Genomic DNA, 56,664 nt, shown 5'->3' with positions numbered 1-56,664 from the left:
TCGGCGGCGAGGTGCTGGGCATGGTGCGGATGACGCGCTGTGACGAGCCGGGCACGGTGGAGACTGGCATGTGGCTCGGCCGCTCGGCACGGGGACAGGGAATCGGCGCGGCCGCCCTGCGGGAACTCCTGAACGCCGCCGCCCGGGCGGGCATGCGGGCCGTGGTGGCCGAGACCACCCGGGACAACGTGGGTGCCGTCGCCGTGCTGACGAAGTGCGGGGCCAAGCTGCACGAGGAGGGCGACAAGGTGCGCGCCGAGATCTGCCTGGACTCGACGCCGCCCGCGCTCTGAGGCTTGCGTCGTGCCCCGGGCCGGCCGGCGGCGACCGCGGGGGTCGCCGCCGACCGTCTGGATCAGGCCGGGACCCGGATGATGTCGTAGTCGGTGGTCGGCGTCGACTCCACGTCGAACCGACCGTTCACCACGTACAACGCCGAGCCGAGCAGGTCGCCGGTGGCCGGCGAACGTAGCTGCGGGCCGGTGACCTCCCGCTGCACCACCCCGGCGGTGAAGCCGGCGTTCATCCGGACCACCGCGATGACGTTGCTCAGGTTCCGGATCACGTAGAGGGTGCGACCACGCAGGACCAGCCCGTCGGCCCGCTCCACCGAGTAGCCACCGAGGTCGACGAGACGGCTGCGGCCGGTACGCGGGTCGATGCGAACCAACGTGCCGCTGAGCATCTGCGCGACCAGCAGATCCCCGTCCGGCAGCTCCACGATCCCATTGTGGTAGACGTCCGGCGTGGCGGCCGGACCGCTGAGCTGCAGTACCCGGAACGCGTTGGGGGCCGGCAGGCGACCACCCGGGCCCAGCGGCACCACATACAGCACCTGCAGTGCGGAGTCGGTGAAGTAGACCGCCCGCTTGGTGATCACCAGGTCGTTGATGTAGCTGACGCCGGGCTGGTCGTTGAACTGGTAGTGGGCCAGCTTGGCGCCGGTACCCGCGTCGTAGACGCTGGCGCCGCCACCGGAGTAGTCAGCGGTCCAGAGTCGGCCCTGCTGGTCGAGCTTGAGGCCCGCCTTGTCAGTGCCGGGTGCGCCCGGGACCAGCACCGAGCCTCGCCCGGTCCGTAAGTCACCGCGCCAAATCGCACCGTCCAAAATGGACCCTACATACACGGTGGTGCCCCGGCCGATGGTCAACCCTTCCGGGGTGAAGCCGTCGGGCAGGGCGATCCGGGCCGGGAACGGCTTCGTCGGATGAGCCGTCGCCGGTGAGCCGACCGTGGCGAGGGTCGCCGCCGCGACCAGAGGAACGATGAAAAGTGATAGCAGCTTGCGCAAAGAACACCACCTGACGTCCATGTGGATAACTCCACAGGGGAATGTGACGCCATATGAACACCCTGGGCCCGCCGAAAGGTTGGCTACTGGATCAATCCCGTTTCGCCGCGTACGCGGCCAGCCAGGAGACCTGGGCCGGGTCCAGTGACGGACGTACCCGTGCCCGCGCCGTCGACACGTGCTCAGCGGTGACCGTGGCGGCGGCCAGCGACTCACGCATCGCGGCCAACGCCGCCTCCCGGATCAGCGCCGCACAGTCCGCCGCGGAGAAACCGGTCAGCTCGTCGCCGAGGGCGGCCAGGTCGACGTCCGGTGCCAGCGGCACCTGCCGGGACGCGGCCCGCAGGATCTCCGAGCGGGCCGGCCCGTCCGGCGGCGGCACGTAGACCAGCCGCTCCAACCGGCCCGGCCGCAGCAGCGCCGGGTCGACCAGGTCGGGCCGGTTCGTCGCGCCGACCACCACCACGTTGCGCAGCGTCTCCACCCCGTCCAGCTCGGTGAGCAGAGCGGCGACGACCCGGTCCGTGGTGCCCCCGTCGGTGGCCTGACCGCGTACCGGCGCCAACGCGTCGACCTCGTCCAGGAAGATCAGGGTGGGGGCCGCCTCCCGGGCCCTGCGGAACAGCTCGCGGACCGCCCGCTCGCTCTCGCCGACCCACTTGGAGAGCAGTTCCGCGCCCTTCACCGACAGCACATTGGCTCGCCCCGACCCGGCCAGCGCGGTGACCAGGTACGTCTTGCCGCATCCCGGTGGCCCGTAGAGCAGCACACCGCGCGGCGGCTGCACCCCGAGCCGGGCGAAGGTGTCCGGGTAGGTCAGCGGCCACAGCACCGACTCGGTAAGCGTCTGCTTGACCTCGTCCAGGCCACCCACGTCCTCCAGCGTCACCGAGGCCAGATCCAGGGTGGAAGCCGCCATCGTGGTGGGCCGGACCACCTCCAGGGCGGCGGTGAAGTCGGCCATCGACACCGTCGGCGTCTCGGCGGACTTCTGCCGCAGCGCCGCGCGTACTCCGGCCTCCCGGACCAGCGCGGCCAGGTCCGCCGCGACGAACCCGGGGGTACGCGCCGCCACCTCGTCCAGCCGGACGTCGTCGGCCAGCGGCACCTGCCGGGTCAGCACGGTGAGCTGTTCGCGGCGCATCGCCTGGTCGGGTAGCGGGATGCTGATCCGCAGCGACAGCAGGTCCGGCGCGCGCAGCGCGGGGTCGACCGCCTCCGGTCGGCCGGTGGTGCAGACCACGGCGACGCCGGCTCGGATGCTCTCCGCGAGCACCTGGCGGAACACCGTGGTCAGCGGGCCGGGCTCGTCCGCCGGTGCGAGCGCCTCGACGTCGCTGACCAGCAGCACCGCCGGCCCGCTGGCTCGGGCGGCCGTCGCCGCGACACGCAACCGCTCGGCGGCGGCCTGGTTGGCCAACGCGGCCACCTCGGGCCCCCACAACGGGTGTACGCGGGCACCGACCCGGGCCGCGACGGCCCGGACCAGCGCGGACTTTCCCGAGCCGGCCGGGCCGACGAGCAGCACCCCCAACGAGATGGTGGTGCCCAGCCGGCCCAACACCTCCCGGTGGTGGAAGCCGAGGTCGAGCAGTTCGGTCAGCTCCTCGGCCTGGGCCCGAAGCCCGGGCAGCTCGTCCACGTCGGGCGCGTCGTCCGGCGGGTCCACCGTCGGAGCCGCGTCCCCCGCCGGAGGCGGCTGCGCCGGCGCGGCGTCGACCGGGGCGGGCCCGCTGTGCGTGGCCTGACCGTGCTCCCAGGCGACCACCGTGTCCATGGTGACCAGCGCGCCAGCGGCCGGCTCCACGGTGAGCACGGTGAGCAGAGTGCTGGTCCAGGCGAAACCAACAGTGTTGGCGAGGCTGCGCCGAGCCACCTCGACCAGGCTGCGCACCGAGGCGTCCGGCAGCACGTCCTGCGGCAGCAACGACACATCGTCGCCGGCGGTGAGCACCTTGCCCAGCAGGGCCAACCGGAGCATCTCCGGGCTGACCGCCGCGACCACCCCCACCGGGCCGGCCAGGACGACCCGTCCCGCCGGGATCAGCGGCACCGGGCTCACCCGAACCTGACCGCCGTCGCGCACGCCCAGGTTGCCCAGCGTCAGGTCGTCGGCGTACAGCAGGGCACTGCTCGCGCCCGGCGCGGCCGCCGCCACGATCCCGGCCGTCACCCGGCGGCCGGCAAGCCGGACCGGGTCGCCGGGGCGCAGCCCCAGCGCGGTCAGCGCCTCCGGATGCAGCCGCACGATGCCCCGTCGGGCGTCCAGCGCGGCGGGCCGCAGGCTCGCCGTCAGGGTCAGGTCGGGTTGCGCCACCGCCCGACCGTAGCCGCCGGCAGCCAACTGCGCCGGTCAGCGCCGCGGATCCAACTCGTCCAACAGTGACGGGTCCCGCCGGATCAGCTCGGCCAGCCGGGCCGCCGGGTCCGGCGTCAACCCGTCCGGACCGGGCGCCCACGCGGGCACCGTCCGACCGGACAGCGGCCAGGCCGGCGGAGGTTCCACCGGGGCTGTCGCAGGTGCCGGGCCGGCCGGAGGTGCCGGGGCCACCGGGGCAGCCGGAGGTGCCGGGGGCGCGAGCCCGATCGTGACGTCCGGGCCGTTCCAGGAGACCCGCAGCGGGTACGTCCGCCCCGCGTGCTCCACGTGCACGGTCACCGCGAGCCCCGGGTGCGCGCCGACGACCTGGCGGACCGCCTCGGCCACCTCCTCGACCGGCCCCCACCCGGCCACGTCGCCCGGGCCGGGTACCCCCGCGTGGCGGGCGCCGTACCGGCCCGGCCCGGCGTTGCGGGCGTCGTTACCGCCGAGCCCGGGGGGACCCGGCGGTGCCGCGGTGTCGTCACGGTCGTCGGCCCGCCGGCGCAGCGCCTCCTCACGCCGGGCCAGCCGGGCCAGCGTCTCGTCCAGGTCGCCCCTCACCGGATCACCCCTTCCCGCCACGGCCGGAGCCTGTCGGCTCAGGCGCTCCTGTCCCGGGTAGCACGTTCCAGCGCGCGGTCCAGGACGACCAACAGGGCGTCCCGCACCGAGAGCCGGTCCCGGGCGTCGAACTGCACCAGGGGAACGTGGTCACCAATGGCCAGAGCCCAGCGGATCTCGCCGAGCTCCAACGCCAGCCGCCCGTCGAAGGCGTTGACCCCGACCACGAACGGCAGCCCCGCCCGCTCGAAGAAGTCGACCGCCGGGAAGCAGTCGTCCAACCGGGCGCTGTCCACCACCACCAGCGCGCCGAGCGCTCCGCGGGCGAGGTCGTCCCACATGAAGCCGAACCGAGCCTGCCCGGGTGTGCCGAACAGGTAGAGCTTCAGACTGCGATCGATGGTCACGCAGCCGAAGTCCATCGCCACCGTCGTGGTGGTCTTGGTGGACCGGGCACCCGGGTCGTCCACGCCGATCCCGGCGCTGGTCATCTCGGCCTCGGTGGTCAGGGGAGCGATCTCGGAAATCGCACCCACGGTGGTGGTCTTCCCCACCCCGAACCCACCGGCCACCAGGATCTTGACCGGGATCGGCGGCGTCGCCGGCTTACCGACCGGCGGGGACGTGGCCCCCGCGCCGGACGGAGGCTGGTACGCCGGCGGCGGGGTGGCGCGCCCGACAATCGGCCCGGTGGCCGGCGGCATGCCGTAACGGGCGGCTGCGCTGTTTCCGGCGACCCCGCCGAGCGGGGCGACCGGCCATTCAGGAGATCGCACGGAGTCCATCAATCACTCGCAGGATGAGGTCGGGGTTGAAGGCTTCGTCGGTGTCGGTGACGTGCACGTCCAGGTGTCCGGCCGCCCGCAGGTCACCGACCAGGACCCGCGTCACGCCGAAGTGCAACCGGGCACGGGCCGAGATCTCGGCCACCGAGATCGGCTCGGCGCAGAGCGCGATGATCGCCTGGACCTCCGGTGCCAGCAGGGCATTTGGCGAGCCGGCCCACCAGCCGCTGTCCGTGCGGACGGTCACCTGCGTCTCCAGCCCGATCGCCGGGTCGGCACCCGCCACCCGCCCGGACGTGAGCACGAATGGGCGGGGCCCGGTCGGCCGACCGCCGCCCGTCTCCGACTGCGGCACCGCCGGTGTCGCCACCGTGCCGTCCTCGGTCGGGGGTGCCGCGTGCAGGTACGGGCGGATCCGAACCTGGGGTTCCGGGTCCGGATCCTCACCGGCGACGTCGGGGGTCACTGCTGCGCGGCGTTCTTCAGCTCGACGATCAGCCGCGGGGTCAGGGCACCACCGGCCCGCCCGGCGAAGAGCGTCATCTCGTACGCGACGGTGCCCAGGTTGGCCGATCGGTCGGCGACGACCCCGAGCACGGATCCGCTGCTGATCGCGCTGATCAGGAGGTAGCCGTCGGCCATGTCGACGATCACCCGGTTCAGGCCGCCGAGCGCGTACCAACTGGCCGCCCCGCCAGCGAGACTGGTCATCCCGGAGACCACCGCGGCCAACCGCTCCGCATTGGACCGGTCCTTGATCGCCGACATGGCCATCAGCAGGCCGTCCGAGGAGACCGCGATCGCTTCCAGGACCCCGGCGGTGCTGGAGGTGAAGGAGTCCAGCAGCCAGTTGAACGTACGGGCCTCCGGGCTGAGGTCCCCGCCGGCGGCGGGCTGGCTCTGGTGGTCGACGTTGTCGTGCAGGAAGGGGCTGGTCACCGTGATGATCCTTCTTCGTTCCGGCGGTCTGGGCTGACTTCGCGGAGAGCACGGGCGACGCCCGCCTCGAACTCGCTGATGAGATTGCGGACCTCGGCCGGGTCACCGAGGTGGGTACTGAGTGGCTGGCAGGCCGGAACGGCAGCGAGGTTCGCTCCCGGCACCCGTCGGATCAGCCGGGGCCGGTCCGGGGTGGCAGCGGCCAGGCCGGCGCTACCCGCCACCAGGGGGCCGCCGCCCCCCGGTGTGCTCGGCAGGTCGGCGGTGTTCAGCTCGGCCCGGCGTACACCGGCCTGGAACGCCTCGACCAGCGCGCGGGCGGCGGCGGGGTCCGCGCCGGTCGCGTCCACCGGCCGGATCGGCGGGGCGGCAGCGTGCAGACTGGCCCCGGGCACCCGCTGCCGGACCCGCGGCCCGGCCGGAGAGCCCGACGGTTCCGGAGCCTGCGGTGTGGGGACGGCCTGCTCCGGCTGGCCGGAGCCGAACGCGTTCCAGGAGGGGCTGGCCTCCAGACTGCGGGTGGCCCGACTGAGCAGGTCCGAGTCGAAGCGGGCCGGCGTGGCGACGGCCGCCGGAAGGGACCGCACGCCGTGGTCGGGGTCGAGTGTCTCCGCCGTACGCCGGTCTCGTTCCGGCACCACGGCCCGCGCCACGGTCGCCCCGGCCCGCTCGGGGCGGCGCAGCACCAGCGACGCCGGTGGGATCTCCAGGTGTGCGGTCACCCCACCGCCGGCGGTGGCGGCCAGGCCCACCTCCCAGCCGTGGCGACGGGCCAACCGGCCCACCACGAAGAGACCGAGCACCTCGGTCGGTGCGAGGTCGAGCCGTTCCCGGCGGGTGAACCGGGCGTTCTCCTCGGCCAGTCGTTGCTCGCCGATGCCGATGCCGTGGTCCACGACGGTGATCCGCGCGCCGAGACCGGACGCCTCGGCGGCCACCAGCACCCGGGTGTGTGGCGGGGAGAAGGCGGTGGCGTTCTCCATCAGCTCGGCCAGCGTCAGGATGAGGTCGCCGACGACCGCCGGCGCCGCCGAGATGCCCGCCGGCACCCGCACCTCCACCCGGGTGTAATCCTCGATCTCGCCGAGCGCCAACCGGACCACGTCGGCCAGTGGTACCGGTGCCGTGTGCGCGTCGGCACCGGCCGAACCGGAGAGCACCACCAGGCTGCCGGCGTTGCGCCGCAACCGGCTGGAGATGTGGTCGAGCCGGTACAGGTGCTCCAGCCGGCCCGGGTCGACCTCCTGCTGCTCCAGCCGGTCGATCAGTGCGATCTGCCGGCCCACCAGGTTCTGGGTGCGCCGCCCGACGTGGCCGAACATCTGCGCCACGTTGCGTCGGCCGGCGACCTGCCGCTCGACCAGCCGCGCAGCGGTGCTCTGCACCCGGTCGAAGGCCCGCGCCAGGTCGCCGATCTCGTCGTTGGCCCGGATGTCCACCGGCTCCAGCCGGACCGGCTGAGGGCTCTCCCCCTCGTCGTCGGTGACCCGGACCAGCTCCGCCTCGGCGACCCGGGCGACCCGGTCGGCCGAGCGGGTGAGGCGGGTCAGCGGTCGGGCCACCGTCCGCGCGACCGCCGCGCTGAGCAGCACCACCAGCGTCAGGATCAGCGCCGCCGCGGCACCGACCAGGTACGCGGCGGTCAGCGCGCGCCGCTGCTCGGCGGTCACCTCGGTGAGTACGTCGGCGACCAGCTTCTTCTCCACGAACTGGCCGAGTCGGATCATCGTGCGGACGGCCGGGAAGAGCGCTTCCATCGGCACGTCGCGGACTGCGCTGGCCGGGTCCCGAGCACTGGTGACCAGGAAGTCCGCGCTGGTACGTGCCGCCACGGCCGCGTCGTTGAGCTGGGCCACCTTGAGCTGCTCGGGGGTGATCAGGCTGCGGAAGCGCAGATTGTCCACCTGGAGCGCGGCGATGCACGCCACGTACCCGGCGATGGTGTCCGGGCTGCCGATCGACTTGACCAACACGCTCAGGGTGGCGCACGCGCCCAGGCCCTCGTCGGCGCGGAGCAGCCCGTCGAGGGCGAGCACCTGCCGACCGGGCAAGGTGTCGGTGTCCACACCGAACACGAGCCGCAGCGACTCGATCAACCCCATGTTGACCGGGCCGAACGCGTCCATCACCTGACCGGGGTTCGCGACCCGGGCCAGCACGGCCGTCCGCAGGTCGATGAGGCTGGACACTCCGTCCAGGGCGCGGTCGACCCGGTCGGTCAGCGCGTCGCTGTCGCCGGCCCGCAGGTCGGCCACCCGGTCGTCCACGTCGGCGGCCTTGCGGATCAGCTCGCTGCGTTCGACCCGGCCGAGCAGGAACCCGACCGAGAGGATGCGTTCCTGTTGGAGGTCCTGGACGAGGCTGCCGACCTGGCTGGCGAGTCGTACCCGGTCGGCGGTGTCGCCGGCCCGCTGTGCCGCGGCCACCCGGTCGAGCATGACCGGCACCGCCAGGCCGACCATGCTGAGCAGCGGGATCACCACGAGCAGCGCGAGCTTCCCGCGGATGCGGAGCCTACCGAGCAGCATCGAAAGCCCCCCACTGCGCGGTCTCCGGATCACGGGCTGTGCCGGCCGGTTGCAGGCCGCGGGAGTCGCCGGCCACCGGTTGCAGGCCGCGGGCGTCGCCGGCCACCGGTTGCCGCCCGAGCGGGTCGCCGGTCGCTGGTTTCCACAGGTCGACGGCTGCGGAGGTGTCGGGGCTGTCGGCGTGGGTCGCGGCCAGGGCGGCGCGGCGTCGGGCCCGCCGACCGGCGCTGAACTGCAGCGCGGCGAGCCAGCCCAGCAACAGCGCGGCGACCACGCCCGCTCCGGCGGTCAGCCAGCGGTCCCGGTCGAGCCCGTCGATGCGCTCGACCAGCAGGGCGTCCAGCTCGCCGAGAATGACCGGCTGAAGTTGGCGGGCGGCGCGCTGCGTGTTGAGCCCGGCCGCGCTCAGCTGATCCGGGTCCACCGTGCCCGTGCCGCTGGCGGGGGTGGAGTACGCGGCCAGCGCCTCCACCGAGCGTTGGTAGGTGTCCAGCGGGGTCAGCACGTTGGCACCGAGGTCGGTGCTCTCCGAGCCGTCCACGGCGGAGCGCAGGTTGTCGACGAGGTCGGTCGCGGGTCCCAGGGCGGCGACCCGCAGGCCGGTCAGCTCCATCAGGCCACGGGGTTGCTCGGCGGTCGGACGGCGGGCGACCAGGGTGCCCAGATCGGCGAGCCGGCCGGCGGCCACCACCGCCTCGGGCAGCTCCTGGCCCGCGCTGTCCTGGAGGAAGAAGGAGTCGGCGGCGGGATCGCGGAACAGCCCGGAGCTCTCCCGGACCTTCCGGTGCAGGGCCAGCAGCAGGTCGGACACCTCGCTGTACGCCGTGTAGGCGGACTCCGGATCGGCGGAGCTGCGACCACGCAGCGCCTCCAACCTGGCGCGTACCCCGGCCCAGCGTTCCTGGCTGAGCAGTTCGACGCCGATGCGAGCGTCCACCGCTGCGGCCTCCTCGACCGCCTGGGTCAGTGCCTCCCCGGGGACGGGGCGACCGTTGATCGCAGCGGTCTGGGCCTCCACGAGGGCGTCGGTGACCGAGCCCAGTGCGCTGAGGTACTGCACGCCCAGCCGTTCCCGGACGGCCAGGTCCCGGTCCTCGGTGGTCTGCCGCCAGGTGGTCGTGAGGAGCAGACCCACCGATGCCAGTAACGCCCCGATGAGCAGGAGCGGCAGCAGTCGGCCCAGCGTGGACGGCCGTCGACGGGCCCGCGGCGCGGGGACTGTCATGTGTGTGTCTCCTCCGGCGTGGGGCGCGGATCGGCGCGGTGTCGGGTTAGCCGACAAGTCCCGTGCACCGGACCGGAAAACTAACCGACCCCCTCGCGGGTCAGGCCCAGGTCGACGAGTCAGGTTCGCGTCAGTTCGAGCGATGTCACCATTTGTCCGCGTTTCCGGCACGCTCTGGTTGATCGGCGAGTGTGACATGGAGGGATCGAGGTGGATATCCGCGTGAAGATCGGAATTCACGGGATCCGAACTCAACTCACTGGGCCGCGTCGGACAAGACTCGCTCGCACCAACCCGACCACCGATCGGGGCAACCGGACGGACGTACGGCGGATCTCAGCCAACGCTCAGGCTGCGGGCCGTACCGTGTGCCGAATGACATCGCCGTCGCCGGCCGCGTGGTTCCGGCGTGCCCTGCCCACCCGCCGCCGAGCGATCGCCGCAGGGGTGGTCGTCGTGCTGTTGGCCGCCGCCGTGACCTGGGCGGTGTGGCCGCAGGGATCCGGCGTACGGAGCGAGAGCGCCATGCTCACCGTCCGCTCCGGACCGTCCGACGACCAGCCGGTGGACCTGGACACGACCTTCTACCTGCCCGACGACGCGTCGTCCGGTCGGAAGGTGCCGGCGGTGTTGTTGGCACACGGGTTCGGCGGCACGAAGGAGTCGGTGCGCTCCGACGCGGAGGAGTTCGCCGGGCGCGGCTACGCGGTGCTCACCTGGACCGCGCGCGGCTTCGGCCGCAGTGGCGGCGAGATCCACCTGGACAGCCCGGACTACGAGGTGCGCGACGCGGCTCGGCTGCTGGACTGGCTGGCCGCCCGACCGGAGATCCGCACCGACGCCGCCGGTGACCCGAAGGTCGGTGTGGTCGGCGGCTCGTACGGCGGCGGGTTGGCACTGCTGCTGGCCGCGCAGGACCGTCGGGTCGACGCGATCGTCCCCATGATCACCTGGAACGACCTGTCCCGCGCCTTCCTGCCGGAGAGCACCGGCGGGGCGCCGACCGAGGGCGTGTTCAAGAAGGGCTGGGCCGGCCTCTTCTTCGGCGGAGGCGGCAACGTGGGCAGCGGCCCGGCCGGGCTCTCCGGCGGAACCGCCGCCCAGCCGCAGGGCGCACCGGCGTCGGCCGGCCCGCCCAGTCCGGGCCCGGGTGCCGGCCCGGGCACCGGTCCCGGTGGCGCCCCGGCCGGTGCCGCCGACCCGTCCTGCGGCCGGTTCGCCGCCGACGTGTGCGCGGCGTACCTGCGGATCGCCACCACCGGCCGCGCCGACCAGGCCGCCGTGGACCTGCTGCGCCGCTCCAGCCCGGCGGGCGTGCTCGACCGGATCAAGGCACCGACCCTGCTGGTGCAGGGTGAGGCGGACACGCTCTTCCCCCTCGGTGAGGCCGACGCGAACGCGAAGGGCATCGCCGCCGCCGGCACCCCGGTGCGGGTCGCCTGGTTCACCGGCGGCCACGACGGCGGCGCCGGCCCCCGCTCCGACTCCGACCGGGTGAAGTTCCTGACCGTCCAGTGGCTCGACCACTACGTCAAGGGCGAGGGCGACGCGCCCGGTGACGATTTCACCTGGTCGCGGATCGCCGGCTTCGACGCGCTCGACCGAGGTCTGGTCGCCACCGGCTTCCGGCGCGCCGACTACCCGGGTCTGACTGGCAACGCCCGCCGGGACGTCGCGGTCGCCGGCCCGGCACAGCCGATCGCGAACCCACCGAACGGCAACCCGGCCGCCATCTCCTCGATCCCGTTCGCCGGCGGGCTCGCCTCGCTGCTCGACGGCGTGGCCGGCGACGTGCCCGGCCAGCACGCCCGGTTCGAGTCGGCGCCGCTGACCGAGGCGGTGGACGTGGCCGGCGCGCCCACCGTCACCCTGCGGGCCGCGTCGCCGACCGGTGAGGCGGTGCTCTTCGTCAAGCTCTACGACGTCGACCCGGACGGCGCGGCCACCCTGCCGAACGGGCTGGTCGCCCCGGTCCGACTCACCGGCCTGCCGCAGCGGGTGCAGGACGCCCGCCCGGTCACCGTGACGCTGCCCGGGATCGTCCGCCGGGTGGAGGCCGGGCACCGGCTGCGCCTGGTGGTGGCCACCTCCGACCAGGCGTACACCACGCCCGCCGAACCGACCGTCTACACGGTGGCGGCGGACGGCGCGGTCACCCTGCCCACGGTCAGCGGCGAGCCGATCCCCACCGCCGCGACGATCTGGCGCTGGGTGCTCGCCGGCCTGCTCGCCGCCATCGCGATCGGGCTCGTCGTGGTCGTCGCCGTGGTCCGCCGCCGGCACCGCCGCCAGGACCGGTCGGTGCATCCGGAGTACGCGGACACCCCGCTGGCCGTGCGCTCACTGCGCAAGGAGTACGCGGACGGCTTCGTGGCGGTGTCGAACGTGGACTTCGAGGTGCACCCCGGTCAGGTGGTGGGTCTGCTCGGGCCCAACGGTGCCGGTAAGACCACCACCCTGCGGGTGCTGATGGGGCTGACCCAGCCGACCGCCGGGGAGATCTACGTCTTCGGTCGCCGCCTGGTGCCCGGCTCGCCGGTGCTGTCCCGGATCGGCGCGCTGGTGGAGGGGCCTGGCTTCCTGCCGCACCTGTCCGGCCTGGACAACCTGAAGGCGTACTGGCAGGCCACCGGCCGACCGGCCGAGGACGCGCACTTCGACGCGGCGCTGGAGATCGCCGGACTGGGCGACTCGGTACACCGGAAGATCAAGAACTACAGCCACGGGATGCGCCAGCGCCTCGCGATCGCCCAGGCCATGCTCGGCCTCCCCGAGTTGTTGGTGTTGGACGAGCCGACCGACGGGCTCGACCCGCCACAGATCGCCGAGATGCGCCGGGTGCTCCAGCGGTACGCGACGGACGGCCGGGCGGTGCTGGTCTCCAGCCACCTGTTGGCCGAGGTGGAACAGACGTGCACGCACGCGGTGGTGGTGAACAAGGGCCGGATCGTGGCGTCCGGGCCGGTGGAGGAGATCGTGGGCGAGTCGCCGAGTGTGCTCTTCGACGTCAGCGACCCGGTGGCGGCGCGGGCGGTGCTGGACCGACTGCACGGGGTCCGTGTGTTGCCGGAGAGCGACGGTCAGTTGGTGGTCGACACCAACGGCACGGCCCGCAGCGAGGTGGTGGCCGAGCTGGTACGCGCCGGCATCGGAGTGGACCGGGTGGTGCCTCGGCGGCGCCTGGAGGACGCGTTCCTCGCCCTGGTGGGCGACAACTCTCGGGGAAGCGGTGACCGGTGATGGCTGTTACTGGCGCGGGTGAGGCCCGGGGCTACCGGCCGTCGGCCACGATGCCGTTCGCGGCGGAGTTCCGTCGGCAGGCGTCCCGACGGCGAACCCAGTTGGCGCTCGGGTTCATGGTGCTGCTGCCGCTGATCATCCTGATCGCCTTCCAGTTCGACTCGGGCGGCGACGACGACAACGGCCGCAACGAGTTCGCCAGCCTGGTCGAGTTGGCCACCTCGGGCGGGCTCAACTTCACCCTGTTCTCGATCTTCGTATCGGCGTCGTTCCTGCTGGTGGTGGTCGTCGCGCTGTTCTGTGGCGACACGGTGGCCAGCGAGGCGAGCTGGGGCAGCCTGCGGTACCTGCTGGCGATCCCGGTGCCCCGGGCCCGTTTGCTGACGGTGAAGCTGGTGGTCGCGCTCGCGTACTCGGGACTGGCCCTGCTCTTGTTGGCGGGCACCGCGCTGCTGGCCGGCACCCTGCGCTATGGCTGGTCGCCCCTACGCAGCACGGTCGCCGCAGAGTTGGAACCCACCGAGGGGCTGTTCCGGTTGCTGGCCGTGCTCGGCTACCTGGCGGTCGTACTGCTGGTGGTGGCCGGGCTGGCGTTCCTGCTGTCGGTGACCACGGACGCCGCGCTCGGCGCGGTCGGCGGCGCGGTGCTGCTCTGGATCCTGTCCAGCATCCTGGACCAGATCACCGCCCTGGGCGCGCTGCGCGACTTCCTGCCCACCCACTTCAGCACCGCCTGGCTGGGGTTGCTCTCGACCCCGGTGCAGACCGACGACGTGGTGCGCGGCTGCATCTCGGCGATCAGCTACGCGACGCTGTTCTGGGGGTTGGCGTTCTGGCGCTTCACCCGCAAGGACATCACCTCATAGGCGGCCGTCGGGTGGGCTCACCGAGGACGGCACCGCGCTCGGGGCCGGTGGTGGGGCCGGTCGCGTCGGCGTCGGCGTGGACGGGTCGGCCTTCTTCCAGGCGCTGACACCGATTCGGCCGGTGTTGCCGAGGTCGATCGGCCCGTCCGGATCGACCTCGTCGGCCGGCTGCCCGGCAGACGGCGCCACCGTCAGGTACTCGCCGTTGGTGGCCACCACTGTCGAATCGGTGACCAGGTTGCGCCAGAGCACCACGGCGGTGGCCCGCTCGCCTGCGGCGAGGGTGACCTTTCGTGGCGGTTGGTCGAAACCCGAGGTGATCTCCTTGGCGCCGTTGACCACGCGCAACATGATCGGTTCACGCTGCTCGTCGAACACGTGCAGCACCGGGTACCCGTTGAGCTCGTAGGGCTGGTCGCCGCAGTTGATCAGCTCGATGCCGAGGGCGCGCAGGCCCATCGCGGCGTCCCCGCCGGTCGACCGGATCTGAACGCCGGACGCCGGACACGGGTCGACGCTCGACGGGCTGAGACTCGGCGCGGTCGGCGGCGGGTACGGGGGATCTCCGCCCTGACCCCGATGGTCATCAGTGCAGGCGCCGAGGACGAGAGCCGCGGCGACCAGTGCGCTGACCCGTCGCCCTGCTGCGGTGTTGCGGGAAATCATCCGTTGATCCTCGCCTACGCCGCCGTCTCGCTGCCGCCCGCCTCCAGACCATCCGACCTCCGGCCACCCCGCTCACGCATTGCGTTCTGGTGATCCACTCCATGCCGACATCGCTGTATCCGGCGACTTGGACACCACAACATCGGCGACATGGAGTGGATCATGCGCCATCGCGCGGAGTCCCGCATCGTTTCCACCACGGATCTTCCCATTGACAAGGAACTTGTAACCATCGATGTCCCTATACCTCACCATTGATGGGATCCATTCACTCCCATCGATGGAGGTCTCCATGAACGTCTCTCGGCTCGGCGGGCCGACCCTGTCCCTGTTCCGCATCGTGACCGGCCTGCTGTTCACACTGCACGGCCTGTCCTCGATCTTCGGGTTGTTCGGCGGCAACCCGATGACCGGCACGGCGATACCGTTCGGCACCTGGCCGGGCTGGTGGGCCGCGCTGATCCAACTGCTCTGCGGCGCGTTGGTGTTGGCCGGGCTCTTCACTCGACCCGCCGCAATCCTCGCCTCCGGCTCGATGGCGTACGCCTACTTCGTCGTACACCAGCCGGAGGATCTGCTGCCGCTGCACAACGGCGGTGAGCTGTCGGCGCTCTTCTGCTGGTCGTTTCTGCTGATCGCGGCCCTGGGCCCGGGCGCATGGGCGCTCGACACGCTGCTCGCCCGGCGTCGCGCCGAAACTCCGCCGGCATCAGTTGCCGAACCGACCTCGATGGTCGTCTGACCGCACACGTACCGCGCGTCGCCGGAGCCTCGACGAGGCGGTTCCGGCGACGCGCCCGGTCGGCGTCGGCGCGCCGGGCGGGGTGCGGGTGTACCGGTCCGCCCAGCTGGCGGCCGGCCGCCAGCTGGGCGTCAGGCTGGCATACGGGTGCTGAGGACCGCGTCCAGCAGGCCGGGGTAGAGGCGGTCCACCTCGTCGCGGCGGAGCCGGACCAGGCGACTGGTGCCGGCAGCCCGGGTGCGGGTCAAGCCCGCCTCGCGCAGCACCTTGAGGTGGTGGCTGCGGGTCGCCTTGGAGACGCCGAAGTCGAAGCTGCCGCAGGCGGATTCACCGCCCTCGGCGAGTGCCCGGACGATCTGTAGCCGCACGTCGTCGGCGAGTGCGGCCAACACGGTGGTGACCGGTATGTCGGTCAGGTCGGGTTCGTGCGGTTCCATGTGACCAGTGTAACCCTTGTTCGACAATCATCGAACAACACCCTAGGGTCGGTGTCGTTGGTTCGACGATACTCGAACATTGGAGCTGACGATGCGATCCCGCGCCGCCGCCTATCCGCTGCTCGCCGTGCTCGGTTGGGGCGTGATGTTCCCGGTCCTGGCCAGTGCCCTGACCCGGATCGACCCGCTCAACCTGACCACCGCTCGCTACCTGCTCGCCGCCGTCATCCTCGTCGCCATTCTGCTGTTCCGCGAGGGCTCCGGCGCGCTGCGGCCCGGCGGTCGGGCCGTCGAGATCGTGGTGCTCGGCGTGGTCGGCTTTGCCGGCTTCAACCTGCTCACCAACCTGGCGCTCGAACACGCCGCCCCCCAGCAGATCTCCCTCTTCGTGGCCACCACCCCGGTGATCACCCAGCTGGTCCGCTGGGCCCGTGACGGCGTACGGCCGAAGCCGCTCCTGCTGGCCCTCTCCCTGGTGGCGCTCCTCGGCGTCGGCCTGGTGATCACCCGCGGGAGCCTGGCCGGGCTTGGCCAGTTCGGTCTCGGCGGCCTGATGATGATCGGCGCGGTGCTCGGCTGGGGCATCTACACGCACGGTGCCAGCCGGTTCGGCGGCTGGTCGCCGCTGCGCTTCACCACCCTGACCGCGCTCGCCGGCACGGCCGCCATGCTGGCCGCGAGCATCGGCGCCGACGCCGTCGGCTGGCAGCACGCGCCGGCCGCCGCCGACCTCGCGGCGGTCGCGCCGCAACTGGCGTACGCCGTGATCGTGGGCGCCGTGGTCGCGGTCCTGGCCTGGAACACCGGCGTGCAGCGGCTCGGTGCCGCCAACGCCGCGCTGTTCATGAACCTGGTCCCGGTGACCACCTTCGCGGTGCAGATCGCCCGGGGCTACCGCCCGGAGCCCGTCGAACTGGTCGGCGCCGCCATCACGATCGCCGCGCTGGTCGCCGCGAACCTCGCCACCAGGGCGCGGACCCGGCCCTCGTCCCTGCCGCAGACGACCGCGGTCACGGACCAGATCGCAGTGATCGACCCCGTGGCGGTCAGCGCCCGCTGACCCACTCACTGGGATCCGCGGTGGAGGCCGCGCTCGGCTTTGCCTAGACTCGACGTCACAACTGCATACCTCATCCAGAGGGGCTGAGGGATACGGCCCGACGACGCCCCGGCAACCACCCCGCGCGCTCACCGCTGAGCGACCCGCGGGGCAGGTGCCAATTCCGTCCCCGCCGCACCGTGCGATGCGGGGAAAGATGAGAGGACTCTCGACATGACGTCGACGCTCGCCGCCTCCGGCATCGACACCTCCGCCAGCCCCGCCCGCGCCCTGGTCTGTCGCGCCTGTTCGGCCCGGTACCCGCTCGCTGCCCAGCACGCCTGCTACGAGTGTTTCGGCCCGCTGGAGGTCGACTACGACACCGCCGCACTGGCCACCGTCACCCGCGAGCAGATCGAGGCCGGCCCGAAGAACATCTGGCGGTACGCAGCACTGCTCCCCGCCGGTCAGGACCCGGCCAGCCGGGTCACCCTCGACCCGGGGCTGACCCCGCTGGTGGCGGCTCCGCACCTCGCCGCCGAGTTGGGCATCACCGCGCCGCTCTGGGTCAAGGACGACAGCGCCAACCCCACCCACTCGTTCAAGGACCGCGTCGTCTCGGTGGCGCTCACCGCCGCGAAGGCGCTCGGCTTCACCCGCTTCGCCTGCGCGTCGACCGGCAACCTCGCCAACTCGGTGGCCGCGCACGCCGCCCGCGCCGGGGTGCCCTCGGTGGTCTTCATCCCCAGCGACCTGGAACAGGGCAAGGTCATCACCACCGCCGTCTACGGCGGCGAGCTGGTCGCCATCGACGGCTCGTACGACGACGTCAACCGGCTGTGCGGGGAGCTGGTGGAGACCGACGAATTCGAGGACACCGCGTTCGTCAACGTGAACGTCCGGCCGTACTACGCGGAGGGCTCCAAGACGCTCGGCTACGAGGTGGCCGAGCAGCTCGGTTGGCGGATCCCGGCGCAGGTGGTCATCCCGATGGCCAGTGGCGAGCTGCTCACCAAGATTGACAAGGCGTTCTCCGAGCTGGTGGAGATCGGCCTGGTCGAGGCCCCGGCCGGCGGCTGGAAGGTCTTCGGAGCCCAGTCGGCCGGCTGCAACCCGATCGCCACCGCTCTGCACGCCGACACCGACACGATCACCCCGGTCAAGCCCACCGGCATCGCCAAGTCGCTCAACATCGGCGACCCGGCCGCCGGCCTCTACGCCCTGGAGGCGGTCCGCCGTACCGGTGGCTGGATGGAGTACGTCGACGACGACGAGATCCGCGCCGGCATCCGCGATCTGGCCCGCACCACCGGTGTCTTCGCCGAGACCGCCGGCGGGGTGACCGTCGCGGTGTTGCGCAAGCTGGTCGAGTCCGGTCGGCTCGACCCGACGGCGGAGACCGTCGTGTTCAACACCGGCGAAGGACTGAAGACCATCGACGCGGTGGCGGGCCAGGTCGGGCCGACCCACCACATCAAGCCCTCGCTGCGGGCCGCCCGCGACGCCGGTCTCCTCGGCTGACCCCGCCCGCGCCTGTCGCGTCGGTCTGGGTCACTGGGCGCCGCGAGATTGATCGACTCCGTTTCGCCGACGTGGCGGTATCCGAGTGAGTGGGACACCGCCACATCGGCGATCTGGAGTGGATCATTTGCTCGGATCGGGGTCGCGGGAGAAGAGCCGCCGTGTAACTGGGATTTCGCTGTGAGTGTGGAAAACCCGCCGCTCTGTACTTGACGGCAGGAACCGGACGGCGCAAGATGCTCCGTGCGGGAGGGCATTTCGCCGAAGACTTTTGAAGTTCTTGCGACCCAACGCCGGAGGCGTTGTGCGAGTGTCCCTCCCGACCACGTTCGATCGGGCCAGCGAATAATTCGCTGGCCCGATCGCTTTTCCAGGGTGCACGCTCAGCGGCATGAGCATCACGATCGCGTCTTTCGATGGCGCCGACCGAGCCTCGGTCGACGAGGCGTACCTGATCGGGGCGGCGGTCAACGACGCCGATCTGCCGGATTTCCCGCCCTTCTGCCGGCGGCGGTTCGACGCGATGTTCCACACGCCGATGCCCGGCACCCGATCCCTCTGGGCGCTGGCCCGACTGGACGGCGTGCCGGCCGGCTACCTCCAACTGGACCTTCCGCAGCTCGACAACACCGACAACGCCACCGCCGAGCTGGTGGTGCATCCGGAGCTGCGGCGGCGGGGCGTCGGCCGGGCACTGCACGAGTACGGGGTGCGCCTGCTGCGGGAGCACGGACGCAAGCGGGTCGTCGCGATGACCGTCCGCGCGCTGCCCGCCGGGCCCGCCCGAAGCGTCGCGGGCGACGCGTTCGCCGCCTCGACCGGCGCTCAATCCGCCCTGGCCGAGGTGCGTCGTCGGCTCGAGGTCGCCGAGATCGACCGGGTCGCGCTGCGGGCGGCTCTGGCGGAGGCCCGGCCGCGGGCCGAGGGCTACCAGTCGGTCTGCTGGCAGGGTGCCACCCCACAGGAGTACGTGGCGGACATCGCCTACCTGGACAGCCGGCTCATGATGGACGCGCCCATGGGCGACGTGCAGTGGGAACCGGAGCAGGTGGACGCCGAGCGCATCCGCGGCAACGAACGGGCGTTGGACGCCAGGGGCCGGCGGCGGTACCACCTCGGGATGCGGCACGAGGCGTCCGGTCGGCTGGTCGCCTGGACCCTGCTGGACGTCGGCGCCTCCGCCGACTGGCACGCCTTCCAGCAGATCACCCTCGTCGACCCGGCCCACCGCGGGCGTCGGCTCGGCCTGATCGCGAAGGCCGAGAACCTGCACCACCTGCTCACCCACGAGCCGGCGGTCCGCGTCATCGACACCTGGAACGCGGCCAGCAACAGCTACATGGTGGCGATCAACGAGCAGCTCGGCTTCCGCCCGGTGGACTCCTGGAACAACTGGCAGCTCACCCTCTGACGGGTATTGGCGCTACTGCTCACGCCGGGTGCTCAGGCATGATTGCGGGCATGACGGAGACCCCGCATCCCCTGTACGACAGGCACGCCGACACCCTCAACCGTGCGCTGACCGCGATCACGGAGCGGGGCTACTGGTCCGCCTATCCCGAATCCCCCAGCCCTCGGGTGTACGGCGAGACCGCCGCCGCCGACGGCAAGGCCGCCTTCGAGGCGTACCTCGGCGGCGACTTCCCGCTCGACCAGCCGGGCACCGGTGAACGGGTCGCCACCGAGGCGAGCCCGTTCGGGGTCGAGCTGGCGGTGCGTTACCCGCACCCCGGCACCGACGAGCTGGTCCGCGCCGCCACCGCCGCGCTTCCCGCATGGCGCGACGCCGGCCCCCAGGCCCGGGTGGGCATCTGCCTGGAGATCCTCGACCGGCTGCACAAGCACATCTTCGAGCTGGCCAACGCGGTGCAGTTCACCAGCGGGCAGGCGTTCGTGATGGCCTTCCAGGCCGGCGGCGCGCACGCGTTGGACCGGGCACTGGAATCGTTGGCGTACGCGTACGCCGAGATGACCCGGCACCCTCAGACGGCAGGCTGGGAGAAGGCCGCCGGTAAGGGCGACCCGCTGCGGATGACCAAGACGTTCCACGTGGTGCCGCGTGGGGTGGCGCTGGTGATCGGGTGCAACACCTTCCCGACCTGGAACTCGTACCCCGGGCTGTTCGCCTCGCTGGTCACCGGCAACCCGGTGATCGTCAAGCCGCACCCGCGCGCGGTGCTGCCGCTGGCCATCACCGTGAAGTACGCCCGGGAGGTGCTCGCCGAGGCCGGCTTCGACCCGAACCTGATCATGCTGGCGGCTGAGGCTCCCGGCGAGAAGCTCGCGAGCGACCTGGCCCTGCACCGCTCCATCAGGATCGTCGACTTCACCGGCTCGACCGAGTACGGCGACTGGCTGGAGACGCACGCCCGGCAAGCGTCGGTCTACACCGAGAAGGCCGGTCTGAACACGGTCGTCATCGACTCCACCGACGACTTCGCCGGGATGTGCCGCAACCTCGGTTTCACGCTGACCCTCTACAGCGGTCAGATGTGCACCACCTCGCAGAACATCCTCATCCCCGCCGGTGGCATCGAGACCGACCAGGGGCACAAGAGCTTCGACGAGGTGGCCGGCGGGATCGCCGCGGTGGTCGGCAAGCTCACCGCCGACCCGGCCCGAGGTGTGGAGCTGACCGGCGCCATCGTCAACGACGGGGTGCTGGAGCGGCTGGCCGAGGTGACCAAGGTCGGCGAGCCGGTGCTGGAGTCGCGGGCCGTGGTCCACCCGGCGTACGCCGACGCGGTGGTGCGTACCCCGACGATCGTGAAGCTGGCCGCGGACGACGCGGAGACGTACGGCCGGGAGTGGTTCGGGCCGATCTCGTTCGCCATCGCGACCGACTCCACCGCGCACAGCCTGGAGCTGCTGCGCCGCACGGTCGGCGAGAAGGGCGCGCTCACCGCCGGGGTCTACTCCACCGACGAGGCGGTGCTGGACGCCACCGAGGCGGTGGCGGTCGAGGTCGGGGTGCACCTGTCCTGCAACCTCACCGGCGGGGTCTTCGTGAACCAGTCGGCGGCGTTCTCCGACTTCCACGGCAGTGGCGCCAACGCGGCGGCGAACTCGGCGTTGACCGATGGGGCTTATGTGGCTAATCGGTTCCGGGTTGTGCAGTCTCGGCGGCACGTCTGATCTGTTTGGTTGGTTGCTGTTGGGGGGGTTTCCGGGGCAGCCCGACCCGCTCCGGGCGGTCAGGCTTGATCCCTGCGCGGGTCGGGCTGCCCCGGAAACCCTCGGTGGGCGCGGTGGTCGTCTGCGCGTCTGGCCGTCTCGGGCGGTATCTGGCCCGGGGTCCTGCCTCACCGCGCATGGTTGCGCTCGATCCAGGATGTAGTGGGCTTCCGTTGGTCGGTTGCCACCACATCCTGGTTGCAGCGCGATCAGGGCGATGGTTCTCCGGTCTAGGCCCCGCGGCGCATCTGTAGTTCGGTCAGGGCCGGGATGGTGGGGTGGGGGACTCGCACGCCGGTGTCCTCGAAGCCCAGGCGCTGGTAGGCGCGGTAGGCGCGGTCATTGCCGACCACGACCTCCAGCAGCAGTTCCGGTCGGCCGCAGGCTCGCGACCAGGCGGCCACCCCGTCGATCAGCTCGCCGAGCAGACCGCGGCCCCGCCAGGCCGGCGTGACGTACACGGCGTAGATCACGGTCAGCCCGGGCTCGTTCGGGGCGGTCGTGCCGCCCGCATGCCCGACCAGCCGGCCGCCCGGGTCGGCGATGAACTGCGCGTTACTGGAACCGGCCGAGGTGTACGCGACCCGGGCCGCGAACTCGTTGTGCGGTCGGGCCGCCGCGTCCGCCAGGGTCTCCAGGAAAGCCAACGGTGCGTCGGCGAGCATCTCCAGGCGCAGCGCCCGCATCCGGGCGGCGTCCTCCGGCCGGACCCGGCGGATCTGTGCCTGCCGGAGGGCGACTGAGCCCATGTCGGTGGTCATGCCCGCATGCCTACCACAGGGGATGGGCGGCATTTCGTGAGCTGTACCCGATTGCCGACACCTCGGGGCACCATCGCGGCCCGCCCTCCATTCGCACTGACAGGCGTGAATCCGGCGAATCGAGAACCCCGCCGATCAGTGCGGTTGGGCCGCCCCGAAGTGTGTCCGATTTGTGGCCGTGCGCGGCCGTCACTCCTCGTGTAGCGTGCGATTTCGGTCACCTGATTCAATGGCGGTCATCGATCGCTGAGTCGGTGGTCCTGGGGCGCCCGGCCGCGCCGTGCGCCGGGTCAGGCAACACCGCGCAGAGTGAGGGAAGTGCACCGTGGCACAGGGCACCGTGAAGTGGTTCAACGCCGAAAAGGGCTACGGCTTCATCGCCGTCGACGGCGGTCAGGACGTGTTCGTCCACTTCTCCGCGATCGAGATGGACGGTTACAAGGCGCTGGATGACGGTCAGCGGGTCGAGTTCGAGATCGCCCAGGGCCAGAAGGGCCCGCAGGCTGAGCACGTACGCGTCATCGGCTGAGCTTCCTGGCCGATCGGCCCCCTTGGTCGGGGCTGCGGCACGGGCGCGCAGCCGGGAAGATCGTGAACCGTTCCAGCCGATGCCGAGGAGCGTTCATGACCGACCAGCCACCCCCGCCCACCCCACCCTCCGGGCCGGGTGAGTCGGACCCGTCCTCGCCCGCCGGCAGCCCTGGTCACTCCGGTCCGCCGCCCGGCTGGGCGCCGGGCATGCCCCCGGCTGACCCGCCCTCCGGCCACGCCGGTCCGCCGCCCGGCTGGGATCCCGCGCAGGGTGCCTGGGGTGCGGCCCCGCCACCGCAGGGCTGGGCGTTCCCGCCCACCGGCGGCTACCCGCTCGGGGCGGGTCCCTACGGCGGGCAGCCGTGGTATCCGGGGTCGCCGGTCGGCTGGTACCCGCCGGGTTACGGGTTCGACCCGAACGACCCCCTGGTCACTCCGCCCGGCGCCGGTCTCGCCGGATGGTTCAACCGGTGTGGGGGCGCGCTGCGCCGGGGTTGGCGGCAGTTGGTGCCCATCATGCTGCTCACCCAGGTGCTGCCGGCGGCGGTGCTCTCGGTGATCTCTCTCGGCCTGGACCCGTCGGCGGAGTGGGCCGCCCAGGCCGAGGCGGACCCGACCGCCGTGCTGCCGGACAATTTCGTCTCCGAGCTGCTGAGCATCATCGTCGTGCTGGTCGGCGGCAGTCTGTTGATCGGGTTGGTGCAGGCCGTCGGTTGGGCCGCCGGCAGCTGGGTGATCACCCAGCAGGCGGCCGGCCAGCCGGGCAGCCTCGATTCGGCGCTGCGCTACGGCCTCCGTCGGGCGCTCGGGCTTTGGGGCTGGACCCTGCTGATCAGCGTGCTCGTCGGCGTCGGCGTCTGTCTCTGCGTGCTGCCCGGCATCTACCTGGCGTTCGCGCTGAGCATGGCCGGCCCGGTCTATCTCTTCGAACGCCGCGAACCGATCGGCCGATCGTTCCGGATGTTCCACGACCGACTCGGCCTGCTGCTCGGTCGGGTGGCCCTGGTGGCCCTGGCGGTGATCATCGGCAGTCTGATCCCGGGGGCGCTGGAGGGGGCAGGCACCTCCGTTCTCGGTACGGATCCCCTCGCGTCGCCGGGTACCGCGACCGGGGCGGTGGCGGTGATCGGGGTCACCGCGGTGCTGGCCCTGCCGGCCCATCTCGCCCAGCTGATCGGGCTACTGGTGACATACGCCGAGCAGCGGGCCCATGAGGCGCCGGTGAACACTGCCGGACTGGCCGCGGAACTCGGCTGAGCGGCCCCATCGTGCTTGCACTCGGCAGGGGAGAGTGCTAAACAAGTCATTGGCACTCGCATACCGTGAGTGCCAATGGTCGGGACGGTGGGGCCAGGTTGCACCGGCGTGGAGACGCCGGGGCGGCACATGGCCGGTCGTCGCGGGCTATCCGGCCCGGCCGAAGGACGTCGTCGTCGCCAGGTGGCGACGTCCCAAGGTGCGTACACCAGGCGGCCCATTCGAGGCACACATCTCGGGTGGCCCGTGAGTGTCCAGGAGGACAACGCCGTATGGCCAAGATGATCGCGTTCGACGAAGAGGCGCGCCGCGGCCTCGAGCGGGGCATGAACCAGCTCGCCGACGCCGTAAAGGTGACCCTCGGCCCCAAGGGCCGCAACGTCGTGCTCGAGAAGAAGTGGGGTGCCCCCACCATCACCAACGATGGTGTGAGCATCGCCAAGGAGATCGAGCTCGAGGACCCGTACGAGAAGATCGGCGCTGAGCTGGTCAAGGAGGTCGCCAAGAAGACCGACGACGTTGCCGGTGACGGCACGACGACGGCGACCGTCCTGGCCCAGGCCCTGGTTCGCGAGGGCCTGCGCAACGTGGCCGCTGGCGCCAACCCGATGGCCCTGAAGCGGGGCATCGAGGCTGCGGTCGCGAGCGTCTCGGAGGAGCTGTCCAAGCTCGCCAAGGACGTCGAGACCAAGGAGCAGATCGCCTCCACCGCCTCCATCTCCGCTGGCGACAGCACCGTCGGCGAGATCATCGCCGAGGCGATGGACAAGGTCGGCAAGGAAGGCGTCATCACCGTCGAGGAGAGCAACACCTTCGGGCTGGAGCTGGAGCTCACCGAGGGTATGCGCTTCGACAAGGGCTACATCTCGGCCTACTTCATGACCGACCCGGAGCGTATGGAGGCCGTCTTCGACGACCCGTACATCCTGATCGCCAACAGCAAGATCTCGTCGGTGAAGGACCTGCTCCCGATCCTGGAGAAGGTCATGCAGTCGGGCAAGCCGCTGCTGATCATCGCCGAGGACCTGGAGGGCGAGGCCCTCGCCACCCTGGTGGTCAACAAGGTCCGTGGCACCTTCAAGTCGGTCGCCGTCAAGGCGCCGGGCTTCGGTGACCGCCGCAAGGCCATGCTGACCGACATCGCCATCCTCGCCGGTGGCCAGGTCATCAGCGAGGAGGTCGGCCTCAAGCTCGACGCCGCCAGCCTCGACATGCTGGGCCGCGCCCGCAAGGTCGTGGTGACCAAGGACGAGACCACCATCGTCGACGGTGCCGGTGACGCCGAGCAGATCCAGGGCCGGGTCAACCAGATCCGTGCCGAGATCGACAAGAGCGACTCCGACTACGACCGCGAGAAGCTGCAGGAGCGGCTGGCCAAGCTGGCCGGTGGCGTTGCGGTCATCAAGGTCGGCGCGGCCACCGAGGTCGAGCTCAAGGAGCGCAAGCACCGCATCGAGGACGCCGTTCGCAACGCGAAGGCGGCCGTCGAGGAGGGCATCGTCCCCGGTGGTGGCGTCGCGCTGGTTCAGGCCGGCAAGACCGCCTTCGACAAGCTCGACCTGGTCGGCGACGAGGCGACCGGCGCGAACATCGTCAAGGTCGCGCTGGACGCCCCGCTGCGGCAGATCGCCGTCAACGCCGGCCTCGAGGGTGGCGTCGTGGTGGAGAAGGTCCGTAACCTCGAAGCGGGTCACGGCCTCAACGCCGCCAACGGCGAGTACGTGGACCTGCTGGCCGCGGGCATCATCGACCCGGCCAAGGTGACGCGTTCGGCGCTGCAGAACGCCGCTTCCATCGCGGCGCTCTTCCTCACCACCGAAGCCGTCGTCGCGGACAAGCCGGAGAAGACCCCGGCTGCCCCGGCTGGCCCGGGTGGCGGGGACATGGACTTCTGAGTCCAGTTCCGACACAGAACGGGGCGGGCCGCTGACGCGGTCCGCCCCGTTCGTCGTCAGGTCGGTAGTGGGCGCTGGTTGCGCCGTTTGTGCGCCCGGTCGTACGGCGGAAGCAGCTGGATCGGCGCGTCCACCATCTCCTGCGGCTCCTCGACCACCGACGGCGAGTCGTCCGTGGTCATCTCGGCCAGTTGCTCGGCGTCGCCGTAGTCGAGCCGGTCGAACGGCAGTTGGCCGGGGAGTTCGCCGACCGGTTTCCAGGTGATCGGCGGGCCGTCCTCGGTCTTGTCGTCATCCGTGGTCATGGCTGCCTCCTCTACCGAAACGGTAGGGGGCGTCGATGGTCGGTGCGGGCGAACGGCGCTATCTGGACCAGTGTCCCGTTCGCCCCTTATTGCGCCCCGACCTCCCGCCGGTACAGGAAGAAGACCCGCTCGATCCGGGCACCTGCGCTGCCTGAATAGAACGGCACCGGCCCCACCCAGCCGATCTGCGCCCGGTCCAACCCCGCCGTCTGCTGGTCCCGTAGGCAGCGCCGCAGCAGCACCCCGCCAATGCCCGACCCCTCGGCGGCCGGCGCGGTGCCCATCGGCCCGAACCAACTCGGCCGGGACGACCCGTACGCGGCGAAGCCGAGCACCTCGCCGTCCCGCTCGGCCAGGTGGCAGCCGGCGCCGTCACGACCCACCGACCCGGCCAGCTCGCCATCCCACGCGCCACCGAAGGTGGACCGGGCGAACGCGGTCAGCGCTGGCAGGTCCGCCGGCTCCGCCCGGCGTACGGTGACGCCCTGATCGGCCAGCCGCCGCTCGGCGGCCTCGGTGGAACGCAGTGCCGGCGACTCGTCGTACGACAGGTCTGCGGTCATGTTCCAGGCGGTCCGGTCCTGCTGGTAGCCCAAGGCGAGGGCGGCGCAGACCGCTGGCGTGTAGCGGACGTCGATGCCCGGCCACGCGTAGTACGGCGGGTTCCCGGCCAGCAGCACCTCGGTCACCCCGCGTTCGGCGAGCACGCGCTCGGCCCGGTGGAGCAGGGCCCGGCCGACGCCCCGGCGGCGGTGGTCGGGGAGGACCGCGACCAGGTCTACGTGCCCGATGCCCGGCTCGGTCGACGACACCGAGCAGAGCAGCACCCCGACCAGATCCGCGCCCCGGTACGCGCCCAGTCCGACCACCGGCCGGTCGGCGGCGGCCCGGGGCCAGAGCACGTCCACGATGGGGGCCGCCTCGGCGGCGTCCTCGGGAAGGTCGAGGGCCTGCGCACAGAGCCGGACCACGGTGGGGGCCAGGTCGGGGGTCAGCTCGGTGACGATGATCTCGGCGTCCATGGTCGCCGACCCTAGGTCACCGGGTTTCGGTCCGCACTCCCGCCCGTCCTCACCCCTGGGCGGCTCGGACGGCGGCGAAGGCGTCGACCTGGCCGGCGCCGGTGACGTTCGACGGGCCGCCGCAGGCGTCGGTCGGGTTGCTGGAACGGTAGGTCGGTGTCGCCGCCGTGGCGGTGTCCCGCAGGATCCGCCGGGTGCGGTCCACGTCGCCGACCAGCGCCGGGTTCGCCGACCACATCAGCGCGACCACCCCGGCCACCTGCGGGGTCGCCATCGAGGTGCCGTCGAGCGCGGCGTAGGTGCCGCCCGGCATCGCCGACACCACACCCACACCCGGTGCCAGTACGTCCGGCTTGCCCGCGCCGCCCGGCACCGGCCCCCGCGAGGAGAACTCGGCCACCCGGCGTTGCGCGTCCACCGCGCCCACGGTCAACACCTCCGCGTACGGCGCGGGCGGGTCGTCGATCGACGCGCACCACGGGCCGGTGTTGCCGGCTGCGGCGACCACGAAGATCCCGGCGGCGTCCAGCGCCGCGGTGGCCGGCCGCAGTACGCCCCGGTCACAGCCCTCGATCGGCGGGCAGCCCCACGAATTGGTCAGCACCTGCGGGGCGCGCTCCGGTCGGCCGTCGGTGAACGGGTCGCCGCCGGCTGGGAACGGCGCCAGCATGAACTGCAGACAGTCCAGGTAGTGCGCCGGGTTGCCGAGGTTGCGGTCCAGGTTGACGCAGCCCACCCACTGCGCGTCCGGTGCCACCCCGATGCCGTCCCGTCCGACCGCGCTGCCCACCGTGTGGGTGCCGTGCCCGCCCTTGTCGGTCGGGTTCCGGCTGCCGTCCCACGGGTCGTACCAGGAGTCGTCCCCGCCGCGGAACCCGGCTCGCAGCGCCGGATGGGTGCCGTCCACTCCCGAATCCGAGCTGCCGACCACGATGCCCGTGCCGGTCACACCCAACTGGGACCACACCCGGTCGGCGCCGATCTGGCGGATGTTCCACTCCGGCCCGCTGGGCGGTGGTGCGGTGCCCCGGCTCTGCCCGGCCGGGGCTGGCAGTGGCCGCAGACGCTGGCTGACCAGCACCCGGGCCACCTCCGGTCGGCGGGCGAGCCAGGCCCGTACCGCCGGGCCGCCGTCCACCTCGACCGCGTTCACCAGGTAGTACGACACCGGGTCGAGCCGTAGCCGGGTGAGCCCCTTGAGCAGGTCTGCCTGGCTCTGCTCGGCGGTCGTCACCAGCCGCCGGTAGACCTCCGCCGCGCGGGCGTCCCGCCCGGCCCGACCCGGCGCGCCGGTCGGTAGACCGGTCAGGTCGGCCTGCGCGCGCAGCACCACGAGCAGCCGCTCGCCGTAGAGGCCCGGCTGGCCGGGGCCGAGGTCGACCACGCCGAACGCCACCAGCAGCACCACGGCTGCCACCGCCGCGACCCGACGGCTCGGGGTGCGTGCCGTCGGCCGGGCGAGCAGCACCGCGTACCCGATGGCGACCAGGACCGCGACGGCGAGCCCGGTGCCGGCGGCGGCCGCCACCCAGAACGGGACGTCCCGGGTGCCGACCAGCAGCAGGGTGATCTCTTCCGGGTCGGTGAAGGCCAGCGGGCCGAGTGCGGCCAGGCCCACGAGCCAGCCGGTCGCCGTGCGGCCAGCGCGCGTGGTGTCGGCCGGGTCGGCGGCGGGACGCCAGGCCGCGGCCCAGAGCGCGGCCAGCGCGAAGCCCGTCGGCGGCAGGGTCAGCAGCGCGGGCAACTGCGCGCCGGACTGGCCGGTGCCGGCCGCGAGCAGCAGCAGCGCCACCCCGGCGACCAGGCCTCCGACCAGCACCAGCCGGGCCGGCCGGGGCGGCCGACCGACCGCGAACCCCGACCAGAAGGTGGCATCCAGCAGCGTGGCGGCCAGCACACCGAGCGCGGCGGCGGCCAGTAGTGCGAGCGCCGTCTCCAGGAGCCCGCCGAGCGCGCCCAGCCAGGCCCACGGCAGCAGCAGCGCCAACCCGGCGGCGACCGCGAGCAGCGGCACCGGGCCAAGCCGACGCAACCCCCGCTGGCGGCCGACCGGCTCCGGGCTTCCGTCAGGCTCCGGCGCGGCGTCGGCACTCGATGCCGCACCACCAGGACCCAGCGCGGCCGGCGTCGCACCGGCCGATCGCCGCACCGACCGGCGCACGGCGAGCGTGGTGAGCAACGCCACGCCGGCCAGTGCGGCGAGGTACGCCTCGTGGTGCACCGGCGGCACGACCCGCAGCAGCGTCAGCACCCCGAGGGCGAGCGCCCCGAGCAGCCAGAGCCGCCCGGTGGCCCGGACCGTGGTCGACCGGGGCAGGACGGCCAGCAGCAGGGCGGGCGTGCCGACCAGCACGACGGTGGCGAGGCCGAGCACCGGCCAGAGCCAGCCGACCCGGTCCCGTCCGAAGCCCAGCAGCACCTGATCGGTGACCCAGCCACCGGCCTGGGTGGCCAGGGTGACCGCAACCGTCCAGCCGCCGACCAGCACGGCCGCGACCACCGGCCACGGGCTGGCCCGGCCCGGTGGCAGCGGGTGGGGCGGCGTTCGACCAGCGGGAGACGGAGGCCCGACCTGCATGACTCGCACAGTACGGGGCGGGCGGCGAATGTCGACACGCTGGCGCGACGGTTACGGTGGACGGGTGCGTGACCCCAATGTGTCCCGATCCGTCGCCGGTCAGCTCTCGCCGATCCGCCGTGCCTCCGACCTGCGTCGACTGCGCGCCGAGCGCTTCGACGTGCTGGTCATCGGCGGCGGGGTGACCGGTGCCGGTGCCGCGCTGGACGCGGCGTCCCGAGGCCTGAAGGTGGCCCTGGTCGAGGCGCGCGACCTCGCCGCGGGCACCTCCAGCCGGTCCAGCAAGCTCATCCACGGTGGCCTGCGCTACCTGGAGCAGTTGGAGTTCCACCTGGTCCACGAGGCGCTCACCGAGCGCGGCCTGCTGGCCACCCGGCTTGCGCCGCACCTGGTGCGCCCGGTGCCGTTCCTGGTGCCGCTGCCGGCCGGGCGGGGCCTACGGGACCTGCCGGCCCGGATCTTCCGCCGCTCGTACTACGGCGCGGGCGTGGCCACCTACGACGCCTTCGCCGGAGTCTTCGGCGGTGGCCGGGGCATGCCGCTGCACCGGCACCTGACCCGGGAAGGGGCCCGGAGGATCTTCCCGAGCCTGCGGGCCGACGCGGTGGCCGGGGCGATCCGCTACTACGACGGGCAGGTCGACGACGCCCGGCTGGTCGTCACTCTGGCCCGCACCGCGGCCAGCCTCGGCGCCACGGTGGTGAGCAGCGCTCGCGCCGTCGGGCTGATCCGGCAGGCACGCGAGGTGACCGGTGTGCGCGTCCGGGACCTGGAGGCGCCGGCCGGCTCGCCGGACGCGGAGTTCGAGGTGCAGGCCCGTACCGTCATCGCCGCCACCGGCGTGTGGAGCGACGACATGTCCCGGATGCTCAACGACGTGGGCCTGCGGCCCGGCGTTCGGGTGCGCGCCTCCAAGGGGGTGCACCTGGTGGTGCCTCGCTCGGCGATCACCGGCGAGACGGGGCTCATCCTGCGGACGGCGAAGTCGGTCCTCTTCGTCATCCCCTGGGGCGGGCACTGGATCATCGGCACGACGGACACCGACTGGCGGCTGGACCGGTCCCACCCGGCCGCCTCGGCCAGCGACATCGACTACCTCCTGCGGGAGGTCAACACGGTGCTGGACCGACCGTTGACCACCGCGGACATCGAGGGGGTGTACGCCGGGCTGCGGCCACTGCTGGCCGGCGAGGCCGACTCGACCTCGAAACTCTCCCGCGAGCACGCGGTCTTCGAGCCGATGCTCGGGCTGCTGCTGGTGGCCGGCGGTAAGTACACGACGTACCGGGTGATGGCTTCCGACGTCGTCGACCGTGCGGCTCGGCGGCTCGGCGGCGCCCGCTCGTCGCGTACCGCCGACCTGCCGTTGCTCGGCGCCGACGGGTATCCGGCGATGTGGCGGGACCGGGCCGACCTGGCCCGCCGGCACGGCGTGCCGGTGGGCGTGGTGGAGCACCTGTTGGAGCGGTACGGCACCCTCACCCTGGACCTGCTGGCGCTTATCGACGCGGATCCACTGCTCGCGTCCCCGCTGGCCGGTGCTCCGGAGTATCTGGCGGCGGAGGTCGCCTACGCGGCGCGGGCCGAGGGTGCGCTGCATCTGGAGGACGTGCTGACCCGGCGGACCCGGATCTCGTTCGAGACCAGCCACCGAGGGCTGGAGTCGGCGGAGCACACCGCCGAGCTGATGGGCGCGGTGCTCGGCTGGGACGCCGCCACCCGGGCACGCGAGGTCGAGCACTATCGCGCCCGGGTGGAGGCGGAGCGGCAGTCCCAGTTGATGCCGGACGACGCCGCGGCGGACGCGGCCCGGCTCGGCGCCCCCGACGTGCGGGGATACGCGGCCGACCGGGGTGGCGACGACGATCAGGCTGAGCTGCGTCCGTCCACTCGGTGACGAATTGGAACGTTACCGAGGGGTAACCATCGATAGTAGCCCGGATGGCGGTTTCGGTCGCTACCTACGGTGGGGTAGGTTTCCGCGCGTGCTACCCCGCGCGCGCCCTCGTCTGCTCCTACCCGTCCTCGCCGCAGCGCTCGTCGGTGCCCTGACCGGGTGCTCGCTGCTCGACCGGGACGTGCGGGGCACGTCGGTGCCGCAACCTTCCGCCACCGCTGGTGGCGGATCGCAGTTGGAGATCCCCACCACGGTCGCCGCCGGCCAGGTCAGCCTGCTGCAGCGGCTCGGCGCAGACGGCCCACTGCGCACCCTGAGCGTCGAGCGGGACGGCGCGTGGCAGTGTCTCGACTGCGCCGGCGACGGGGTCACCTCCCGGGGCACCCTCGCCCCGGAGTTGACCGAACGGCTCCAGGTGCTGCTCGCCGACCCGGCGCTTGCCACCGAGACCGATCAGGCGCGGACGTACCGAACCACCTGCATCGACGCGCTGACGTCCAGCCTGCTCACCTCGACCGGGCTGATCACCTCGCAGGACTGCCCAGGTGAGGAGCGCACGCGGGTCGCGGGGGAGATCCTGCTGCTGCTCACCCAGGCGACCCCGGCCGAGATCGTCGGCTGAGCACGCCGCGCTGGCGCGCTGGTCAGAGCACCTTGCCGGGGTTGAGCAGGCCGGTCGGGTCCAGAGCCGACTTGATCGCCTGGTGCACCCGGACGCCGACCGGCCCGATCTCCCGGGCCAGCCAGTCCCGCTTGAGCAGCCCCACCCCGTGCTCTCCGGTGCACGTGCCGCCCAGGTCCAGGCCGAGCCGCATGATCTCGTCGAACGCCCGTCGGCCCCGCTCCACGCTCGCCGGGTCGGCCCGGTCGACCACGATGTTCGGGTGCATGTTGCCGTCCCCGGCGTGCCCCACCACGCCGATCGGCACCTCGCACTCCGCAGCGATCCGGGCCACCCCGTCCAGCAGCGCGGCGAGCGAGCCACGCGGCACCGCCACATCGTCGATCACCAGACCGCCGTTGCCGCCCGGGTAGACGTCGGCGGCGAACTTCTCCATCGCCGGGTGGGCCAGCCGGCGGGCCTGCAGGAGCGCGGCGGCCTCCACCGCGTCGGTGGCCGCGTAGACCTCGTCCGCCCCGGCGGCCTCGCACACCTCGGCCAGGCTGGCCAGGTCCTCGGCGGCCCGGGTGCCAGTATCCGCGGCGGCCAGCAGCAGGGCCTGCGCGTCGGTCCGCAGCCCCATCGGCTGGTACGCCTCGATCGCGCGCAGGTGGGTCTGGTCGAGCAACTCCAGCAGACTGGGGGTGAGCCCACGGGCCGCGATCTCGGCCACCGCCGCGCCCGCCGCCGCGGTGGACGGAAAGACCGCCACCAGGGTCAGTGAGTCGGCCGGTGCCGGCCGTAGAGCCACGGTCACCTCGGTGATCACCCCGAGGGTGCCCTCCGAGCCGACGAAGAGCCGGGTCAGGTCGTAACCAGCCACCCCCTTGGCCGTACGCCGACCGGTGCGCAGCACCTCACCGGAGGCGAGCACCACCTCCAGGCCGAGCACGTACTCGGTGGTCACGCCGTACTTCACGCAGCACATCCCGCCCGCGTTGGTGGCCACGTTGCCGCCGATCGTGGACGACTCCCAGGAACCGGGGTCCGGCGGGTACCAGAGCCCCTGCGCGGCCACCGCCCCAGCCAGCGCCGCGTTGACCACCCCCGGCTGCACCACCGCGATCCGGCTCACCGGGTCGATCTCCCGAATCTCGTCCATCGCGACGGTGCTGAGCACCACCGCGCCGTCCACCGCGTTCGCCGCGCCGGCCAGCCCGGTCCGCGCGCCCTGCGGCACCACCGGTACGCCGTGCCGCGCTGCCGCCCGGACCACCGCGACCACCTGTTCGGTGCTGCGCGGGCGGGTCACCACGAGCGGCATGCCGGCGTCGCACAGGTCGGCCTCGTCCCGCTGGTGCATCCGCAGCAGATCCGGGTCGGTGAGCACGGCGTCGGCGCCGAGCGCGGCGCGCAGGTCGTCGAGGAGACTGGTGGGGGCCATGCAGCCGAGGCTAGGTCGGTGGCTGCCGATCATCAACATGATCGACTGCGCGGGATAACTTGGGCATCATGCTCTACCTGGACCGGCCTGCCTGGCCGTGGCGCGGTCGGCTCTGGTCGCACCTGATCAGCGACGTCTCGTACGCCGAGCTGCACGCCTTCGCCGAGGCGCTCGGCGCGCCCCGGCGCGGCTTCGACCGGGACCACTACGACATCCCGGCCGACCGGTTCGCGGCGGCGGTGTGGCTCGGCGCCCGGGAGGTGCCGAGTCGGGAGCTGGTCCGGTTGCTCCGCGCCTCCGGCCTACGCCGTCCGAAGCACCTGGTCAGCCCAGGTCGGCACGGGGTCGATCCGCGTTCGCCGTCGACTCGGTGAGCGCGGCCAGCTCGCGACGCACGTTGTCTCGGGCGGGCCCCTCCCAGCGGCTGGCCAGCGGCGGTAGCCGAAACAGCGCGGGCAGCGCCAGCAGGCCCGTCAGCACCGCGGCCCGCCCGGCCCGGAAGGCCGGCTCCGGCACATGGGCGTACTCCCGTCGGATCGCCGCCGCATAGCGGTCGTACGCGGCCGGCGACGTGGCCAGCACGGCGAGGTCCGCGTCGCAGAGCAGCGCGCCGTCCCGGTCACCCGGCGCCACCTCGTGTCCCGCGGTGAGCAGCACCAGCCGGCGCACCTCGGCCACCGTGGGCGCCGGCACCCCGAGCCCGGTGAGCACGCCTTCGGCCAGCGCGGCGCTGTCCCGTTCGTTGGCGTCGCCAGCGGCTCGCGGGTCGTAGACCGCGTCGTGCCACCAGGCTGCCAGCCGGACCACGTCGACCCGGTCGGCCAGGTCGGCGTGCTGGTCCACCACATCCAGCACCACCGTCAGGTGGGCCACCGTGTGGTACTGCCGGTGCGGCTCCCGCCACCGGGTGAGCAGCTGCTCACCAGCTTTGGTCAACCCCGCGTCCGGCCGCGCGCCGACGCCGAGGGCCGCCACCCGCCATCGATCCAGCAGATCAACCACCCGGCCGAGTCTGCCGTATCGCCTCGCGGCGCGGCACGGGAGGATTCAGCGGCCCGCCCACGGGTAGTCGCGCCCATGGCCGTGGCCCGGGACAACCAACCTCCGATGGTGCGACGTACCGCGCTGCGCGAGGGCCTGGTGGACATCGACGGCGCGCGGATCGCCGAGGCCACCGAACAGCTACGCCATCGCGGCCGTGCCACCCTGCACGACCGGCTGCACCGGGTGCGGATGGCCGGCGGACTGGCTGTGCAGGCCGGGCTGGCCGCCGGGCTGGCGTACCTGATCTCGCACAAGGTGCTCGGCAACCCGCAACCGGTCTTCGCGCCGATCTCCGCGGTCGGCACCCTGGCCGCGTCGGTCGGCCAGCGGTTCCGTCGGACCGTGGAGTTGATCGCCGGGGTGGGGATCGGCGTGGCCATCGGTGATTTCCTGATCTACCTGCTCGGCACCGGGGCATGGCAGCTCGGCCTGGTGGTCACGGTGGCGATCCTGCTCACGATCTTCGCCGGGGCCAGCGTGGCGATCGTCATCCAGGCGGCAGCCACGGCGGTGCTGATCGTCACGCTGAGCCCCTCCACCCAGAACCTGGAGATCCCACGCTTCATCGACGCCTTCCTCGGCGGTGGGGTCGCCCTGCTGGTCACGGCGGTGCTGCTGCCGCTGAACCCGCTTCGGGTGATCAACCGGGCCGCCCGGCCGGCGCTGGACCTGCTCGCCACCCAGCTCGACGTCACCGCCGACGGGTTGCGCAGCCGCGACCGGGCCAGCGTCCAGCGGGCGCTGGATCGGCTGCGCAACAACAAGGACGAGCTGAACACGCTGGCCGAGGCGATCGAGGGCGCGAAGGAGACGGCCACCCTCTCCCCGGCCCGCTGGCACCGCCGCAGCGAGCTGATCCACTACGCCGAGGCGGCCGACCCGATAGACCGGGCGATGCGCAACACCGGCACGCTGATCCGCCGGGCCGTCACGCTGATCGAGGACGAGGAGCCGGTGCCCGATCCGATGCCGGACGCGATCGGTCACCTCGCCGAGTCGGTCCGGCTGCTCAAGCACGAGTTCGCCGCCGGTGAGGAGCCGGAGAAGGCCCGGGAGCGGTCGCTGCGTGCCGTCAGCGAGGCCGGCCGGGCGTACGGCGCCGGGGTCGGCTTCTCCGGCAGTGTGGTCGTCGCCCAGATCCGGACCACCGCGAGCGACCTGCTGGTGGCCTCCGGGATCGAGCAGGAGGAGGCGAACCGGTGGATCCGCACCGCCTTCGGCGAGCAGGAGCGGCCAGTCGGTGAACCGGCCGAGCCCGACGAGGCGCCGAAACCACCCACCGCCCCGCCGGTCGGCTGAGCGAGGCCCAGCCCACCTCGGCGCGCTGCGCCCTCAGGCCACCTCGGCGCGCTGCGCCCTCAGCCCAGCTCGGCGAGCGCGGTCAGCAGCCGGTCCACCTGTGCTGCCGTGCTGCCCAGCCCGATGCTGGCGCGCAGCGCGGTCGGTGGCAGGTCCCGCCGGCCGGTACGCCCCGCCGCCTCGGTGAGTAGCCGCTGGGCCAGCGGGTGGGCGCAGAACAGCCCGTCGCGTACGCCGATCCGGTGCTCGGCGGCCAGCCGCGCGGTCACGTCGGCGGAGTCCCAGCCGGCGACCACGAACGAGACGATGCCGACCCGGGGCGCGTCCGGGCCGAAGGTACGCAGCTCCACCACGTGCGGCAGATCGGCGATGCCGGTCCGCAGTCGGGACAGCAGCGCCTGCTCGCGGGCGGCCAGCGCGGCCCGGTCGGCGTCGCCGAGCGCCGCGCACACGGCCGCCAGCGCCACCGCGCCGAGCAGGTTCGGCGTGCCACCCTCATGCCGTGCCGGACCGGTCGCCCAGGTCACGTCATGGGTGGCCGGACCGACGCGGCTGGTCGCTCCACCACCCGCCAGGTACGGCGGGGCGGCGTCCAGCCAGTCCGCCCGCCCGATCAGCACGCCCGCACCGAACGGCGCGTAGAGCTTGTGGCCCGACACGGCCAGGTAGTCGACGTCGAGCGCGAGCAGGTCGACCGGGGCGTGCGGGGCGAGTTGCGCGGCGTCGAGCACGATCCGGGCACCGTGCCGGTGGGCCACCCGGGCCAACTCGGCGACCGGCCACCGCTCACCTGTCACGTTGCTCGCACCGGTCACCGCCACCAGCACCGGCAGCGCCGGGCTGCTGCCCCGACGCAGCTCGCTGAGGGCGGCGGCGAGGTCGCGTACCGCCCCGGCGGGGTCGGTGGGCACCGGCAGCCGCACCGAGCCGCGCGGCCAGGGCAGCAGGTTGGCGTGGTGCTCGCCGGCGAACGTGACCACGGTCGTGCCGGCCGGCAGCGCCCGCGCCAGCAGGTTGAGCGCGTCGGTGGTGTTGCGGGTGAAGATCACGTGATCGTCGGCGCGGGCGCCGAAGAAGTCGCCGATCGTCTGCCGGGCCTGCTCGTACGCGAGGGTGCAGCGCCGGGACAGCGCTCCCGCGCCGCGATGCACGCTGGCGTACCAGGGCAGCAGCTCGGCCACCGCGTCGGCGGCGGCCTGCGCGCACGGTGCGCTGGCCGCGTAGTCCAGGTTGATCTCGCCGGGTACGCCGAGGACGTCGAGCGGCCGCGACGGGGCCGGCGTGGGCGCGGCGTCGAAGCGGGTGGGCAGCGAGGGGACAAGGGTGACGGGCACGCCCGAACCTCCGGGGTCAGGGACCCCGGGTGCACGTCGGGACGGGGTCCGCGCTTGCCCAGCACACCGATCGGGCTGGGCCCGGTCATCACCCGGGGCACCCCACCGCGAACTCGACGAGGGTTGCCGGCCAGCAAGCCGGGGCTGAACGCTGGCACTCGTGACCTGTCGGCAGCATAGCGGCTACCGATGCGACCGGACCAGCCGGCAGCGGATGGCTACGCTGACCGCATGGCCGACACCCCGCCCGGTTCACCTCTGCCGTCGTCGCCCGCACCCACGGCCCCGTCCGTCCGCGAGGCGCCCCGGATGCCGCTGCGCCGACTGGGCTGGCGGCGATTCCTGGTGCTGGCCGGGGTGGTGCTGTTCATCGCCGCCTGCGCGGTGTTCATGGCCATCACGCTCGGTCAGTCGCTCGGCGTGCAGGCTCTGCTGATCGGGGTGGCCGCCGCCATCCTGCCGGTGCCGGTGCTGGTCGCCTGCTTCCTCTGGCTGGACCGGTACGAACCGGAGCCGCTGAAGTACCTGGTCTTCTGCTTCGCCTGGGGGGCGTTCGTCTCCACCGCCGCCTCGCTCACGGTGAACGACTTCGCCGCCGGCCGCTTCGCCGACTGGGGCCTGCCGTCCGCGCTCACCGGTGTGCTGGTGGCGCCGTTCATCGAGGAGCTGACCAAGGCGCTGGGCCCGATCCTGCTGCTGGTGTTCCGTCGTCGTGAGTGGTCCGGGATCACCGACGGCCTGGTCTACTGCGGGCTGTCCGCGGTCGGCTTCGCGATGGTGGAGAACATCCTCTACCTGGGCGGGTTGGGCTTCGCGTCCGGTGCCGACCGTTATGGCCCGGCGACGGGCATCCAGCAGGTGATTTCGATCTTCATCCTGCGGATCCTGTTGTTCGGTTTCGCTCATCCGCTCTTCACCTCGATGACCGGTATCGGCCTGGGCATCGCGGCGCGGACGGCCGACCGGAGGGTCCGGGTGCTCGCCCCGATCGGCGGCCTGCTGCTGGCGATGATGCTGCACGGCACCTGGAACCTGCTGCCCACGCTGACCCAGGCCACCGGCGAAGCGTTGATCATGCTGTACGGCTTCCTGGGCCTGATGGTGCCGGTCTTCTTCGGCACGGTGGGGTTGGCGGTGTGGCTGCGCGCCTGGGAGGGGCGGCTAACCGAGCGGACATTGCCCGACTACGTCCGCGCCGGCTGGTTGAGCCCACCCGAGGTGGCCGCGCTGAGCAGCCTCGGCAGGCGGCACGCGGCCCGCAGTTGGGCGCGGCGGGTGGCCGGCGACGCCGGGGTGCGGGCGATGCGCGGCTACCAGTCCGCCGCCACCCGGTTGGCCCTGCTGCGCGACGGGACGCTGCGCGGGTTGGACCGTAAGCCCGCCGACCAGGAGCGGACCGCACGGGAGGAGCGGGAGCTGCTGGACACGATCAGCGCGTACCGGTCGTTCTTCGTCGGTCGGGACCCGCAGGCCCCGACGGGGGTCTGGGACGGCAGCCGCTACCACCTGCGCTTTCCGGACGGTACACAGCGTCCGGTGGCCGCGCCGGACGAGCCGGTGGTGCCGATTCCGGTGGTGCTGGCCCCTGCTCCGCCTCCGGTGGGCTACGCCCCGCCCGGCTGGCCCGGCCTGCGCTCGGCGGCGCCGTGGCCGCCGGGTCACCCCTGACCGACGGGCTGCCCCTGACCGCGGGGGCCCTGGCGGGCCGGTTCAGGTCATCAGGGAGGTGAGGAAGTCACCGAAGCCCTGGAACATCGCGATCAGCGCAGCTCCGATCGCCTTGAACATCTGCGCGGCGCCGTCCGGCCGGAAGGCCATGAAGTAGATCAGGAACGCGACACTGCCCCAGGTCAGCAGCTTCTTCACGAATATTGGCATCGTCCCTCCCCAGGGCCACGGTCGCCGGATGGCTTCCCGTCGTGCGCCCGGGCAAACGGTGCGCGGCCGGGCCTGGTGGCCGGGGGAGGTGCGTCAGAGGTAGAGGCCGGTGGGGTCGTTCTCGATCCGCTCGGCGGCCACGGCGTGCACGTCCCGCTCCCGCAGCAGCACGTACCCGCGGCCGTGCAGCTCGACCTCGGAACGGTCGTCCGGGTCGAAGAGCACCCGGTCGCCGGAGACGATGGCGCGGACGTTCGGCCCCACCCCGACCGCGGTGGCCCAGGCGAGGCGCTTGCCGACCGCGGCGGTCGCCGGGATGACGATGCCGGCGGTGGAGCGCCGCTCGCCCTCGCTGCCCTCCATCCGCACCAGCACGCGGTCGTGCAGCATGCGGATCGGCAGGCCGCTGTCGAGATCGTTGTCGGCGCTCACGCCGCAGACGCTACCGTGTGGCCGACGGCGGGCCCGCCGGTGGTTACGCCGGTGGTGGTCGGGGCATTGTGTGGCGGAACTGTCCTACGGTGTCGGGAACGGACGTATGCTGTCCGACCTGTCGTCGTGGGCGGACCGGTTTTTCTGCCAGGAGGTGCGCTTGAGCCGCTTCGAACGAGTACGCGGGCGGCTCCGTCGCGCCTACCAGTCACGACAGGAGTCGAGGCGCGCCGACGAGGGCTCGTCGAGTGAAGAGTTGAACGACGTGTCGGAGGCGGCGCGGGTGGCGTCGCCGGCCGTTCCGGGGCCGACCGCACCGTCGAGCGCCACGGTCTACGGCGCGCAACCTCCGGTGGACCTGCACAGCTCGACCACGAGCCGGGACGACGCCGACGTCCCGCACGGGCTGCGGATCGCCGCCGCATGGTGCTGGCGGCTGATCGTGATCGGCGTGGTGGCCTGGGCCCTGCTCATGATCGTCAGCACGATCAAGATCGTGATCATTCCGCTGGCCATCGCGCTGCTGCTCTCCGCGCTGCTCGCGCCAGCGGTGGGCTGGCTGCTCCGGGCTCGACTGCCCCGGTCGTTGGCGACCGGGGTGGTGCTGGTCGGTGGTCTGGCCGCGGTGATCGGCACGCTGACGCTGGTCGTCAACGAGTTCATCCGCGGTGTGCCCGAGCTGAGCGCGAAGTCCTCGGAGGGCGTCCGGCAGATCCAGAACTGGCTGAAGACCGGCCCGCTGCACCTCTCCGACACCCAGCTCGACCGCTACATCGACGAGGCGCAGGCCTGGATCAACGACAACACCTCGAAGTTCACCAGCGGGGCGCTGAGCACCGCCGCGACGCTGGCCGAGGTGCTGACCGGCACGCTCCTAGTGCTCTTCGCCACGTTCTTCTTCCTGCGCGACGGCAACCGGATCTGGCGCTTCCTGGTCCGGCTGCTGCCGGTCGCCGCCCGGTGGAAGGTCGACGACGCCGGCCGCGCCTCCTGGCACACGCTCGGCGCCTACGTCCGAGCGACCGTGCTGGTGGCCTTCATCGACGCGGTCGGCATCGGCATCTTCCTGGTCATCTTCGACGTCCCGTTCGCCTTCCCGCTGGCCGCGCTCGTCTTCCTCGGCGCGTTCATCCCGATCGTCGGTGCGGCGCTCTCCGGCGGTGTGGCGGTGCTGGTGGCACTGGTCGACAGCGGCCCGGTCACCGCGTTGATCATCCTGGGCGCGGTGATCGGTGTGCAGCAGATCGAGGGGCACGTGCTCCAACCGCTGATCATGGGACGGGCGGTCGCCCTCCACCCGCTCGCGGTGATCATCGGCATCGCCGCCGGTGTCGTACTCGCCGGCATCACCGGCGCGCTGGTCTCCGTGCCGCTCATCGCGGTGCTGAACACCGCGATCCGCCGGCTTGCCGCTCGAAGGGTCCCGGACACCCCGCCCGACGCCGTGGTCGTCGCCGCACACGCCCCCTAGGTCGCCGCGTCCCGCCGCCCGGGCCGCGATCCTGCCCGGGCCGCGCGTCCCGCCTTCCGCTAGATCACGCTCGATCCTGGAAAGAGTGGCCTCCCGTCAGTGGGAGGCCACTCTTTCCTTGTTGTAGCGCGATCATGGGCCTGCCCAGCGGCGCGGCACGCGGCGCAGCGCCGCGTGCGGTGCGGGTAGGTCAGGAGCTGGCTAGGCGTTCCAGGGCACCTCTCGCCACCTCGGGGCGGGTGGTGTACCAGAACGGCGGCAACGAGCGGCGCAGGAACGGCCCGTAGCCCCGGGCCGTCTCCAGCCGGGAGTCGAGCACCGCGACGACGCCCCGGTCGCCGGTCGCCCGGATCAACCGGCCCACGCCCTGAGCCAGCCGCACCGCCGCGATCGGCACGCTGACCGCGGCGAAGCCGGAGCCGCCGCCCGCGTCCACGGCGGCGGCACGGGCCGCCGCCAGCGGCTCGTCCGGTCGCGGGAAGGGCAGCCGGTCGATGACCACGAGCTGGCAGGCGTCACCCGGCACATCCACCCCCTGCCAGAGCGACATGACCCCGAACAGGCAGCTGGAACGCTCCTCCCGGAAGCGGCGGACCAGCAGCGGCAACGCCTCCTCGCCCTGCAACAGCACCGGCAGGTCGGTCCGCGCGCGGAGCAGCTCCGCCGCCTGCTGCGCGGCCCGGCGGGAGGAGAAGAGCCCGAGAGTACGACCACCGAGCGCCCCGACCAGCGCGAGCAGCTCCTCCCCGGCGGCATCGGGCAGCCCGGAGACGCTGGGCCGGGGCAGGTGCGCGGCGACGTACAGGATGCCCTGCCGGGCGTAGTCGAACGGCGAACCAACGTCGAGCGAGCGCCAACCGGGGCCTTCGGTCGCCGGTACGACGGCACTCGGCGGGAGGTCGCCGGCGAGCCGACGGCCAGGCGTCTCGGCGGCCGGGCGGCCCGGGCCGGTGCGGGCAGCCAGTGCGGCTGCGGCGGCGGACGGCGGGGCGGGCGGCGGCGCGTCCAGCCCGAGGGCGCGGGCCACCGTGTCGAACCGGCCGCCCAACGCCAGGGTCGCCGAGGTGGCGACGACGGTGCGCTCGTCGTACAGGTGGGTGGCGAGGGTGCCGGCCACCGACAGCGGCGCGACCACCAGGGCCCGGCGGTTGCCGCTGTCGTTCTTCTCCACCCAGGCCACGTCGTGGTCGGCCTCCTCCAGCAGACGCTGCGCGGTCGTGGAGAGCTCGTCGAGCGCTGCCTTGGCCTGCTGCTTGCGGACCGGGTCCGGGTCGTCGGACTTGATGTCGCCGATCGCGTCCAAGGCGGACCGGGTCGCCGCGTCGAGCAGCGTGCACGCCTCCCGCAGGGGCGTCGGCAGCCCGGCGGTGATCCGCCCGGCCGGCGCCTCGGCCAGCCCGACCGCGAGGGCGTCGCCGGCGGCGGTGAGCGCCTCGGCGGTCTCCGGTCGCAGCAGCGGGCGCGCCCGCCGGGTGGACCGGTCGATCAGCTCCGGCACCAGCTCGGCCTGAGCCGCGGAGGAGACCCGGTCGGCCAGCTCGTGCGCCTCGTCGACGATGAGCAGCTTGTGCGGCGGCACGATGTGCCGGTCGGCGAGCATGTCGACGGCGAGCAGGCTGTGGTTGGTCACCACGATGTCGGCCTCACGGGCCCGGGCCCGTGAGGCCTCGGCGAAGCACTCCTGCCCGAACGGGCAGCGGGTCGCCCCGACACACTCCCGGGCCGGCATCGACACCAGCCGCCAGGCCTGATCGTCGACGCCTGGATCCAGCTCGTCCCGGTCGCCGGTGGCCGTCCGCTCGGCCCAGTCACGCAGCCGCTCGACCTGCTTGCCCAACCGGCCCGCCTCACCGAGCCACTTCGTCCCGCCGCCGGGGCGGGCCGCGGGGGCGTCGAAGAGGGTGTCCTCCGGTTCCTCCTCGGTGGAGTTGTCCAGTCGAGCAAGGCAGAGGTAGTGGTGGCGACCCTTGAGCACCGCGAAGGTGGGCCGGCGGCCGAGCAGCGGCTCGACCGCGTCGGCCAGCCGGGGCAGGTCGTGGTCGACCAACTGGGACTGCAACGCCAGGGTGGCGGTGGAGACCACCACCGGGCCGTCCACGGTGAGCGCCGGCGCGAGGTAGGCCAACGACTTGCCGGTGCCGGTGCCCGCCTGCACGAGCAGATGCTCGCGGCTGGCCACGCACTCCTCGATCGCCGTGGTCATCTGCTGCTGGCCGGGGCGTTCCGCGCCGCCCGGCACCGCGCCGACCGCCGCCGCCAACAGCTCCGTGCCGCTGGGCCGAGCGCCCCGCCGCCGGCTCCCGGAACGGGCCGATGGGGTGGCGGAACCGGTGGCGGTGCGGGGCGGAGTCACCGTGCGACGGTACCCGCCGCCGCCGACACCGGCCGCGCCCATCCGCCGCGTGGCGCGATGCCGGCCAGGCTGGTCGCCGCGGGTCCGCCGTCCGGTTACGGCCGCGCTACGACGCGTGGGCAGTATCGGTTAGGGTGCGAATCATGCCGAGCGACATGGTCCGAGTGATCTACCGCAAGTACGACGGCAGCGCCCACCGCGACTACCCGGCCCGCCGGCTCACCGAGGACGACCTCGGCATCTGGCTCGGCGTGCCCCAGGGCACCGAGTCGGTCTACCACGGCCGGCCGTCGGTGGAGAAGATTCCGTTCGTGCTGCTGGTGCCACATCGCGCGTGGTGGACGGCCATGTTCAACCCGCCGCCCCGCACCAGCGAGGTCTACTGCGACATCACCACCCCGGCCCACTGGGAATCCGACGACACCGTCCACCTGATCGACCTGGACCTGGACGTCGTCCGGCGTCGCGCCACCGGCCTGGTGGAGCTGCTCGACGAGGACGAGTTCGCCGAGCACCGGGCACGATTCGGCTACCCGGACGACGTGGTGGTCGAGGCGGAGGCCGCCGCCCAGCGGCTGTTCGGGGCGCTCGCCGACGGCACGGAGCCGTTCGCCACCTCGTACCGCAAGTGGTTGGCCCTGGTGGTCTGACGCCGCGCGCCCGGTCGGGCCGGTTCACCAGCGCGGCGGCCAGCCGTCGTCGGCACCGAGCGGTGGCAGGTCGGCAAGTTTCTCCGGATTGATCTGGTTGTAGATGGCGGTGATCCGGCCCTGGTCCACCGCGAACGCGGTGACCAGGCGGATCGGTCGCCCATCGCTGTGCACGGCCTCCATCTGCATGCCGAGCACGCCGTCGACGAGCACGAGCCGGGCCAGCACCCCGCCGGCGTAGCGGCCGGCCTGGCCGAACAGGCCCAGCGCGAAGCGACCCACGGCCTCCGCGCCGAGCACCGGCCGGCGAGCGGAGGGGAAGTGCCCGCCGGAGTCGCCGACGAAGACCACGTCCGGCGCGAGCACCTTCAGCAGTTGGTCCAGCTCGCCGGACTCGGTGGCGGTGACGAACGCTTCGAGCACCCGGCGCTGCTCGCCCGGGTCAGCGGTGTGCCGGGGTACGTCCGGCGCGGTGACCGCCCGACGTGCACGGACGGCGAGCTGCCGAGCGGCCGCGTCGGTGGTGCCGAGCACGTCGGCGACCCGGGCGAACGGCACCGCGAACACGTCGTGCAGCACGAGGGCGACCCGCTGCTCCGGTGCGAGCCGCTCCAACACCACCAGCAGCGCCGTACCGACCTGGTCGGTGCGGACCGCCCGCTCCGCGGGGTCGGGTGCGTACCCGCCGGTCGGCGGACCAGCGTCCAACGGGCTCACCACCGGCTCCGGCAGCCACTGCCCCGGGTACGCCTCCCGGCGGACCCGGGCCGAGCGGAGCACGTCCAGGCAGATCCGGGCGCAGGTGGTGGTCAGCCACGCGGACAGCTCCCGGATCTCGGCGCGCGCTGCCGGGTCGGCGAGCGCGCCGGCGTAGCGCAGCCAGGTCTCCTGCACCGCGTCCTCCGCCTCACTGCGGCTGCCCAGCATCCGGCGGGCCACCACGAGCAACCGGCCCCGCTCGGCCTCGAACTCCGTCGCCAGGTCCCGCACGACCCACCACCCCTCCCCGGTCGGCACCGTCCTGGCGTACATCCTCCCGGCAACTGGGCGCACCGGCTGCCCTGGACGGGTCTGGCGGGCGTCAGGTGGACCGCGCCCACCCCGGTGGCGGTGTGGGGTGGGTCTCGACGGGCGGATCGTCTGCGGGTGGGCGATGATCCGTGGATGAGCGGACCCCAGCAAGGGCAGATCGTGGCGCCGGACGGCGGCTCCGTACGGAAGCTGCTGCGGGTCACCACACCGGTGGATCTCGGCGCGATAGATCCGCGGTCCACGCCCGGCGTGCCGAGCACCGCGGGGCGCGGCGAGCACCGGAAGGCCTGGGCGCGAGAGCAGGTGGAACTGGTCGGCGGCGAGTTGGGCCGACAGCAGGAGATGCTCTTCGCGATGGCCAAGACCGGGCTGGACCGGCCGGCGCGCCGGGTGCTGCTGGTGCTCCAGGCGATGGACTGCGGTGGCAAGGACGGCACGATCAAGCGGGTGGCCGGCGCGATGAACCCGCTGGGCCTGCACATCCGCTCGTTCGGGCCGCCGACCCGGCAGGAGTTGCGGCACGACTTCCTCTGGCGGATCCGTCGTGAGTTGCCCCCGCCCGGGTACGTGGGGATGTTCAACCGTTCGCAGTACGAGGACGTGCTGATCGCCCGGGTCGGCTCGCTGGTGCCGGAGGCGACCTGGCGGGCTCGCTACGACGAGATCAACTCGTTCGAGCGGGAGTTGACCGAGGGCCACGTGACCCTGATCAAGGTGATGCTGCACATTTCGTACGCCGAGCAGGGCAAGCGCCTGCTGGAGCGGCTCACCGACCCGCGCAAGCACTGGAAGTACAACCCCTCCGACGTCGACTCCCGGTCCCACTGGGACGACTACCAGGCCGCGTACGCCGAGGCGCTCAGCCGGTGCGACACGGACGCCGCGCCCTGGTTCGTGGTGCCGGCGGACCGCAAGTGGTACAGGGACTGGGCGGTGGCCCATCTGTTACGTGAGACGTTCGACACTCTCGGCTTGGGGTATCCGGCTGCCGATTTTGACGTCGAGCGGGAGCGGGAGCGGTTGCTCGCTGGGGGAGCGGGTGCGGGTGGGACGGCCGAGATGAACAGTAGATGAACGAGCGGTGAATGACGCCTGGCCAGGGGTGGGCCGGCGAATTCACGGTTCTGTCGTTTCCTAGCATTCACCGAGCGGGTGCCCTACGGGTGCCGCCACCCTTCCACCGACGCGACGAGGTCTGTGCTGTGAAGTTTTCCTTCCGCCCCACCGAGGGCGCCTTCTACGAGCTCTTCACCAGGGCCGCGCAGAACCTGGTCCGCGGCACCGCGCTGCTCAACGAGCTGGCTCTGCCCGGCGTGGACGTGCAGTCCGTCAGCGAGCGGCTGACCGAGGTCGAGCATGACAGCGACCAGATCACCCACGACCTGTACAAGAAGATCAACTCGACCTTCATCACCCCGTTCGACCGCGAGGACATCTACCGGCTCGGCTCGCTGCTCGACGACGTGATGGATCACCTGGAAGCGGTCGGGGACCTGCTCTACCTGTACGGGCTGACCGAGCTGCCGGCGCTGCCCCGCGAGCTGCACGAGATGGTCAACGTGCTCGACCAGCAGGCCAAGCTGACCGCCGACGCGATGCCCCGGCTCAAGTCGATGAAGGATCTTGAGGACTACTGGATCGAGTGCAACCGGCTGGAGAACGAGGGCGACCGGATCAACCGGCAGTTGCTCGTCCGCCTCTTCTCCGGCGAGTACGACGCGTTGACGGTGCTGAAGATGAAGGAGGTCGCCGACGAGCTGGAGGCCGCCTGCGACGCCTTCGAGCACGTGGCCAACACGGTCGAGACCATCGCCGTCAAGGAGTCCTGAACCGGTGACTCTGACCCCCGAACTCATCGCCGTCCTGGCGGTGATCGCGGTGGCCCTGGCGTTCGACTACACCAATGGCTTCCACGACGCTGCCAACGCGATCGCGACAAGCGTCTCCACCCGGGCGTTGACACCCCGGATCGCCCTCGGGCTCGCCGCGGTCGGCAACTTCGTCGGCGCGCACTTCGGCGCCGGGGTGGCCAAGACCGTCGGTGACGGCCTGGTGACCCTCCCCACCGGGGTGAGCAGCCTCGGAGTGGTCTTCGCCGGGGTGCTCGGCGCGATCGCCTGGAACCTCATCACGTGGTACTTCGGTCTGCCGTCGTCGTCCTCGCACGCGCTCTTCGGTGGCCTGGTCGGCGCGACCCTGGTCTCCACCGGCGGCATCGTGCAGTGGGCCAACATCGGCGAGAAGGTGCTGCTGCCGATGGTGCTGTCGCCGATCGTCGGCCTCACCCTCGGCTACCTGCTGATGCTGGCCATCCTCTGGCTGTTCCGGAAGGGGCAGCCGGGCAAGCTCAACCGGGGCTTCCGCTGGGCGCAGACCGCCTCCGCAGCCGCCATGTCGGTCGGCCACGGCATGCAGGACGCCGCCAAGACCATGGGCATCGTGGTGCTGGCGCTCTACACCGGCGGGTTCCAGGAGAGCAAGACACACATCCCGGGCTGGGTGTTCTGGACCTCGGCGACCATGCTGGCTCTCGGCACGTACGCCGGTGGCTGGCGGATCATCCGCACCCTCGGTCGCAAGATCATCGACCTGGGGCCGCCGGAGGGCTTCGCCGCCGAGACGGTTGCCAGCGCGGTGCTCTACTTCAACGCCCTGGTGCTGAAGGCGCCGATCTCCACCACGCACACGATCACGTCGGCCATCATGGGCGTGGGTGCGACCAAGCGGCTCTCCGCGGTCCGCTGGAACGTCGCCGGCAACATCGTGCTCGCCTGGATCATCACGTTCCCGGCCGCCGCGCTGATCGCCTGCGTCACCTACCTGCTGGTCCGGCCGCTCTTCGGCTGACCGTCGTGAAGAAAGGGCCCCTCTTGGAAGAGGGGCCCTTTTCTTTCACTCGTAGCGCACGCCGATCTGTTCGCGGACCGCGTCCAGCAGCGCCATCACCTCGAGGGTCGCGGCGTGCGGCACCAGCGGGCTCTCGGTGAGCCCGGCGGCGAGGCAGCGCTGCACCTCGATCGCCTCGTACTGGTAGCCGTTGCCGGCCCCGTCGGCGGTGATCGTCTCCGGCTCCGCGCCGGCCCGGTGCAGGGTCAGCGAACCCGGCCGGAAGAACGGCTCCGGCAGGTCGATCCGGCCCGTGCTGCCGGTGATCGAGGCGGACAGCTCACTCGACCCCACCATTCCGCAGCTCAGCGCGGCCAGAGCACCGCTGTCGTAGCCGAACAGGATGCCGGTGTTCTCATCCGTCCCCTCCGGGCCGAGCTTCGCCCAGGACCGGATGTGCTGCGGCACGCCGAGCAGCAGGTGGGCCAGGCTGATCGGGTAGATCCCCAGGTCGAGCAGGGCGCCCCCGCCCAACGCCGGGTTGCGCATCCGGTGCTCCGGCGGGAACGGCCCGGGGACCCCGAAGTCGGCTCGGACGCTGCTCACCGTGCCGATGGCGCCCTCCGCGATCAGCTCGGCCGCGCGCAGGATCATCGGATTGGTCCGCATCCACATGGCCTCCATCAGGAAGACCCCGGCGGCGCGGGCGGTGTCGACCAACTCGGTGCTGGTGGCCAGTTCGAGGGTGAACGGCTTCTCCAGCAGCACCGCGCGGCCGGCGGTCAGGCAGGTCATCGCCGCCTCGTAGTGCGCCGAATGCGGCGTCGCCACGTAGATCGCGTCGACCTCCGGGTCAGCGGCCAACTCCACCCAGGAGCCGTACGCGCGCTTCGCGCCGTACGTGTCGGCGAAGCGCTGAGCGCTCTCGACGGCACGGGAGCCGACCGCGACCAGCTCGGCGTCCGGCACCAGCCGGAGGTCTTCGGCGAAACGGCTGGCGATGTGGCCGGTGGCCAGGATGCCCCAACGAGTCATGCCCGGAACGCTAGCCGAGCCAGGTGAACCGCCCGCTGCCCGGCCGCCGACCAGCTCATCCGTCGGGACCCCGGTGCGCTCCGCGCCGGCCCGTCAGCGCCGGCTCGCCGGGGAACTAGGCTCGCGGCATGACGATCGACAGTGCTGGCTTCCCCGCCCCGGCCGCCCTGGTCGAGCACGCCCGCCGGTTCCAGGCTGAGGGCGGCACCCCGGCGGTGCCGCGAGTCGCGGCAACCGTGTTGCTGCTGCGTCCGACCGACGTCGACTTCGAGGTGTACGTCATCCGCCGGGTCGCCGCGATGACCTTCGGCGGGATGTACGCCTTCCCCGGCGGCGGCGTGGACCGCTCCGACTCCGAGGCCCACCTGGACTGGGCCGGCCCCACACCGGGCGAGTGGGCGGGTCGACTCGGGGTGGACCCGGACGCCGCACAGGCGGTGGTCTGCGCCGCCGCGCGGGAGGTCTTCGAGGAGGCCGGCGTACTGCTCGCCGGCCCGGACCCGGCGACAGTGGTGGGCGACGTCAGCGGCGACGACTGGGAAACGGCCCGGCAGGACCTTGAGGGACGTCGGCTGGGCTTCGCGGCGCTGCTCGCCGACCGTCAGCTCACCCTCCGGTCGGACCTGCTGCTGCCGTGGAGTCGATGGATCACTCCCGAGTTCGAGCCGCGCCGCTTCGACACGTACTTCTTCATCGCTCTGTTGCCGGCGGGACAGCGGACCCGCGACGTCTCCGGCGAGGCCGACCACACCCTGTGGATCCGGCCGGCGGACGCGCTGGCCCGCGCGAAGGCCGGCGAGCTGACCATGCTGCCACCGACCCTGGTCACGCTGGCCCAGGTGGCGGCGGCCGGCGACCTGGCCGGGGTGGCGCAGGCGGCGACCGAGCGGGACGCCGCCACCCCGGTCACCCCGCGACTCGACCTCCCACCGGACGGCGAGCCCCGCTTCGTGCTGGCCTGACCCGCCCCCCGCCCCCCGCCCCCGCCCCCCGCCCCGGCCGCCCCCCCGCCCCGCCCAAGATCGCGCTCGATCCATGAAGTAGTGGTGTCGTGGCGCGGAGGAGGCCACTACTTCCACGTTCGAGCGCGATCTATCTCGCAACGCCGGTGCCGGAAACGGCACCGGCGCCCACGCCGGGAGGGCGGGGCGCCGGTGACCGGTCACGGTCGGCTCAGCCGAAGCGGCCCGTGATGTAGTCCTCGGTCTTCTTCACGCTCGGGTTGCTGAAGATCTTCTGGGTGTTGTCGTACTCGATCAGACGGCCCGGGTCGCCGGTCTTCTCGATCGAGAAGAAGGCGGTCCGGTCCGACACACGCGCTGCCTGCTGCATGTTGTGCGTCACGATGATGATCGTGAACTTGTCCTTGAGCTGGAACATCAGGTCCTCGATCGCCAGCGTGGAGATCGGGTCCAGGGCGGAGCACGGTTCGTCCATCAGGACGACCTGCGGCTCGACCGCGATGGTCCGGGCGATGCAGAGCCGCTGCTGCTGACCACCGGAGAGGCCCGCGCCGGGCTTGCCCAGCCGGTCCTTGACCTCGTCCCACAGGTTCGCCGAGCGCAGCGCCTTCTCGGCCGCGTCCTCCAGGATCGACTTGCGGCGGACGCCGTTGAGCTTCAGCCCGGCCACCACGTTCTCGAAGATGCTCATGGTGGGGAACGGGTTCGGCCGCTGGAAGACCATGCCGATCGTGCGCCGGACCGCGGTGACGTCCACGTCCCGGTCGTAGATGTCCTGGTCGTCGATGGTCAGGCTGCCCTCAACCCGGGCCCCCGGCAGCACCTCGTGCATCCGGTTGATCGACCGCAGGAAGGTGGACTTGCCGCAACCGGACGGGCCGATCAGGGCGGTGACCGTCTTCGGCTCGACGGTCAGGTTGATGTTCTCGATCGCCTTGAAGCCACCGTAGTAGGCGGTGACGTTCGCGGCTTGGACACGCTTGGCCATGGTGGAACCTCCGGGGTTCATCGGCTGAGCCTGTTGCGGCGGGCCAGCAGCTTCGCCGCGATCGTCAGGATGAGCACGAGGGCGACCAGGGTGAGTGCCGCGGTCCACGCCCGTGCCGGTGCGTACCTCGACGCGTCACCGGCCTGCTGGTAGACGAAGAGGGACAGCGACGACTGGTTGTTCTCGAAGGGGTTGGTGTTGATCGCGGCACCGCCGCCAGCGACCAACAGCACCGGCGCGGTCTCGCCGGCCGCACGGGCGATGGCGAGCATCACGCCGGTGACGATGCCCGGCAGCGCCGTCGGCAGCACCACCCGCAGGATGGTCTTCCACTTGGGTACGCCGAGCGCGTAGGCGCCCTCGCGCAGCGGCGGCGGGACGAGGCGGAGCATCTCCTCGGTGGACCGGACGATGGTGGGCAGCATGAGCACGCTCAGCGCGAGCGCGGCGGCGAAGCCGGAGAAGCTGGGCCGGCCGTCGTTGAACCACGGCGACACGACCAGCACCCAGAACGCCAGCACGAAGAGACCGGAGACGATCGACGGGATGCCGGTCATCACGTCCACGAAGAACCGGATCGTGAAGGCGAACTTGCCCCGGCCGTACTCGACGATGTAGATGGCGCAGAGGATGCCGAGCGGCACGGTGATCAGGGTGGCGATGCCGACCTGCTCCAGCGTGCCGACGATCGCGTGGTACGCGCCGCCGTTGGCGTCCCGGGCCCCGATGTTGTTCATCGAGGTCTGGAAGAAGTTGCCGTCCAGCCGCTCGGTGCCCTTGCTGAGCAGCGTCCAGACCACCGACACCAGCGGCAGCACCGCCAGCACGAAGGCGGAGTGGATCAGCGCGCTCCAGGTGCGGTTGCGGGCCGACCGGCGCCCCTCGACCGCGTTGGCCGCGGCGAAGAGCCCGACCAGGTAGAGCACCGCGCCGAGGACGACCACGAGGACTGGGCCGCCGATGTCGGTGCCGTAGACGATCACGACGGAGAGCGCCAGGGCCGCCACGGCGATGGCCGGAGCGGCGTACCAGGGCAGCCGCCGGGCCCGCAGCGAGTCGGGCTGGGCCGGCGGGCGGGAGCGGTGGGAGGTGACGGTTGTGGTCATGCGGCCGACTCCGTGAACTCCCGGCGGCGGTAGATGATCGCCCGCGCCGTGATGTTGACGATCAGCGTGATGGCGAACAGCACCAGGCCGGAGGCGATCAACGCGCCCCGGCCGGTCTCGTTCGCCTCGCCGAACGCATTGGCGATGTTGGCGGCGATGGTGTTGCCGCCGTTCTGGATCAGGTTGAACGAGATGCCGAAGGTGATGCCGAGCGTCAGCGCCAGGGCGATGGTCTCGCCAAGCGCCCGGCCGAGGCCGAGCATCATCGCGGCGATGATGCCGGGGCGGCCGTACGGGAGCACCGCGGTGCGGAGCATCTCCCAGCGGGTGGCGCCCAGGGCGAGGGCGGCCTCCTCGTTCGCCGTCGGCGTCTGGAGGAACACCTCGCGGGAGAGCGAGGTGATGATCGGCAACACCATGATCGCGAGCACCAGGGCGCCCAGCATGACGGACGCGCCGAACGGGCCGTCTCCGCCGAAGAGCGGGATCCAACTGAAGTGCTTGTTCAGCCAGACCGAGAAGTCCCCGACCGGGCTGCTGAAGACGTCTCGTCCCCACAGACCGAAGACCACGCTCGGCACGGCGGCGAGGAGGTCGACCAGGAAGCCGAGCGCGGTGCCCAGCCGACGGGGTGCGTAGTGCGAGAGGTAGAGCGCGATACCGAGTGCCACCGGCACCGCGATCAGCAGCGCGAGCGCCGAGCTGAGCACGGTGCCGAAGGCGAGCGCACCGATGCCGAACTTCGGCTGCGTCTCGTTGGGGGACCAGCCCTCGTAGGACCAGAAGTTCTCGGTGTTGGCGCGCAGGGCCGGCACCGCCTTGGCGACCAGGAAGATCGCGATGGCGGCGATGATGACCAGAACTGCGGTGCCGGCGGCCAGGGTGAGACCGCGGAAGGCCCGCTCGGCGCCGAACTTACGGCTGCGCGGCAACGCGCCGCCGCCGCCCATCCCGGTGCCGCCCGGGGAACGGGTGCTGACTGGTGCCTCGGCCACACGCGCCGAGGCACCGGCGGGCCACTCGTGACTCTGGGTCACGCGCGTCCCGCCGGTGCCGGCGTCGGCCGAGCGGTGAGGGGTTTCACCCATCTGCTCGCTCGATTCGGTTGCGGAGGTGGTGGGTCGGGTCAGGAGAGGTTCTTGACCGCGGTCTCGACCTTGGTGCGGACGGTCTCCGGCAGCGGGGCGTAGCCCAGCTCGGTCATGGCAGCCTGGCCCTCGGTGCTGGCCGCGTAGCCCAGCAGACCCTTGACCAGCGGCAGCTTGTCGGCCGCGAGGCCCTTGCTGCAGACGATCTCGTACGTCGCCAGGACGATCGGGTAGGCCCCGGCCTCCTTGGTGTTGTAGTCGATCGAGAGCTTGAGGTCGTCGCCCTGGCCGTCGACCTTGGCACCGGCGATGGTCTTGCCGGCAGCCTCGGCGGTCAGCGCGGCGAACTCGCCGTTGCCGTTGCCGATCTTGGACATCTTCAGACCGGCGTTCTCGGCGAACGACCACTCCATGTAACCGATGGAGCCGTCGGCACCCTTGACCCGGCTGGCCACGCCGTCCGAGCCCTTGGCGCCGGTGCCGCCCGGGGCCTTCCACGCCTTGGCCTTACCCAGGGTCCAGTCGGCCTCGGCGGTCTTGGACAGGAAGTTGGTGAAGTTGTCGGTGGTGCCCGACTCGTCCGAGCGGTGGACGGTCTGGATGGTGGTCGACGGCAGCTTGGCGTCCGGGTTGTCGGCCTTGATCGCCGCGTCGTCCCACTTGGTGACCGTGCCGGCGAAGATCTTCGCCAGGGTGGCCGGCTTGAGCTGGAGGTTGTCCACGCCGCTCACGTTGTAGGCGATGGCCACCGGGCCGATCACCATCGGCAGGTGGATGGCCTTGCCACCGACGCACTTGGCGTCGGCCTGCGGCTGCTCCTCCGGCTTGAGCGCGGAGTCGGAGCCGGCGAAGTCGGCCGTCCCGGCGATGAACGCCTGGATACCGGCGCCCGAGCCGGTCGGCTCGTAGTTGATCGTGGTGCCCTGGCACTTCGTCTGGTACGCCTTGATCCACTCGGCCATGGCGTTCTTCTGCGCCGACGAGCCCTGGGCGTTCAGCGTTCCGGTAGCGCAGTCGACCGCGGCGGTCGAGCCCGAAGCGCTGGCGCCGGGAGCGGGCTCGTTGTTGTCCGAGCCGCATGCACTGAGGCCGAGCGTCGCGGCGAGGGCGAGGCCGGCAATAGCGCCGTACCGCTGGAGCTTCACCTGAGGGGTTTCCCTTCGCGTCTGACTTGGCGCCCCGAATCCGGGGCCCGAGGACCGGCATTGACCGGCTGACACGAAAGTTAGAAGTGCCAGGTAGCCGGTTCGCCGGTCGCAAGTGAACGCAAGGTGAACACGTACGGCCACCGAGGTGACCGCTTGCTGAGGGTGAGTTGTCCGTTAAGTGAACCCGGGTACACCTGTCGGAAGTATGCTCATATTTCCGGTTCGCCGTTATCCCGCCGACGCCCGGTCGTTACCCACCGGTGACCGGACTTCGGCGACGCCCGACGGTCAGCCGAGGTGGTAGTTGATGTGCGCGGACCAGCGGGCGAAACCCAGCCGCTCGTAGAGCGCGACGGCCCCGGTGTTCGACTCGTCCACGTAGAGCATGACCCGGTCCAGGCCACGCTTGTCCCGCAGGTACGCCAGCCCGGCGGTGGTCAACGCCCGGCCGAGCCCGCCGCCGTGCGCGGTCGGCTCCACACCCAGGACGTACACCTCGCCGATCCGGGCCGACCCCGGGCGCTCGTGCACCTTGGTCCAGTGGAAGCCGAGCAGACGGCCCGTCTCGGTCTCCTCGGCGAGCAGGAAGCCGGCCGGATCGAACCACGGCTCGGCGAGACGGACCCGTAGGTCGTCCGAGGTCCACCGCCCCTGCTCGGGGTGCTCGGCGAAGGCGCGCGAGTTGAGGGTCAGCCAGGCGGCTTCGTCCGCCCCGGGCCGGAACTCGCGCAGCGCCACCCCGTCGGGCAGGCGCGGCTCGCCCAGCGGGGCGGCCAGCGGCCGGCGCAGTTGCCACAGCACCCGCGCCCGGGTGAACCCGAGGTCGACGCCGAGCGCGGCGGCCGAGGGGTGGTCGCCGTGCGCCCACGCCCGCAGCGGCCCGGTCGCCGAGGCGAGTACGCCCCGGGCCAGCGCGCGCCCGGTGCCCCGCCGCCGGTACGCGGGGTGCACCACCAGCTCGACTCCGATCCCGCCGACCGGGTCGGTGGTGTCCAGGTGCGCGTACCCGGTGAGGGTGCCGTCGTCGGCGCGAGCGATCAGGTGCAGGGCGGGGGCGTCCGGGTCGCGCAGTCGGAGCAGGACGTGCTCGTCGAGCGGGTTCGCGCCGTCGGTGTCGCCTGCGGAGCTGGCAAGGGCCAGCACGTCGGCGATCTCCGCCGGCGCCAGTCGGTCGGTCCGGGTCACCTGGTCGCTGGTCGGCTCCGCGCTGCTCATCCCGTCACCGTAGTCGCTGCGTGTCGTGGCGCCCGGTCCGTCGCCGAGTAAAGCCGCGGCCAGCGTCGAGCGGAGGCTGTGGGCGGCATGGCCTGGAGGCTGCGGGCGGCGCTGGTCGGCGAGGTGTTGGTCGATGCCTTTGGAGCTGAATCGTTTGCGACATCACCGACTCGGCGGCGTGGCCGCCTCACGTCGGATCGGTGGGCAGCGCCTCCAGCTCGAACCGGGCGGTCAGGTCGGGCAGGATCCGGCGCAGGGCGTCCACCGTGCCCTGGCGGTTCCCGCCGGCGTCGTGCAGCAGCACCACCGAGCCCGGTTCGGCCTGGGTCAGCACCGTCGCGGTGATCTGGCCGGCGCCGGGCAGTTCCCAGTCCGACGGGTCCACCGACCAGTGCAGCGGGGTCATGCCGAGCTGGCTCGCCACCGACACCACCGGGTACGTCCAGGCGCCGCCGGGCTGGCGGTACCAGACAATCGGTGCGTCCGGCACCGCCGCCCGGATCGCCTCGTTGGTGCGCAGGAGGTCGGAGCGGATCGCGTCGGCCGATCGGGCGCCCAGGCCGACGTCGTGGTTCCACGAGTGGTTGCACAGGGTGTGCCCGTCGTTGACGATCGCCTGGATCATTTCGGGGTGATTCTGGGCGTTCTCACCGACCACGCAGAACGTGGCCCGCACGTCGAATTCGCGCAGCGTGGCGAGGACCTGCGGGGTGTACTGCGGGTCCGGCCCGTCGTCGAAGGTCAGCGCGAGCCGGCGGGAGCCGGTGGTGGCGTGTGCGCCGAACAGCTTGTCGCCCCCGGCGTCCCGTCCCGTCCCGTCCTGGCCGGCCTCGGGGGGGCCGGTCAGGCCGCTGGCGCTTGGGGCGGCGGTCGGCTCACCGCCGCTGGGTTGGTCGGCGTAGTCCGGTACGTCGACGTTCGACGTGACCCCGGTGGAGTGTCGTTGGGCCTGCTGGTCGGGGACGAGACTGCGGCCCAGCACGTACGCCGAGCCGAGCAGCGCCGCCACCACCAGCGTCACGATCCCCGCCGCTCTTGCGGTCGAGTCGCCCCGATTCACGGCTTCCGCCTGGTTGGCCGCTCAGGGCGGTCCGTCGCCCCCGTGGTCACTGCGCGCACCGTCGCCCCTTTCTCCG

At 72.2% G+C, this 56,664-nt stretch carries 50 protein-coding genes and 2 riboswitches (1 of these 52 only partly in view); of the genes, 22 read left to right on the top strand and 28 right to left on the bottom strand.

From position 1 onward, the window contains the following. Positions 1 to 293: the 3' portion of a GNAT family N-acetyltransferase gene (locus HNR20_RS12195; RefSeq protein ID WP_184179153.1), read on the top strand. It extends 217 nt beyond the left edge of the window; only the last 293 of its 510 coding nucleotides appear in the window; its start codon lies off the left edge, out of view; it ends in the stop codon at positions 291 to 293. Between the two features lie 62 nt (positions 294 to 355). On the opposite strand, the gene HNR20_RS12190 is transcribed toward HNR20_RS12195, so the two are convergent. From HNR20_RS12190 to HNR20_RS12155, 8 genes are all read right to left on the bottom strand, one after another. Beyond that, a complete protein-coding gene (locus HNR20_RS12190; protein WP_184179151.1) occupies positions 356 to 1,291 on the bottom strand; it encodes an SMP-30/gluconolactonase/LRE family protein in 936 nt (311 codons plus the stop codon). 91 nt (positions 1,292 to 1,382) lie between these two features. Then, entirely contained in the window at positions 1,383 to 3,608 is a 2,226-nt protein-coding gene (locus tag HNR20_RS12185) for an AAA family ATPase (protein WP_184179149.1), read from the bottom strand. Positions 3,609 to 3,644: 36 nt separating this feature from the next. Further along, positions 3,645 to 4,214, bottom strand: a complete 570-nt coding sequence (locus tag HNR20_RS12180) for a hypothetical protein (protein WP_184179147.1) — start codon at positions 4,212 to 4,214, stop codon at positions 3,645 to 3,647. Positions 4,215 to 4,252: 38 nt separating this feature from the next. Next, positions 4,253 to 4,999 (bottom strand): GTP-binding protein, encoded by a 747-nt coding sequence (locus tag HNR20_RS12175; RefSeq protein WP_184179145.1) that lies wholly within the window; start codon positions 4,997 to 4,999, stop codon positions 4,253 to 4,255. Beyond that, positions 4,977 to 5,465, bottom strand: coding sequence for a DUF742 domain-containing protein (locus tag HNR20_RS12170; RefSeq protein ID WP_184179143.1), 489 nt, complete (start codon positions 5,463 to 5,465; stop codon positions 4,977 to 4,979). The genes HNR20_RS12175 and HNR20_RS12170 overlap by 23 nt, the downstream gene beginning before the upstream one ends. Continuing rightward, positions 5,462 to 5,938 carry a roadblock/LC7 domain-containing protein gene (locus HNR20_RS12165; protein WP_184179141.1) on the bottom strand — a complete coding sequence of 159 codons (477 nt, stop codon included), beginning with the start codon at positions 5,936 to 5,938 and terminating at the stop codon, positions 5,462 to 5,464. Before HNR20_RS12165 ends, HNR20_RS12170 begins: the two co-directional genes overlap by 4 nt. Then, positions 5,935 to 8,466, bottom strand: a complete 2,532-nt coding sequence (locus HNR20_RS12160) for a sensor histidine kinase (RefSeq protein ID WP_184179139.1) — start codon at positions 8,464 to 8,466, stop codon at positions 5,935 to 5,937. Before HNR20_RS12160 ends, HNR20_RS12165 begins: the two co-directional genes overlap by 4 nt. Continuing rightward, positions 8,453 to 9,691, bottom strand: coding sequence for a hypothetical protein (locus HNR20_RS12155; RefSeq protein ID WP_184179137.1), 1,239 nt, complete (start codon positions 9,689 to 9,691; stop codon positions 8,453 to 8,455). Before HNR20_RS12155 ends, HNR20_RS12160 begins: the two co-directional genes overlap by 14 nt. Positions 9,692 to 10,066: 375 nt before the next feature. On the opposite strand from HNR20_RS12155, the gene HNR20_RS12150 reads away from it, so the two are divergent. Both HNR20_RS12150 and HNR20_RS12145 read left to right on the top strand, forming a co-directional pair. Beyond that, positions 10,067 to 12,931 carry an alpha/beta fold hydrolase gene (locus tag HNR20_RS12150; RefSeq protein ID WP_184179135.1) on the top strand — a complete coding sequence of 955 codons (2,865 nt, stop codon included), beginning with the start codon at positions 10,067 to 10,069 and terminating at the stop codon, positions 12,929 to 12,931. After that, positions 12,931 to 13,797 (top strand): ABC transporter permease, encoded by an 867-nt coding sequence (locus tag HNR20_RS12145; protein WP_184179133.1) that lies wholly within the window; start codon positions 12,931 to 12,933, stop codon positions 13,795 to 13,797. The genes HNR20_RS12150 and HNR20_RS12145 overlap by 1 nt, the downstream gene beginning before the upstream one ends. Here HNR20_RS12145 and HNR20_RS12140 read toward each other — a convergent pair. After that, positions 13,792 to 14,463, bottom strand: a complete 672-nt coding sequence (locus HNR20_RS12140) for a DUF4232 domain-containing protein (protein WP_184179131.1) — start codon at positions 14,461 to 14,463, stop codon at positions 13,792 to 13,794. The genes HNR20_RS12145 and HNR20_RS12140 overlap by 6 nt on opposite strands. 292 nt (positions 14,464 to 14,755) lie before the next feature. Between HNR20_RS12140 and HNR20_RS12135 the strand changes: the two genes are divergently transcribed. Next, complete coding sequence (locus HNR20_RS12135; protein WP_184179129.1) at positions 14,756 to 15,205, top strand: DoxX family protein; 450 nt, start codon at positions 14,756 to 14,758, stop codon at positions 15,203 to 15,205. 131 nt (positions 15,206 to 15,336) lie between these two features. Here HNR20_RS12135 and HNR20_RS12130 read toward each other — a convergent pair whose 3' ends face one another. Continuing rightward, positions 15,337 to 15,642: an ArsR/SmtB family transcription factor gene (locus tag HNR20_RS12130; RefSeq protein ID WP_184179127.1), complete on the bottom strand. Its 306-nt coding sequence runs from the start codon at positions 15,640 to 15,642 to the stop codon at positions 15,337 to 15,339. Positions 15,643 to 15,733: 91 nt separating this feature from the next. On the opposite strand from HNR20_RS12130, the gene HNR20_RS12125 reads away from it, so the two are divergent. The 4 genes from HNR20_RS12125 (at position 15,734) to paaN (ending at position 21,337) form a co-directional block, all read left to right on the top strand. Continuing rightward, a complete protein-coding gene (locus HNR20_RS12125; protein ID WP_184179125.1) occupies positions 15,734 to 16,702 on the top strand; it encodes a DMT family transporter in 969 nt (322 codons plus the stop codon). Positions 16,703 to 16,769: 67 nt separating this feature from the next. Continuing rightward, a riboswitch (SAM riboswitch) is annotated at positions 16,770 to 16,905 on the top strand. Positions 16,906 to 16,915: 10 nt separating this feature from the next. Next, positions 16,916 to 18,202 (top strand): threonine synthase, encoded by a 1,287-nt coding sequence (gene thrC, locus HNR20_RS12120; RefSeq protein ID WP_184179123.1) that lies wholly within the window; start codon positions 16,916 to 16,918, stop codon positions 18,200 to 18,202. Between the two features lie 391 nt (positions 18,203 to 18,593). Further along, positions 18,594 to 19,613: a GNAT family N-acetyltransferase gene (locus HNR20_RS12115; protein ID WP_184179121.1), complete on the top strand. Its 1,020-nt coding sequence runs from the start codon at positions 18,594 to 18,596 to the stop codon at positions 19,611 to 19,613. A gap of 50 nt (positions 19,614 to 19,663) precedes the next feature. Continuing rightward, entirely contained in the window at positions 19,664 to 21,337 is a 1,674-nt protein-coding gene (gene paaN, locus HNR20_RS12110; RefSeq protein ID WP_184179119.1) for a phenylacetic acid degradation protein PaaN, read from the top strand. A gap of 269 nt (positions 21,338 to 21,606) precedes the next feature. Here the strand turns inward: paaN and HNR20_RS12105 are convergent, their stop codons facing one another. After that, complete coding sequence (locus HNR20_RS12105) at positions 21,607 to 22,137, bottom strand: GNAT family N-acetyltransferase (RefSeq protein ID WP_184179117.1); 531 nt, start codon at positions 22,135 to 22,137, stop codon at positions 21,607 to 21,609. Positions 22,138 to 22,462: 325 nt separating this feature from the next. Between HNR20_RS12105 and HNR20_RS12100 the strand changes: the two genes are divergently transcribed. From HNR20_RS12100 to groL, 3 genes are all read left to right on the top strand, one after another. Continuing rightward, positions 22,463 to 22,666 (top strand): cold-shock protein, encoded by a 204-nt coding sequence (locus HNR20_RS12100; RefSeq protein WP_184179115.1) that lies wholly within the window; start codon positions 22,463 to 22,465, stop codon positions 22,664 to 22,666. Positions 22,667 to 22,761: 95 nt separating this feature from the next. After that, on the top strand, positions 22,762 to 23,925 hold the full coding sequence (locus HNR20_RS12095) for a hypothetical protein (protein WP_184179113.1): 1,164 nt from the start codon (positions 22,762 to 22,764) through the stop codon (positions 23,923 to 23,925). 272 nt (positions 23,926 to 24,197) lie between these two features. Next, on the top strand, positions 24,198 to 25,820 hold the full coding sequence (gene groL, locus HNR20_RS12090; RefSeq protein WP_030490078.1) for a chaperonin GroEL: 1,623 nt from the start codon (positions 24,198 to 24,200) through the stop codon (positions 25,818 to 25,820). A gap of 56 nt (positions 25,821 to 25,876) precedes the next feature. Here the strand turns inward: groL and HNR20_RS12085 are convergent, their stop codons facing one another. From HNR20_RS12085 to HNR20_RS12075, 3 genes are all read right to left on the bottom strand, one after another. Beyond that, positions 25,877 to 26,125, bottom strand: coding sequence for a hypothetical protein (locus HNR20_RS12085; RefSeq protein WP_184179111.1), 249 nt, complete (start codon positions 26,123 to 26,125; stop codon positions 25,877 to 25,879). 86 nt (positions 26,126 to 26,211) lie between these two features. Then, a complete protein-coding gene (locus HNR20_RS12080; protein WP_184179109.1) occupies positions 26,212 to 27,147 on the bottom strand; it encodes a GNAT family N-acetyltransferase in 936 nt (311 codons plus the stop codon). A 49-nt stretch (positions 27,148 to 27,196) separates the two neighbouring features. Beyond that, the gene (locus HNR20_RS12075; protein ID WP_184179107.1) at positions 27,197 to 29,725 is read right to left on the bottom strand and encodes a S8 family serine peptidase; all 2,529 of its coding nucleotides are present in this window, start codon (positions 29,723 to 29,725) and stop codon (positions 27,197 to 27,199) included. A gap of 79 nt (positions 29,726 to 29,804) precedes the next feature. Between HNR20_RS12075 and HNR20_RS12070 the strand changes: the two genes are divergently transcribed. Then, positions 29,805 to 31,622 carry a glycerol-3-phosphate dehydrogenase/oxidase gene (locus HNR20_RS12070; protein ID WP_184188355.1) on the top strand — a complete coding sequence of 606 codons (1,818 nt, stop codon included), beginning with the start codon at positions 29,805 to 29,807 and terminating at the stop codon, positions 31,620 to 31,622. 88 nt (positions 31,623 to 31,710) lie between these two features. Then, positions 31,711 to 32,244 (top strand): hypothetical protein, encoded by a 534-nt coding sequence (locus tag HNR20_RS12065; protein WP_184179105.1) that lies wholly within the window; start codon positions 31,711 to 31,713, stop codon positions 32,242 to 32,244. A 22-nt stretch (positions 32,245 to 32,266) separates the two neighbouring features. Here the strand turns inward: HNR20_RS12065 and HNR20_RS12060 are convergent, their stop codons facing one another. Then, positions 32,267 to 33,667: an FAD-binding oxidoreductase gene (locus HNR20_RS12060; protein WP_184179103.1), complete on the bottom strand. Its 1,401-nt coding sequence runs from the start codon at positions 33,665 to 33,667 to the stop codon at positions 32,267 to 32,269. Positions 33,668 to 33,735: 68 nt separating this feature from the next. Here HNR20_RS12060 and HNR20_RS12055 point away from each other — a divergent pair, with 68 nt between their 5' ends. Further along, on the top strand, positions 33,736 to 34,041 hold the full coding sequence (locus HNR20_RS12055) for a DUF4031 domain-containing protein (RefSeq protein WP_184179101.1): 306 nt from the start codon (positions 33,736 to 33,738) through the stop codon (positions 34,039 to 34,041). On the opposite strand, the gene HNR20_RS12050 is transcribed toward HNR20_RS12055, so the two are convergent. Then, positions 33,992 to 34,669 carry an HD domain-containing protein gene (locus tag HNR20_RS12050; RefSeq protein ID WP_184179099.1) on the bottom strand — a complete coding sequence of 226 codons (678 nt, stop codon included), beginning with the start codon at positions 34,667 to 34,669 and terminating at the stop codon, positions 33,992 to 33,994. The genes HNR20_RS12055 and HNR20_RS12050 overlap by 50 nt on opposite strands. A gap of 105 nt (positions 34,670 to 34,774) precedes the next feature. Between HNR20_RS12050 and HNR20_RS12045 the strand changes: the two genes are divergently transcribed. Continuing rightward, on the top strand, positions 34,775 to 36,010 hold the full coding sequence (locus tag HNR20_RS12045; protein ID WP_184179097.1) for an FUSC family protein: 1,236 nt from the start codon (positions 34,775 to 34,777) through the stop codon (positions 36,008 to 36,010). A 59-nt stretch (positions 36,011 to 36,069) separates the two neighbouring features. Here HNR20_RS12045 and HNR20_RS12040 read toward each other — a convergent pair whose 3' ends face one another. Then, on the bottom strand, positions 36,070 to 37,320 hold the full coding sequence (locus HNR20_RS12040) for an aminotransferase class V-fold PLP-dependent enzyme (protein WP_184188352.1): 1,251 nt from the start codon (positions 37,318 to 37,320) through the stop codon (positions 36,070 to 36,072). Between the two features lie 69 nt (positions 37,321 to 37,389). After that, positions 37,390 to 37,510: riboswitch (SAM riboswitch) on the bottom strand. A gap of 23 nt (positions 37,511 to 37,533) precedes the next feature. Between HNR20_RS12040 and HNR20_RS12035 the strand changes: the two genes are divergently transcribed. After that, positions 37,534 to 39,012: a PrsW family intramembrane metalloprotease gene (locus tag HNR20_RS12035; RefSeq protein ID WP_184179095.1), complete on the top strand. Its 1,479-nt coding sequence runs from the start codon at positions 37,534 to 37,536 to the stop codon at positions 39,010 to 39,012. A 42-nt stretch (positions 39,013 to 39,054) separates the two neighbouring features. Here HNR20_RS12035 and HNR20_RS12030 read toward each other — a convergent pair whose 3' ends face one another. After that, positions 39,055 to 39,222: a hypothetical protein gene (locus HNR20_RS12030; RefSeq protein ID WP_184179093.1), complete on the bottom strand. Its 168-nt coding sequence runs from the start codon at positions 39,220 to 39,222 to the stop codon at positions 39,055 to 39,057. A 93-nt stretch (positions 39,223 to 39,315) separates the two neighbouring features. After that, positions 39,316 to 39,612, bottom strand: coding sequence for a GroES family chaperonin (locus tag HNR20_RS12025; protein ID WP_221310461.1), 297 nt, complete (start codon positions 39,610 to 39,612; stop codon positions 39,316 to 39,318). A gap of 202 nt (positions 39,613 to 39,814) precedes the next feature. Here HNR20_RS12025 and HNR20_RS12020 point away from each other — a divergent pair, with 202 nt between their 5' ends. Next, positions 39,815 to 41,125, top strand: coding sequence for an AI-2E family transporter (locus HNR20_RS12020; RefSeq protein ID WP_373291014.1), 1,311 nt, complete (start codon positions 39,815 to 39,817; stop codon positions 41,123 to 41,125). A gap of 190 nt (positions 41,126 to 41,315) precedes the next feature. Here HNR20_RS12020 and HNR20_RS12015 read toward each other — a convergent pair whose 3' ends face one another. Then, positions 41,316 to 43,520: an ATP-dependent DNA helicase gene (locus HNR20_RS12015; protein WP_184179087.1), complete on the bottom strand. Its 2,205-nt coding sequence runs from the start codon at positions 43,518 to 43,520 to the stop codon at positions 41,316 to 41,318. Positions 43,521 to 43,621: 101 nt separating this feature from the next. On the opposite strand from HNR20_RS12015, the gene HNR20_RS12010 reads away from it, so the two are divergent. Beyond that, positions 43,622 to 44,128, top strand: coding sequence for a DUF402 domain-containing protein (locus HNR20_RS12010; RefSeq protein WP_184179085.1), 507 nt, complete (start codon positions 43,622 to 43,624; stop codon positions 44,126 to 44,128). Positions 44,129 to 44,152: 24 nt separating this feature from the next. Here HNR20_RS12010 and sigJ read toward each other — a convergent pair whose 3' ends face one another. Continuing rightward, a complete protein-coding gene (sigJ, locus tag HNR20_RS12005; RefSeq protein WP_184179083.1) occupies positions 44,153 to 45,118 on the bottom strand; it encodes an RNA polymerase sigma factor SigJ in 966 nt (321 codons plus the stop codon). A gap of 174 nt (positions 45,119 to 45,292) precedes the next feature. On the opposite strand from sigJ, the gene HNR20_RS12000 reads away from it, so the two are divergent. The 3 genes from HNR20_RS12000 (at position 45,293) to HNR20_RS11990 (ending at position 48,007) form a co-directional block, all read left to right on the top strand. Next, positions 45,293 to 46,234, top strand: coding sequence for a PPK2 family polyphosphate kinase (locus tag HNR20_RS12000; protein ID WP_184179081.1), 942 nt, complete (start codon positions 45,293 to 45,295; stop codon positions 46,232 to 46,234). Positions 46,235 to 46,362: 128 nt separating this feature from the next. After that, positions 46,363 to 46,989: a DUF47 domain-containing protein gene (locus HNR20_RS11995; protein WP_053655020.1), complete on the top strand. Its 627-nt coding sequence runs from the start codon at positions 46,363 to 46,365 to the stop codon at positions 46,987 to 46,989. A 10-nt stretch (positions 46,990 to 46,999) separates the two neighbouring features. After that, positions 47,000 to 48,007 carry an inorganic phosphate transporter gene (locus HNR20_RS11990; protein WP_184188349.1) on the top strand — a complete coding sequence of 336 codons (1,008 nt, stop codon included), beginning with the start codon at positions 47,000 to 47,002 and terminating at the stop codon, positions 48,005 to 48,007. A gap of 45 nt (positions 48,008 to 48,052) precedes the next feature. On the opposite strand, the gene HNR20_RS11985 is transcribed toward HNR20_RS11990, so the two are convergent. Further along, the gene (locus HNR20_RS11985; protein WP_184179079.1) at positions 48,053 to 49,021 is read right to left on the bottom strand and encodes a Gfo/Idh/MocA family protein; all 969 of its coding nucleotides are present in this window, start codon (positions 49,019 to 49,021) and stop codon (positions 48,053 to 48,055) included. Positions 49,022 to 49,149: 128 nt separating this feature from the next. Here HNR20_RS11985 and HNR20_RS11980 point away from each other — a divergent pair, with 128 nt between their 5' ends. Then, complete coding sequence (locus tag HNR20_RS11980) at positions 49,150 to 49,983, top strand: NUDIX hydrolase (protein WP_184179077.1); 834 nt, start codon at positions 49,150 to 49,152, stop codon at positions 49,981 to 49,983. A 211-nt stretch (positions 49,984 to 50,194) separates the two neighbouring features. Here the strand turns inward: HNR20_RS11980 and pstB are convergent, their stop codons facing one another. The 6 genes from pstB to HNR20_RS11950 form a co-directional block, all read right to left on the bottom strand. Then, complete coding sequence (gene pstB, locus HNR20_RS11975) at positions 50,195 to 50,971, bottom strand: phosphate ABC transporter ATP-binding protein PstB (protein WP_184179075.1); 777 nt, start codon at positions 50,969 to 50,971, stop codon at positions 50,195 to 50,197. A gap of 17 nt (positions 50,972 to 50,988) precedes the next feature. Next, positions 50,989 to 52,077 carry a phosphate ABC transporter permease PstA gene (gene pstA / locus HNR20_RS11970; protein ID WP_184179073.1) on the bottom strand — a complete coding sequence of 363 codons (1,089 nt, stop codon included), beginning with the start codon at positions 52,075 to 52,077 and terminating at the stop codon, positions 50,989 to 50,991. Continuing rightward, positions 52,074 to 53,165: a phosphate ABC transporter permease subunit PstC gene (gene pstC, locus HNR20_RS11965; protein ID WP_184179072.1), complete on the bottom strand. Its 1,092-nt coding sequence runs from the start codon at positions 53,163 to 53,165 to the stop codon at positions 52,074 to 52,076. The genes pstA and pstC overlap by 4 nt, the downstream gene beginning before the upstream one ends. 38 nt (positions 53,166 to 53,203) lie before the next feature. Then, positions 53,204 to 54,310 (bottom strand): phosphate ABC transporter substrate-binding protein PstS, encoded by a 1,107-nt coding sequence (gene pstS, locus HNR20_RS11960; RefSeq protein WP_184179071.1) that lies wholly within the window; start codon positions 54,308 to 54,310, stop codon positions 53,204 to 53,206. Positions 54,311 to 54,601: 291 nt separating this feature from the next. Then, positions 54,602 to 55,528: a mycothiol synthase gene (gene mshD, locus HNR20_RS11955; protein WP_184179069.1), complete on the bottom strand. Its 927-nt coding sequence runs from the start codon at positions 55,526 to 55,528 to the stop codon at positions 54,602 to 54,604. 187 nt (positions 55,529 to 55,715) lie between these two features. Continuing rightward, complete coding sequence (locus HNR20_RS11950; protein ID WP_229687094.1) at positions 55,716 to 56,549, bottom strand: polysaccharide deacetylase family protein; 834 nt, start codon at positions 56,547 to 56,549, stop codon at positions 55,716 to 55,718. Between the last annotated feature and the right edge of the window lie 115 nt (positions 56,550 to 56,664).

This window comes from Micromonospora parathelypteridis (assembly GCF_014201145.1).
GTDB lineage: Bacteria > Actinomycetota > Actinomycetes > Mycobacteriales > Micromonosporaceae > Micromonospora > Micromonospora parathelypteridis.
Note: the sequence above shows the minus strand (reverse complement) of the source record. Positions and strands in the feature narration are given on the sequence as shown.

Coding starts and splice junctions, on each gene's coding strand:
- HNR20_RS12175 (WP_184179145.1), bottom strand. CDS start 4,999: ATGGACTCCGTGCGATCTCCTGAATGGCCGGTCGCCCCGCTCGGCGGG.
- HNR20_RS12160 (WP_184179139.1), bottom strand. CDS start 8,466: ATGCTGCTCGGTAGGCTCCGCATCCGCGGGAAGCTCGCGCTGCTCGTG.
- HNR20_RS12155 (WP_184179137.1), bottom strand. CDS start 9,691: ATGACAGTCCCCGCGCCGCGGGCCCGTCGACGGCCGTCCACGCTGGGC.
- HNR20_RS12150 (WP_184179135.1), top strand. CDS start 10,067: ATGACATCGCCGTCGCCGGCCGCGTGGTTCCGGCGTGCCCTGCCCACC.
- HNR20_RS12145 (WP_184179133.1), top strand. CDS start 12,931: ATGGCTGTTACTGGCGCGGGTGAGGCCCGGGGCTACCGGCCGTCGGCC.
- HNR20_RS12140 (WP_184179131.1), bottom strand. CDS start 14,463: ATGATTTCCCGCAACACCGCAGCAGGGCGACGGGTCAGCGCACTGGTC.
- HNR20_RS12135 (WP_184179129.1), top strand. CDS start 14,756: ATGAACGTCTCTCGGCTCGGCGGGCCGACCCTGTCCCTGTTCCGCATC.
- HNR20_RS12130 (WP_184179127.1), bottom strand. CDS start 15,642: ATGGAACCGCACGAACCCGACCTGACCGACATACCGGTCACCACCGTG.
- HNR20_RS12125 (WP_184179125.1), top strand. CDS start 15,734: ATGCGATCCCGCGCCGCCGCCTATCCGCTGCTCGCCGTGCTCGGTTGG.
- thrC (WP_184179123.1), top strand. CDS start 16,916: ATGACGTCGACGCTCGCCGCCTCCGGCATCGACACCTCCGCCAGCCCC.
- HNR20_RS12115 (WP_184179121.1), top strand. CDS start 18,594: ATGAGCATCACGATCGCGTCTTTCGATGGCGCCGACCGAGCCTCGGTC.
- paaN (WP_184179119.1), top strand. CDS start 19,664: ATGACGGAGACCCCGCATCCCCTGTACGACAGGCACGCCGACACCCTC.
- HNR20_RS12105 (WP_184179117.1), bottom strand. CDS start 22,137: ATGACCACCGACATGGGCTCAGTCGCCCTCCGGCAGGCACAGATCCGC.
- HNR20_RS12095 (WP_184179113.1), top strand. CDS start 22,762: ATGACCGACCAGCCACCCCCGCCCACCCCACCCTCCGGGCCGGGTGAG.
- groL (WP_030490078.1), top strand. CDS start 24,198: ATGGCCAAGATGATCGCGTTCGACGAAGAGGCGCGCCGCGGCCTCGAG.
- HNR20_RS12085 (WP_184179111.1), bottom strand. CDS start 26,125: ATGACCACGGATGACGACAAGACCGAGGACGGCCCGCCGATCACCTGG.
- HNR20_RS12080 (WP_184179109.1), bottom strand. CDS start 27,147: ATGGACGCCGAGATCATCGTCACCGAGCTGACCCCCGACCTGGCCCCC.
- HNR20_RS12075 (WP_184179107.1), bottom strand. CDS start 29,725: ATGCAGGTCGGGCCTCCGTCTCCCGCTGGTCGAACGCCGCCCCACCCG.
- HNR20_RS12060 (WP_184179103.1), bottom strand. CDS start 33,667: ATGGCCCCCACCAGTCTCCTCGACGACCTGCGCGCCGCGCTCGGCGCC.
- HNR20_RS12055 (WP_184179101.1), top strand. CDS start 33,736: ATGCTCTACCTGGACCGGCCTGCCTGGCCGTGGCGCGGTCGGCTCTGG.
- HNR20_RS12045 (WP_184179097.1), top strand. CDS start 34,775: ATGGTGCGACGTACCGCGCTGCGCGAGGGCCTGGTGGACATCGACGGC.
- HNR20_RS12035 (WP_184179095.1), top strand. CDS start 37,534: ATGCGACCGGACCAGCCGGCAGCGGATGGCTACGCTGACCGCATGGCC.
- HNR20_RS12030 (WP_184179093.1), bottom strand. CDS start 39,222: ATGCCAATATTCGTGAAGAAGCTGCTGACCTGGGGCAGTGTCGCGTTC.
- HNR20_RS12025 (WP_221310461.1), bottom strand. CDS start 39,612: ATGCTGCACGACCGCGTGCTGGTGCGGATGGAGGGCAGCGAGGGCGAG.
- HNR20_RS12015 (WP_184179087.1), bottom strand. CDS start 43,520: ATGGGCGCGGCCGGTGTCGGCGGCGGCGGGTACCGTCGCACGGTGACT.
- HNR20_RS12010 (WP_184179085.1), top strand. CDS start 43,622: ATGCCGAGCGACATGGTCCGAGTGATCTACCGCAAGTACGACGGCAGC.
- HNR20_RS12000 (WP_184179081.1), top strand. CDS start 45,293: ATGAGCGGACCCCAGCAAGGGCAGATCGTGGCGCCGGACGGCGGCTCC.
- HNR20_RS11985 (WP_184179079.1), bottom strand. CDS start 49,021: ATGACTCGTTGGGGCATCCTGGCCACCGGCCACATCGCCAGCCGTTTC.
- HNR20_RS11980 (WP_184179077.1), top strand. CDS start 49,150: ATGACGATCGACAGTGCTGGCTTCCCCGCCCCGGCCGCCCTGGTCGAG.
- pstB (WP_184179075.1), bottom strand. CDS start 50,971: ATGGCCAAGCGTGTCCAAGCCGCGAACGTCACCGCCTACTACGGTGGC.
- pstA (WP_184179073.1), bottom strand. CDS start 52,077: ATGACCACAACCGTCACCTCCCACCGCTCCCGCCCGCCGGCCCAGCCC.
- pstC (WP_184179072.1), bottom strand. CDS start 53,165: ATGGGTGAAACCCCTCACCGCTCGGCCGACGCCGGCACCGGCGGGACG.
- mshD (WP_184179069.1), bottom strand. CDS start 55,528: ATGAGCAGCGCGGAGCCGACCAGCGACCAGGTGACCCGGACCGACCGA.